The organism is Sphingorhabdus sp. Alg239-R122 (genome assembly GCF_900537065.1).
Lineage (GTDB): Bacteria > Pseudomonadota > Alphaproteobacteria > Sphingomonadales > Sphingomonadaceae > Alg239-R122.
In genome coordinates this window covers 122,992-168,834 of record NZ_UNRC01000006.1, presented here as the reverse complement: position 1 = coordinate 168,834, position 45,843 = coordinate 122,992, and the positions used below count along the sequence as shown (strand labels likewise).

At 55.1% G+C, this 45,843-nt stretch carries 37 protein-coding genes (1 of these 37 only partly in view); 16 read left to right on the top strand and 21 right to left on the bottom strand.

The features are described 5' to 3' along the window. Positions 1-490, bottom strand: a 490-nt coding sequence (locus G6Q15_RS08250; protein ID WP_164117621.1) for a hypothetical protein, incomplete at its 3' end; no start/stop codon positions are given. Positions 491-1,038: 548 nt separating this feature from the next. On the opposite strand from G6Q15_RS08250, the gene G6Q15_RS08245 reads away from it, so the two are divergent. Beyond that, entirely contained in the window at positions 1,039-1,668 is a 630-nt protein-coding gene (locus tag G6Q15_RS08245; RefSeq protein ID WP_164117618.1) for a response regulator transcription factor, read from the top strand. 12 nt (positions 1,669-1,680) lie between these two features. Here the strand turns inward: G6Q15_RS08245 and G6Q15_RS08240 are convergent, their stop codons facing one another. From G6Q15_RS08240 to G6Q15_RS08225, 4 genes are read right to left on the bottom strand one after another with little or no spacing between them, the layout of a single operon-like run. After that, positions 1,681-3,120 (bottom strand): efflux transporter outer membrane subunit, encoded by a 1,440-nt coding sequence (locus G6Q15_RS08240; protein ID WP_164117616.1) that lies wholly within the window; start codon positions 3,118-3,120, stop codon positions 1,681-1,683. Further along, on the bottom strand, positions 3,117-4,181 hold the full coding sequence (locus G6Q15_RS08235) for an efflux RND transporter periplasmic adaptor subunit (protein ID WP_240330814.1): 1,065 nt from the start codon (positions 4,179-4,181) through the stop codon (positions 3,117-3,119). The genes G6Q15_RS08240 and G6Q15_RS08235 overlap by 4 nt, the downstream gene beginning before the upstream one ends. Continuing rightward, the gene (locus G6Q15_RS08230; protein ID WP_205518126.1) at positions 4,182-4,904 is read right to left on the bottom strand and encodes an ABC transporter ATP-binding protein; all 723 of its coding nucleotides are present in this window, start codon (positions 4,902-4,904) and stop codon (positions 4,182-4,184) included. After that, a complete protein-coding gene (locus G6Q15_RS08225) occupies positions 4,901-6,037 on the bottom strand; it encodes an ABC transporter permease (protein ID WP_164117614.1) in 1,137 nt (378 codons plus the stop codon). The genes G6Q15_RS08230 and G6Q15_RS08225 overlap by 4 nt, the downstream gene beginning before the upstream one ends. Before the next feature lie 94 nt (positions 6,038-6,131). Between G6Q15_RS08225 and G6Q15_RS08220 the strand changes: the two genes are divergently transcribed. Further along, positions 6,132-6,773, top strand: coding sequence for a TetR/AcrR family transcriptional regulator (locus G6Q15_RS08220; protein WP_164117613.1), 642 nt, complete (start codon positions 6,132-6,134; stop codon positions 6,771-6,773). Positions 6,774-6,778: 5 nt separating this feature from the next. Here G6Q15_RS08220 and G6Q15_RS08215 read toward each other — a convergent pair whose 3' ends face one another. Further along, the gene (locus G6Q15_RS08215) at positions 6,779-9,871 is read right to left on the bottom strand and encodes a glycoside hydrolase family 2 TIM barrel-domain containing protein (RefSeq protein WP_164117611.1); all 3,093 of its coding nucleotides are present in this window, start codon (positions 9,869-9,871) and stop codon (positions 6,779-6,781) included. Positions 9,872-10,007: 136 nt separating this feature from the next. Between G6Q15_RS08215 and G6Q15_RS08210 the strand changes: the two genes are divergently transcribed. The 3 genes from G6Q15_RS08210 to G6Q15_RS08200 are packed head-to-tail and all read left to right on the top strand — an operon-like array spanning position 10,008 to position 13,445. After that, a complete protein-coding gene (locus tag G6Q15_RS08210) occupies positions 10,008-11,399 on the top strand; it encodes an L-serine ammonia-lyase (protein ID WP_164117609.1) in 1,392 nt (463 codons plus the stop codon). Between the two features lie 4 nt (positions 11,400-11,403). Beyond that, on the top strand, positions 11,404-12,483 hold the full coding sequence (locus tag G6Q15_RS08205) for a Gfo/Idh/MocA family oxidoreductase (RefSeq protein ID WP_164117607.1): 1,080 nt from the start codon (positions 11,404-11,406) through the stop codon (positions 12,481-12,483). Next, a complete protein-coding gene (locus G6Q15_RS08200; RefSeq protein WP_164117605.1) occupies positions 12,480-13,445 on the top strand; it encodes a TauD/TfdA family dioxygenase in 966 nt (321 codons plus the stop codon). Before G6Q15_RS08205 ends, G6Q15_RS08200 begins: the two co-directional genes overlap by 4 nt. On the opposite strand, the gene G6Q15_RS08195 is transcribed toward G6Q15_RS08200, so the two are convergent. From G6Q15_RS08195 to G6Q15_RS08170, 6 genes are all read right to left on the bottom strand, one after another. Beyond that, a complete protein-coding gene (locus tag G6Q15_RS08195; protein WP_240330813.1) occupies positions 13,438-15,162 on the bottom strand; it encodes a solute:sodium symporter family transporter in 1,725 nt (574 codons plus the stop codon). The two genes, G6Q15_RS08200 and G6Q15_RS08195, sit on opposite strands and share 8 nt — an antisense overlap. 2 nt (positions 15,163-15,164) lie before the next feature. Next, on the bottom strand, positions 15,165-16,157 hold the full coding sequence (locus G6Q15_RS08190) for a hypothetical protein (protein ID WP_164117603.1): 993 nt from the start codon (positions 16,155-16,157) through the stop codon (positions 15,165-15,167). Between the two features lie 31 nt (positions 16,158-16,188). After that, a complete protein-coding gene (locus G6Q15_RS08185) occupies positions 16,189-19,761 on the bottom strand; it encodes a hypothetical protein (protein WP_164117587.1) in 3,573 nt (1,190 codons plus the stop codon). Positions 19,762-19,780: 19 nt separating this feature from the next. After that, positions 19,781-21,352: a tubulin-like doman-containing protein gene (locus G6Q15_RS08180; protein WP_164117585.1), complete on the bottom strand. Its 1,572-nt coding sequence runs from the start codon at positions 21,350-21,352 to the stop codon at positions 19,781-19,783. Between the two features lie 70 nt (positions 21,353-21,422). After that, the gene (locus G6Q15_RS08175) at positions 21,423-22,022 is read right to left on the bottom strand and encodes a hypothetical protein (RefSeq protein ID WP_164117583.1); all 600 of its coding nucleotides are present in this window, start codon (positions 22,020-22,022) and stop codon (positions 21,423-21,425) included. A gap of 24 nt (positions 22,023-22,046) precedes the next feature. Further along, the gene (locus G6Q15_RS08170) at positions 22,047-23,555 is read right to left on the bottom strand and encodes a hypothetical protein (protein ID WP_164117580.1); all 1,509 of its coding nucleotides are present in this window, start codon (positions 23,553-23,555) and stop codon (positions 22,047-22,049) included. A gap of 115 nt (positions 23,556-23,670) precedes the next feature. Here G6Q15_RS08170 and G6Q15_RS08165 point away from each other — a divergent pair, with 115 nt between their 5' ends. Genes G6Q15_RS08165 through G6Q15_RS08155 form a run of 3 tightly spaced genes read left to right on the top strand, consistent with a single transcriptional unit; the run spans position 23,671 to position 26,847 of the window. Continuing rightward, positions 23,671-25,440: an SH3 domain-containing protein gene (locus G6Q15_RS08165; RefSeq protein WP_164117578.1), complete on the top strand. Its 1,770-nt coding sequence runs from the start codon at positions 23,671-23,673 to the stop codon at positions 25,438-25,440. A 60-nt stretch (positions 25,441-25,500) separates the two neighbouring features. Further along, a complete protein-coding gene (locus tag G6Q15_RS08160) occupies positions 25,501-25,959 on the top strand; it encodes a MaoC family dehydratase (RefSeq protein WP_164117576.1) in 459 nt (152 codons plus the stop codon). 9 nt (positions 25,960-25,968) lie between these two features. Next, the gene (locus G6Q15_RS08155; RefSeq protein ID WP_164117574.1) at positions 25,969-26,847 is read left to right on the top strand and encodes a CoA ester lyase; all 879 of its coding nucleotides are present in this window, start codon (positions 25,969-25,971) and stop codon (positions 26,845-26,847) included. 3 nt (positions 26,848-26,850) lie between these two features. On the opposite strand, the gene G6Q15_RS08150 is transcribed toward G6Q15_RS08155, so the two are convergent. The 3 genes from G6Q15_RS08150 to G6Q15_RS08140 are packed head-to-tail and all read right to left on the bottom strand — an operon-like array spanning position 26,851 to position 30,586. Then, positions 26,851-27,807, bottom strand: a complete 957-nt coding sequence (locus G6Q15_RS08150; protein ID WP_164117572.1) for a HupE/UreJ family protein — start codon at positions 27,805-27,807, stop codon at positions 26,851-26,853. A gap of 38 nt (positions 27,808-27,845) precedes the next feature. Then, positions 27,846-28,679, bottom strand: coding sequence for a peptidylprolyl isomerase (locus tag G6Q15_RS08145; RefSeq protein ID WP_164117570.1), 834 nt, complete (start codon positions 28,677-28,679; stop codon positions 27,846-27,848). Between the two features lie 11 nt (positions 28,680-28,690). Next, a complete protein-coding gene (locus G6Q15_RS08140; RefSeq protein ID WP_164117568.1) occupies positions 28,691-30,586 on the bottom strand; it encodes a DUF3604 domain-containing protein in 1,896 nt (631 codons plus the stop codon). A 183-nt stretch (positions 30,587-30,769) separates the two neighbouring features. Here G6Q15_RS08140 and G6Q15_RS08135 point away from each other — a divergent pair, with 183 nt between their 5' ends. Genes G6Q15_RS08135 through G6Q15_RS08125 form a run of 3 tightly spaced genes read left to right on the top strand, consistent with a single transcriptional unit; the run spans position 30,770 to position 34,318 of the window. Beyond that, complete coding sequence (locus G6Q15_RS08135; protein ID WP_164117565.1) at positions 30,770-32,329, top strand: peptide ABC transporter substrate-binding protein; 1,560 nt, start codon at positions 30,770-30,772, stop codon at positions 32,327-32,329. Beyond that, positions 32,326-33,828: an ABC transporter substrate-binding protein gene (locus G6Q15_RS08130; protein ID WP_164117563.1), complete on the top strand. Its 1,503-nt coding sequence runs from the start codon at positions 32,326-32,328 to the stop codon at positions 33,826-33,828. The genes G6Q15_RS08135 and G6Q15_RS08130 overlap by 4 nt, the downstream gene beginning before the upstream one ends. 31 nt (positions 33,829-33,859) lie before the next feature. Continuing rightward, positions 33,860-34,318, top strand: a complete 459-nt coding sequence (locus G6Q15_RS08125; protein ID WP_240330812.1) for a DUF4112 domain-containing protein — start codon at positions 33,860-33,862, stop codon at positions 34,316-34,318. 29 nt (positions 34,319-34,347) lie between these two features. Here the strand turns inward: G6Q15_RS08125 and G6Q15_RS08120 are convergent, their stop codons facing one another. Further along, positions 34,348-36,657: a CDC48 family AAA ATPase gene (locus G6Q15_RS08120; RefSeq protein ID WP_164117561.1), complete on the bottom strand. Its 2,310-nt coding sequence runs from the start codon at positions 36,655-36,657 to the stop codon at positions 34,348-34,350. Positions 36,658-37,107: 450 nt separating this feature from the next. On the opposite strand from G6Q15_RS08120, the gene G6Q15_RS08115 reads away from it, so the two are divergent. Next, entirely contained in the window at positions 37,108-37,992 is an 885-nt protein-coding gene (locus G6Q15_RS08115; protein ID WP_164117559.1) for a LysR substrate-binding domain-containing protein, read from the top strand. A gap of 56 nt (positions 37,993-38,048) precedes the next feature. Here G6Q15_RS08115 and G6Q15_RS08110 read toward each other — a convergent pair whose 3' ends face one another. Then, a complete protein-coding gene (locus G6Q15_RS08110; protein ID WP_164117558.1) occupies positions 38,049-38,495 on the bottom strand; it encodes a peptidylprolyl isomerase in 447 nt (148 codons plus the stop codon). A 154-nt stretch (positions 38,496-38,649) separates the two neighbouring features. On the opposite strand from G6Q15_RS08110, the gene mgtE reads away from it, so the two are divergent. From mgtE to G6Q15_RS08095, 3 genes are all read left to right on the top strand, one after another. Next, complete coding sequence (mgtE, locus tag G6Q15_RS08105) at positions 38,650-40,083, top strand: magnesium transporter (protein ID WP_164117555.1); 1,434 nt, start codon at positions 38,650-38,652, stop codon at positions 40,081-40,083. Positions 40,084-40,138: 55 nt separating this feature from the next. Next, complete coding sequence (locus tag G6Q15_RS08100) at positions 40,139-40,543, top strand: DUF1489 domain-containing protein (RefSeq protein WP_164117553.1); 405 nt, start codon at positions 40,139-40,141, stop codon at positions 40,541-40,543. Positions 40,544-40,610: 67 nt separating this feature from the next. Further along, on the top strand, positions 40,611-41,402 hold the full coding sequence (locus G6Q15_RS08095; RefSeq protein WP_164117551.1) for a CPBP family intramembrane glutamic endopeptidase: 792 nt from the start codon (positions 40,611-40,613) through the stop codon (positions 41,400-41,402). Here G6Q15_RS08095 and G6Q15_RS08090 read toward each other — a convergent pair. From G6Q15_RS08090 to mutY, 4 genes are read right to left on the bottom strand one after another with little or no spacing between them, the layout of a single operon-like run. Next, positions 41,383-42,042: a DsbA family oxidoreductase gene (locus G6Q15_RS08090; protein ID WP_164117548.1), complete on the bottom strand. Its 660-nt coding sequence runs from the start codon at positions 42,040-42,042 to the stop codon at positions 41,383-41,385. The two genes, G6Q15_RS08095 and G6Q15_RS08090, sit on opposite strands and share 20 nt — an antisense overlap. A 24-nt stretch (positions 42,043-42,066) precedes the next feature. Further along, complete coding sequence (gene nudC / locus G6Q15_RS08085; RefSeq protein ID WP_164117546.1) at positions 42,067-42,960, bottom strand: NAD(+) diphosphatase; 894 nt, start codon at positions 42,958-42,960, stop codon at positions 42,067-42,069. 6 nt (positions 42,961-42,966) lie between these two features. After that, positions 42,967-44,346 (bottom strand): serine hydrolase domain-containing protein, encoded by a 1,380-nt coding sequence (locus tag G6Q15_RS08080; RefSeq protein WP_240330811.1) that lies wholly within the window; start codon positions 44,344-44,346, stop codon positions 42,967-42,969. Then, positions 44,297-45,430: an A/G-specific adenine glycosylase gene (mutY, locus tag G6Q15_RS08075; protein WP_164117544.1), complete on the bottom strand. Its 1,134-nt coding sequence runs from the start codon at positions 45,428-45,430 to the stop codon at positions 44,297-44,299. The genes G6Q15_RS08080 and mutY overlap by 50 nt, the downstream gene beginning before the upstream one ends. A gap of 14 nt (positions 45,431-45,444) precedes the next feature. Between mutY and G6Q15_RS08070 the strand changes: the two genes are divergently transcribed. Further along, positions 45,445-45,843 carry the 5' portion of a DUF721 domain-containing protein gene (locus G6Q15_RS08070; RefSeq protein WP_240330810.1) on the top strand. 213 nt of this gene lie beyond the right edge of the window, so only the first 399 of its 612 coding nucleotides appear in the window; it begins with the start codon at positions 45,445-45,447; its stop codon lies beyond the right edge, outside the window.

Below are 45,843 nucleotides of genomic sequence, written 5' to 3'. Positions count from 1 at the left end.
CTTCACGTTCAGGGAAAGCAAGAGCTGTTGGTGGCAACAGGTCACCAATCGCAAAAGGATCCTGGATTGCACCTTCATCAGTGGCAAAATTACCGCCTGAACTTTGCGGATCACCTGCTTCAGGTTCCGGCTCTTCCCCAATCAGAAGTGCAATCAGGTTGGCTGGCGGAATGGCAACGCCATCCAGAACCAGTTCAGGAACAATTACCGCACCATCCGGGATGATCATTGTCTGACCATCGGGCAGGGTAATCACAAGGTCGCGACCCTCGACTCGTATATCACTCAGCGACACGCCAGCGGGAAGGACAATGACCCCCTGCGCATCCGGTTGGAGGACAATCGGGCCAGACTGCATCCCGGCCGCACTTATCGCACTGGAGGCGATGCCTTCGGTACCTTGCGTGCCAGATTCCGCATCCGCGAAATTGTTTTCATCCGAATTACCATTAAATGCATTATCGTCTGCATTATGATCTTTGTAATCCATGTGCCCTTATCCTCTATATTTGGTCGCCAGACACCTGCCTGGAAACCGGAAAAGTATAATCTATATTGGGGAAGATTGTTTGCTTCGCTGAGCGCGATGCCCAAACAAAGATGCCTAACCGCACATTGCCCGCTAACTCTGATCAGTGGGTCTGCCCAATTTTAAACGCATCTACTTTTGAACAGCAAACTGTTCTGCCCCCGAATTCCCAATCCCGGTATTGAGCGACCCGGAAAGGATGGGATTTCGATTCGTCCGTATGATTAGAAACCATATGTATGATGGATATGGCAAGAAACTTCTAAAATGTTAACCATCTAATGGCAGATAGAAGTGGTTTTATATAACTAAAGTTATAGATTTTTACAAAAAATTACCCTAGAACATGTATCATGGTGTTTCATACCAGTTAATGGGGACGGTTAACATAATTCAGCGAATCGACATCACGGTGTCCAGACAAACCGAAATCAGCAGTTCTACGCCCATGCAAAGACGCCCTGTACCGGCTCGGATGAAATCCAGATACAAACACGGAGAAAGACAAAGTGTACAAGATCCTGCTCGTGGATGATCACGACTTTTTCCTGCATGGTTTCAAGCAATATCTGAATTGCACAGGCCGGTTCAGCGTGTCCACTGCCCCGAATGTACAGGGCGCAATCGAATTGCTGAAATATGACATGCCCAAGATCGCCATTTTTGATATTTTCAGGGAGCATGGCAGAGGAATGCAGTTGCTTGAGCATTTGTACAGGCGGGGCGGTGTATACGTGGTTCATCTTGCCACCGATATTGAAGTTGAGGAGACCGGCAATGCCATGCAGCTGGGGATCAGGGCGATCGCCAGGAAAGACAGCACACCAAAGGATATGATAAAGCTGATGGATACGGTTCTAGCTGGCGCCACAGATTATCAAGCTGATATTGCAGCCCGAGCCAAAAGCGGGCAATCTGAGATGGCAAATCAGGAAAACGATAAAAATAGCATACTGACAAAGCGCGAAAAAATGATCGTAGAGCTGGCCTGTCAGGGACTTCGCAATCGTGACATAGCCGAAAGGTGCGGTCTAGCCGAAGGCACTGTAAAAGTGCATATGCACAATATTTTTGGTAAACTGAACATTTCTTCGCGCGCAGAGCTCATCGTGCGGCAAACCACATTGCGCACTGCCTAAACTGATTTGCATCTAAATACCATTAAACCCGCTTCCGCCCAGAGCTAACCATAGCGCAATCTGCGCGCGTGCATAGCGACCCGCTGCCAATGCTCTGCCCGCCCGGACGCTATTCAGCTTGCGCCTTGCATTAAGCACAGTGGAAAAGTCCGCCAGACCGTTTCTATAGCGGATGGATGCCAAATATTCGGCATCTTTTTCCAATGCGATCTGCCGGTCCAGTGCGAGCAATTCAGCGCGCGCGCCGCGTGTCTGTCCATAGGCAGCCTCGGCATCGCCCAGCGCGCCAAACACCGTACCGCGATAGTCCGCAAATGCCTGTCGCGCTGCGGCCCGCCGCTCATCAATTTCCGCATCTATCCTGCCAAAATCCAATAACGGCACAGCCACAGCAGCCCCTAGATTGCCTACAATGCTATCCGCGTTGAAAATATCGCCCAAGGCAAATGTCAGCAGTCCGAGAGCACCTGAAAGCGTCAGCTTGGGAAAGCGTTTGCGTGCGGCCACTGCAATATCGGTGTCCGCAGCCGCCAACCTTGCTTCTGCCGCCGCCACATCGGGACGTGCACGCAGCATGTCGGCTGGCGTACTTGCTGGCAGTGCTGTACCCATATCCTTGGCGCTACCGTGCGTAAAACTGGCCATCACAGTCGCGGCATCGCTTGCGGTTAACGCAACAAGCGAGCCCGCAATGCGTGCCCGCTCCGCAGCAAGGGCATCAATACGTCCCTGCGCCTCTGCGACCAGGCTTTCAGCCTGTACAGCATCAAATCCCGGTGCCAGTCCAGCCCTGACACGCTGCTCTGCAAGTCTGACAAGATCACGCGCCTCGCCGATATCGGCACGCAGCACGCTTTCACGTGCATCCAGTGTGCGCCAGTCAGTCACATTGGCGGCAATGGCGGAAACAAGTTCTAATCTGGTTGCTGCGGCATCTGCCGTCGCGGCATTGATACGGATACGCGCCGCCCGCTCGGCAGCCTGCAGGCCGCCAAAAATATCCAGATCCCAATTGGCAGTGATGTTCGCACCAAAGCTGGTACGGTAACGGTCAATGTTTATCCCAGCGGGCAGGTCGACCCCGAAACTGTCCGGATTGGTGCGTGAGCCGGTTACACCGGCATCAGTACCAATATTCGGCTTACGATTGGCTCCGGCCCCGGCGGCACGCGCCCTTGCGCTGTCGATACGCGCCTGGGCGGCGGCCAGCGTGGGACCGTTGGCTAGCGCCAGCCTGCGCAATTCCTGAAAAGCGGGATCACCTACTGGCAGCAGATTTTCAAGAGCGCTCCGGTCCGCCTGTGTCACGTCCGTGGCAAGCGTAAATGTGGCAGGCAATTTTACTGTGGCAGGGTCGAGCGCCGGATCAGCATCCAGCATCTGCATTGATGCACACCCAGCCAGCAATAACGGCAGTGCGATCAGGATATAGCCATGGCCGCACCGATTCATTGGTCGTTATCCGTTTTTTCAGCACCATTTTTCTGGGCAGCACTTTTGGCATTTTTCGCCCGGACAAACGCATCCACCTGCTGCCCTACGAAAAAACCCTGATCGGGCGGAATCTGGTAAATCAGCTGCAGCACCCGCACATCAACGCGCTCACTGCTACTGTTGGTAAGCGACGTTTTGGGCGTCACTAAAGGCTCGGCGCGTACAAACGCCGCCTTCACGCGCCTGTCCGACATACCGCGCGGACTGATAACTGCATCTGAACCGATATCGGTGCGGCCAATCTCGTTTTCATCAATGTCGATCCGCACATGCAGCGGGCGGGTATTGCCGATTTCCATATAGGCCGCGCTGCTGCCCTGCGGTCCGCCCGAATTCGCATATTCGCCGGGACGTATGTCCACGCTCAACACTTCCGCCGCCATCGGTGCGCGCACTGTCAGACGCTCAAGCTCGGTCGCGGCACTGGCTCGGGCGGCCTGCGCGCGCCTTATGTCCGCCTCGGCCTGGGCAAGCTGTGCGCGGGCAGAACGGACGCTGCCGCTGCTGGAGATGACTTCCTGCCGCGATATCGCACGTGGGTCTTCTATACCGCGATACAGATCACGCTGCTGCTGTGCCGTGGCCAGTGCCGCACGTGCAGTTTCCCGCGCAGCCCGCGCATTGGCAATCACTGCATTCGCTTCTGTAATACGCGCACGTGTCGCGCGATCATCTATGGCGAAGAGTGGTTCGCCCATGGACACCTGCTGTCCGGGCTCGACAAATACTCGGGTAACGACACCGGGCAGGCTGGTGCCAACTTCAATAATCTCACTCGATGGCTCCACGACCCCTGCACCCGCTACACTGGGTACATCGCCAAAGGCCGAACTGGCCTTGGGCGGGGTTTCCACGGCATTTTCCTGTGTCCTATCAGGCTGGCTGCGTATCACCAGGATAATCGCAACAATGATAGCTATTATCGCCAGCACAGGCAGGATAGTACGGGAAAAACTGAGGCTGCGAAGCCGTTGTGAGAAAGACTGTGATGTCATTTTTACCTCTATATCTTCTGCCATCTAGTAATCCGGCATTTCCGTGCCATCATGGGTGATCCGGCCATCTTCCATCACCAATATCCGGTCGGCCAGATCAAATACGCGGTTGTCATGAGTGACGATGATGACGGTGCGTTCTTCTGCAAGCGCGACTTCACGCAGCAGGTCCATCACCCGCCGCCCCGATTTCGCATCAAGCGCCGCTGTGGGTTCATCGCATACGACCAGCCTGGGTTCATGCACCAGCGCACGCGATATTGCGACGCGCTGCTGCTGTCCGCCCGAAAGCTGGCGCGGTAGCTTGTCCGCCTGATCCGCGATATTGAGCTTGTCCAGCATGTCACGGCCACGCGCGACAGCCTCAGCCCGTTTCATACCCGCCGCCACCAGCGGCACTGCGGCATTTTCCGCTGCGGTAAGCGTCGGGATCAGATTGTACTGCTGGAAAATAAATCCGATCGTATCTAGGCGGAACTTAACAAGATCATTGTCGGACAGGCTGTAAATATCTTGCCCGAACACATTCACGCTGCCCTTTGTCGGGTAAAGGATTCCCGCAATAATCGAAATCATCGTGGTCTTGCCAGAGCCGGATTCGCCGACCAGATATGTGAGCTCACCCGACCGGATTTCAGCATCAATGCCATGCAGCACGCGGATTACCTGGTCGCCTGCGCCAAATTCCTTGACGATATTGTGCAGCGATATCGCTGCATCTTTTGGCATTGGTGTTTCTGCGCTCATCTGAACACCTCGGCCGGTTCAGTTTTGAGAACAGAACGCAGCGCCAGCCAGCCAGTGAGCAGGATCATCACCAGCACTACTACGGCGGTAAGCAATGGTATCTGCCATGGGACATAAAACCCCTTGAATTCAGGCGAATTTTCAAATCCATAGATAAACAGCACCGCTGCCAATACCCCAAAACCATAACCAACAATACCCACCAACAGCGCCTGCGCTGCCACCATCAGGCGGATCTTGTTATTGGTCACACCAATGGCTTTCAGCGCGCCAAACTGCTTGATATTATCGCGGATAAACAGGCTGAACGTTAGACCGACAATGGCGACACCAACAATGAAGCCGAGCGCCACGGTAATTCCGAAGTTAATGGGGATGCCGGTGTTTTCGATAATAAAGTCGATACCGTCTTTCGCAAATTCGTCACGCGTGCGCGCTTTCAGTCCGGTCGCCGCGGTAATACGCGTAGCTACCTGTTTAGGTGTCATGCCCTCTGCAGAGCGCGCCAGGACAAAGCTCATCCGGTTGCGCGTCCCCGGCACAAAATTGAGCGCATTGGAATAGCGTGTGTAGAAAACCACCGTGCTGGTAAAACTGGGATTTATATCGACAATGCCGCGGATCACCGCCCGGCGATCATTGAGTTCAAGCCGCTCGCCAATCGGGCTGGTACCGGGCGGGAACAGGCGGCCCGCACCTACCTCGTCGATGAAAACCGAATCCGGTTCATAAAGCGCCTCACGAGATCCTTCGATAATCTTGCTGGGCAGGCCAATCAGCGTGGCATCGTCAATGCCGACCACGCCTACGCCTTCCAGGTCGCCTTCCGGGGTACGGACATTGGCATTGGCGCGCATCATGGGCACCGCCCAGTCCACACCTTGCACTGAGCGCACTTTGTCCAGCGCAGTTGAGGGAAGCGGAAGCACAACATCGGTCGTGCGCGTAACAGGATCCATCACCCAGACATTGGCGGCAGGTGTGTTGTAAACCGCCGTCGCACCGCGTTCTATCAGGTTCAGGAAAATCGTAAGCTGCTGTGTGATCAGCAGTGCGGAAAAGGCGACACCGAACAGCAGGCCGAAAAATTTCTGCCTGTCTCCGGTCAGCATTCGTATTGCAATCCACGTCATGGAGAACGCCTCTTTTCGTATGAAACCGCTTGCCGACTCACATACAAAGCGACATAATGAACGTCAACGTTTAATTAAACGGAACCGTTCATTAATGCAAAACACCGCATCCAAAAAAACCAAAACCACGCTGGGCAGACCTGTCGATACAGGCAAAAGCGAAGCGATATTGAAAGCCGCTCGCGAGGAATTTTTCAATCAGGGCTTTGTACAATCTAGCATTGAGTCGATTGCAGCGCGCGCTGGCGTGTCCAAAGTTACCGTTTATAATCGTTTCGGCACCAAGGAAGCGCTTTTCGTCGCCGCAGTGGAGACCGAATGCGATTCAATGCGGCAAAACCTACAGTTTGCTGATATTTCAAGCCTTGACCTACGCGAAGCTCTGATCGGCTTTGGCATAAAAATGACGGCCTTTCTGGAGCGGGACGAGATAATACGCTTTGAACGCTATCTGGCGGTTGAATCCGAGAATAATCCTAAAATCGGGCGGTTATTTCTAGACGCCGGTCCCAGACGAATGCACCGCACATTGTCCGACCTTCTTACCAAGGCGGCGGATTCCGGTAAACTGGATATTGATGACACAATGATGGCGGCCGAACAGCTGGCTGGCATGATCAAAGGATTGTCCGATCTCGAAAGGCGCATGGGGCAGGCAAGCGACGGCCAGAATGCCACACGCAAGCGTGTTACCAGCGCTGTCGACGTCTTCCTGAACAGCTATGCGCGGCAATAATGCATTCAACGCAGCGGTTTCAGTATCCAACTGAAATTATAGACTCCCGGCTTTATCCGGTAAGGCGGCAACGCGTCCGGGCCACATGCCGCAGTCCCCAGCCCACGCATCGCCGCGTCTATATGCACCTCCGCCGTATCACGCCGCACAAGATCAGCAAGCGTTGTGCCTCTATCCAAATCACCGTCATGATGGTAGCGGGCGGCAAAACCGAGCCGTTCAGGAAACTCTATTGCCATCCCCTGTCCCGCTGCATTAAGTAACACGAAACTGTCTGTCTGATGGTGCCAGCCATGCTCCTGCGGGACGGCATAGGGGTGATATTGTGCGTCCATGTCGCTATTCCAGTGTCCATGCATCTGCGCCTTATGGCGGTCGGGATAGCTTTCATCTGGACCAAGCCCGGTCCATGATAGCTGGTTAAACCCGGCAGGCACTTCGAACCGGACACCTACACGCGGTATGTCATCCCATTCCCTGGGAACCTCGACTTGCTCATCCACCTGTGCGCCGTTCCGGGTTAGCTGCCAGATCGTTCGGTGCAGGGCATATATGCCCCCCGCGCCAATAATTTTGCGTTCAAACTGCGCAGTCACACCATCCTTTTTATTAAAAACTCTCACAGGCTGCGCCTCAATGCTGAGCTTGTGCAAGCCAAGCGCCATCCAATCGAGCCGCTTACTAGGTGCATCGGCACGCCAGCCGAGCTTGCCGCCATCATTGTCGGTGGGCGGACGCCACAAACAGGCGGTGATATCACCCAGAACCACCTGCATGCCATGCAAATGCACCGATCCGATTTGCCCGTTATTGCCCAGGTGCAATGCTATCGGGCCAGATACTATGGCATTTCCGGCGACGATGCCATCATCGCACCATATGGCAGGCGCATGATTCCTAATGCGTCGATGTAATTCCAGCTGATCCCAGCCCATGACATGCCCTGCGGGTATTGCGGCGGTGACGTAACGCTGCCGCCATTCGAGCACCAGGCACCAGTCATGCTCTGTATCCAATGCACCAGTATAAGGCATGGGAAACTCCCGCATCCCGCCTGCCTCAACCATGATATCCGCCTCGCCCCGCTCCACTGCTTCGCCATTTTTCTGAAGCGTCCAGTGCAGCCGCAAGTCATCGCTCGCGGCAAAGCTGCGCCGGTTGGCCACACGCACCGTCTTTTTATCCACCAGCTCCGCCACTATCGGCCGCGCCGCCCACGCATATTCACGTAGCATCGGGTGCGGCGTACCGTCGGGGGCGCACAGCCCGTCACAGCAGAAATTCACATCATTCGGTTCATCGCCATAATGTCCGCCATAAGCCCAAAAAGCGCGACCCGTCTCATCGGCTTCTGCAAGCCCATGGTCTTTCCATTCCCACACAAATCCACCGCCCAAGGCAGGTTCAGCGAAGAAAGCCTCCACATATTCGGCCAGCGACCCATTGCTGTTGCCCATGGCATGCGAATATTCGCACATGATGAGCGGGCGGTCATCGCCGCCCGTTTCCTCGGCCCAGCGTGCCCACTCAGTTATCTGCTCAATCGAAGGATACATGGGGCACACTATATCGGTAGTCAGCCGCTCAGATAAGCTGGGAGGCTGTTTCGCATCTGCAAAAGGCGGCTGCGCAAAAAACGTGTTGAACCGCATCGCCACCGCGCCTTCATAGTGCACGAAACGGGTCGGGTCGATCCGCTTGATCAGAGCCGCTGCGGCATCATGCGCAGGTCCATGCCCGGATTCATTGCCGAGCGACCAGCCGATAACCGAAGGATGGTTGCGGTCCCGCGCCACCATACGCATCACTCGTTCAACTATTGCCCCATGATAGCGGCTGTCCTGCGCCAGTGACTGCCAGCGGGCATGACTTTCCACATTGGCCTCATCAATAACATAGAGGCCAAGTTCATCGCATATATCCAGCAGGCGGCTATCATTGGGGTAATGTGCAGTGCGCACGGCATTGATATTATGCCGCTTCATAGTGATCAGCTCATCACGCACCTCCTCCACCGTCAGCGTCTTGCCGGTGACAGGGTGATGGTCGTGCCGGTTGACGCCCAGGATAGTAATCGGCCTGCCATTGACCAGCAGCCGGCGGTCTTTCACTTCAACGCGGCGGAAACCGATCTGACGGATATGCACCTGCGCCACATTACCATCGCTGTCGATCAGCTCAATATGGAGCTGGTACAGTACGGGTTGCTCAGCGGACCATGGCTGCACCCTGTCAATCTGCGCAGACAGCTCAACCTGATTGCCGGGAAAGAAATAGGCAGCGGCCATCTGCTCGGGAATGCTGCCTTGCGGTGCCTGCAGGATCTCACGTCCATCCATAGCGGCACACAGCGCGCCATCCATATCCCGAATATCACCGCGCACTTTCCAGCCGCGCGAGCCGCCTTCCACCTTTACCGTGACCTGCGCACTACCAGTGCTATTTTCAGGATCATAATCCGCCGCGATATGTATATCGCCAATATGTGTCGCGGCGCGGGATTCCAGATGGACGCAGCGGTGTAGCCCCCCATGATACCAGTGATCCTGGTCCTCAATCCATGTTGCATCGGACCATTTGATAACCATCACAGCAATCTGATTGTCACCACTCACCAAATGCGGCGTCAGGTCAAATTCGGACGACAGGCGGCTATCCTTGCCCATACCCACAAAAACGCCATTGCACCACACAAGCGCAACGCTTTCAAACCCGCCCAGATGAAGGATGGTTGACCGCTCTTCCCACTCTCGCAGCAACGCAAAAGACGTACGGTACAGCCCAGTCGGGTTATCCTGCGGCACTTGAGGCGGCGTATCGCATCCGAAAGGCATGACGACATTGGTATAATGCGGCTTGTCCCATGTATCCTGCCGCGTCCAGGCCCCCGGCACCTGAATGGTTCGCCAATCCGTATCACTCTCACCCTGTGTCCAGTCCACTGGCGCATCGGCAGGCGATTGCAGCAATTGGAACCGCCATTCGCCATCCAGTGACATCCGCCAACGTGCGTCCGCATCCATTGTCGCCCGCATCGGCAGGCGATTGATCGCAGTCAGTTCCGGTTGCAGGATATGATTGAGTGGCAGAGGCAGCATTCGGGTCAGCGCTTTCGTTCAAACAGACTGCACGAATGATTATAGATGCACCTCATTCATGGCCAGCGGATAATTTGTGCGCTGGCATGCTTTTGGCTTTGCCGCCTCACCGGCTTTTCGCTAAGGCATAGACCATATGTTATCCGTCCTTGACCTTTTCCGCATCGGCATTGGCCCATCCAGCTCGCATACTGTGGGACCGGTACGTATTGCCGCCAGATTCCTAAACGGCCTTAAAAAGCGCAAACTGCTGAATGAGGTGTCTCGCGTACAGGTGGAGTTGCAGGGTTCACTGGCGTTAACCGGCAAGGGACACGCAACACCAAAAGCATGCATATTGGGACTCATGGGCCTGAAACCTGAAACCATGGACCCTGACACGGCAGACAGCGATGTGGCGAAAGTGGATGTGGATAACCGGCTGATGCTGGGCGGCAGCCGGGAGATCGCTTTTGATCCTGCGCAGGACATTGTTTTTGACTTTGATACGCCGTGCGATCTCCATCCCAATGGTATGCGCCTCATCGCCTATGATGCAGGTGGCAAGATCATCCGTGACCGCCAATATTATTCAACCGGGGGGGGCTTTATCGCCTCGCAAAAACAGCTTGAAGCTCCCGTCAAAAATGACATGGTCGATGCAGGCAATACCGTCCCCTACCCTTTTAGTTCGGCGGATGAAATGCTGGCATTGTGCAATGAGCAAGGGCTTGCCATCCATGAACTGATCTATGCCAATGAAGACGCCATGCGCCCGCGCGCCGAAACCAACGCAGCGTTGGACCGGATTGCCAAAGTCATGATGGGTTGTATCGACCGGGGACTTGACCGCGAAGGCGTTTTGCCCGGCAGTTTGAAAGTCAAGCGGCGCGCGCCCGCCATCTGGGCCAAATTGTGCAGTAATCCCATGTCCAACGAACAGGAGCAGCTGTTCGATTGGCTCAATGTTTATGCCATGGCGGTGAACGAAGAGAATGCCAGCGGCGGGCAGGTCGTAACTGCCCCGACAAACGGCGCGGCGGGTATCATCCCGGCGGTCATCCGCCATTATTGCCGGCTCGACCGCGGTACGGACCCATCTGGCTGCACCAAAGCGATACGCAAGTTCCTGCTCACCGCAGGCGGCATTGGCTTGCTGTATAAGCAGCGGGCATCGATATCAGGTGCGGAAATGGGGTGTCAGGGCGAGGTCGGGGTGGCCTGTTCGATGGCCGCAGGTGGCCTCGCGGCTATCTGGGGCGCAAGCCCGCTCAAGGTAACCAGCGCGGCGGAAATCGGCATGGAGCACAATCTGGGCCTGACCTGCGATCCTGTCGCTGGTCTGGTGCAGATTCCGTGTATTGAACGCAACGCTATCGGCGCGGTCAAGGCCGTAAATGCCGCGCGGCTCGCGCTGCATGCGCCTGACCAGCTGCGCGTTAGCCTGGATCAGGTGATCGAAACCATGCGGCAAACCGGACAGGATATGTCCAAAAAGTACAAGGAAACCAGTCAGGGCGGTCTTGCCGTCAATGTGGTCGAATGCTGAACACATGAGCAGCGCACGCAGTTATGCCATTATCGGCGCCGGGATGATGGGGTGCGAGCATATACGAAACCTTGCATTGCTTGACGATGCGCATCTGGTCGCGCTTGCGGACCCGCATCCTCACTCCCTCACCGCTGCTGCTGCACTTGCGAATCAATATGGCGATACCCCGGATTGCTATAGCGATATCCAGGAAATGCTGCAGGCCAAGAAGCCAGATGCCGTCATCATCGCTTCGCCCAACCATACGCATTTTGATGTCATGCAGCAGGTCATGCCGCATAGTCCCGCCATATTGCTTGAAAAACCGATGTGCACGGCAGGCGAAGACGCTCGCGCTTTGCATGACCTTGTGCAGGGTTATACACCGCCTGTCTGGATTGGTCTCGAATATCGCTATATGCCGCCTGTATCCGCCTTTATCCGGCGGGTGCATGCAGGCGAGACGGGGCCCGTGAAAATGCTCTCCATCCGCGAGCACCGCTTTCCCTTTCTACCAAAGGTTGGTGACTGGAACCGCTTTAACCGCAATAGCGGTGGCACATTGGTGGAAAAATGCTGTCATTTTTTCGATCTGATGCGGCTTATCCTGCAGGATGAACCGGTGCGTATCTTCGCCAGCGGCGCGCAGGATGTAAACCATCTGGACGAGCAATATGGTGGCGAAGTGCCTGACATAATCGACAATGCCTATGTTCTGGTGGATTTTGCAGGTGGGGGGCGGGCTGTACTTGATCTGTGCATGTTTGCCGAAGGATCCGAGCAGCAGGAAGAGATTTACGCACTGGGACCCACGGGCAAGATGGAAGTCAAAATACCCGCTGGCGATATTGTCTGGTCTCCGCGCGACGTGTCAGGTGCAGTGCGCACCCATATTGACGTTCCCAAAAGCGCCATGCAGGCGGGCGACCATCATGGCGCCACCTGGTTCCAGTTGCAGGATTTCCATGCAGCGCTGACGAATGGCACGCCTCCACTGGTCACGTCGCTTGATGGACTGCGTTCGGTGCAAATGGGGCTTGCGGCGCAGCAATCCATCGCCACCGGCCTGCCTGTGCCACTTGGTTTTGGAGGTGGCATATGAACGCTTCTCTGCATTTCAGCACTGGCGCGCATCAACAGCAATGGAGCGGCGCAGCCTTCCCTGCAATAGTGATGGCAGATGGAAGCGATGCATTGGCCGATATCATGGCGACACACCAGACTGCCATTGACGCCGCTCTCGCCGAAACGGGTGCGATACTGTTTCGCGGATTCGGCATTTCGGATGCGGATGATTTTGACCATGTCGTCACTGCCTATGGCGCGGAAAATTTCCCTTATGCCAAATCACTGTCCAACGCAGTGCGGATCAACCTGACTCCGCGCGTTTTCACAGCCAACGAGGCCCCGCCCGAAACCAGTATCTACCTGCATCATGAAATGGCGCAAACGCCGATATATCCTTCACGGTTATTCTTTTTCTGCGAGATCGCAGCGGACAAAGGCGGCGCGACCCCGTTATGCCGGTCCGACATGCTGCTTTCGAAACTGGACGCCAAAAATCCTTCGCTTGTAAAGCGCTTCAGGGAACGGGGCGTGCGCTATACCAATATCATGCCGCCCGAAAATGACACTGGGTCCGGGCAGGGACGCAGCTGGCGCAGCACATTGGGCGTGGACACACACGCAGAGGCGGAGGCGCGGCTCGCCGCGCTCTGTTATACAGGTAAATGGCTGGGCGGTGATACCCTGAAAGCCACCACGCCAGTGCTGGATGCCGTGCGTATCATGCCGGATGGCCGTCATGTGTTTTTCAACCAGCTGATTGCTGCGTTCCGTGGCTGGGCGGATAGCCGCAATGATCCGTCCAAATCGATCACCTACGGCGATGGTAGTGCAATTGATCCAGCGGACATGGCTTTGGCCATCAATATTGCCAATGACATAAGCTATGACCTGAACTGGCAATCCGGTGACGTTGCGTTAGTTGACAATTTCCTGGTCATGCATGGACGGCGGCCCTTTCAGGGCAAGCGCCGGGTGCTGGCATCACTTATCAAATAAGCTGTTTGCGCAGGGCGGCCCATATCCATATCGCAATATTCGCCGCAATCAGCGCAGAACACAGCGTGAGGAATAATGGCTGCACGCCCTGCCCTACCGCGAGACCAATATTCGAAAACAGCAAATAAAGCCCCACCACACAGCTGAGCAGCGTAAACGCAGTCGGATAGGCAAAATGCCAGCGCTGCATGTCTACCTTGGCACGATCAGGCCGGACATAGGTTTCGCTGCGCGGTTGCAATTTTCCGGCTACAAACATGATGCCGGCCTCTATCACGAATAAAATACCATATTGGTGCAGGAAATGCAGATCGATCGCTTCGTCAAACACAAAACGCAGCAGGCCATAGGCGATAACATGAAAGACAATCACGATTTTCGCGCCGATTGCAGGAATATGATTTGTAAACAACCCCATAATAACAATGACAACTATCGGGATATTATAAAAGCCGGTGAATATCCGGATCACCTGCCACAAACCGTCTTTCGCAAAATAAAGCATCGGCGCCACGGCAAAAGAGAACAACGCGATAATGATACTGGTTATTTTGGCTATACGGATCAACTCCGCATCGCTGGGCATGGTTTTTCGCATCGGTGCGTATATGTCGAGCGTGAACAAGGTCGCCGCGCTATTGAGCAGCGAATTGAAAGAGCTGAACACCGCGCCGAGCAGTACGGCGAGGAACAGCCCCGTAAGATAGGTCGGCAGCACATCGTCAATCAGCCGCGGATAAGCAAGATCAATCGATGCCAGCCCTGGCCCGTACAAGTGATAGGCAATCACCCCCGGTATCATCATCAGGAACGGCACCAATACTTTGAAAAACCCGCTAAAGAGCACACCTTTCTGCCCCTCGGCCAGCGATTGCGCGCCCAATGTGCGCTGGATAACATACTGGTTGGTGCACCAGTAAAACAGGTTGGCGAACAGCATACCGGTAAACAGCGTGCCAAAAGGCGTGGGATCACTCGCACTGCCAATGGCATTGAGCTTTTCGGGGTGATCGCTCATGATGGCCGCCACGCCAGTGGCAAAGTTGCCACTGCCCAAGGCGATCAACCCCAGCACCGGCACCAATATGCCAATGAACAGCAAGCCGATACCGTTGATCGTGTCCGACACCGCCACCGCGCGCAAACCACCGAAAATGGCATAAAGCGCGCCGGTTACGCCGATGGTCACAACAGTAAAGACCAAGGCCGGGAAATATTCAAGCCCCGTGCGCGCTGGTACGTCGAACAGCTGCATCACTGCCACAGAACCTGAATAGAGTACCGAGGGGATGGTGACGAGGCCATAACCCGCCATAAACAACAGAACCGATAGCCGCCGCACATCGGCATCAAACCGGTTATCCAGAAATTCGGGCAACGTGGTAAATGCACCGGCCAGATAACGCGGCAGAAATATCAGCGCCATGGTAATGGTCGCCACCGCTGCCGTCACTTCCCAGGCCATAGAGCTCAGGTTCGCGCCATAGGCCGAACCGTTCAAACCGATCAGCTGTTCCGCCGACAGATTGGTAAGCAGCAAGGAGCCTGCAATAAATGTCGCACCCAGACCGCGCCCGGCCAGGAAATAACCATCTTTTGAATTCACCTCGCCGCGTGTCTTGATATAGGAAATCCAGGCGACAAGACCCATAAAAAACACCGCAGAGGCAGCGGTGAAAGCCAGTGATACGCCCGTGTCTATCACAGCGAGAAACAAGACTATTGTACGCCTTCAATCTGTCCTAGTGTACGTAATTCCCAGCCCTCACCCCCTTCGGCAACTATGGCAGGTTTTACAAGCCTCAAACTGCCACCTGCGCTGAAGGCAAAATGGTGTTCGAAAGGATGGTCGGGAACCTTGTCTTTGAATTTAAGCCAGTTGCGCTTCGCATCTGAGCCAGGAATTAGATAAGCCTTACCCTGCTGTGTCGGGCTTTTGACAAGCCAAAAGCGTGCCCGCCGGTCCTCAAAAATATTGGCAACCCCGCTATTACGGTCATTGGTGAAAGCCTGCGGCGCAAATTCAGTCTCAAAGGCAGCAATGTCTTCCGGGCTTTCAATCGCATTGAACGCGGTGGCCATTTTTTGCAGAAATGCACTGTCATCCGGGGGTGGAGGCGGCTGTGCAGGAGCTGCCACAGTCTTTGCCTGATGGGGCGCCTTACTGGTATCCACCGCCACATATTTTTCGCCGATAACATCTTTTGAGGCTGGAAGCTGCGGCGGCACAGCAGCACCTCCACCCGCAGCCAGTTTACCGGATACACTATCCTTAAACTCACGGTAATCAGCGGACATATTGCTGACTTGGCCTTTCAGCATATTCAGCTCATTTTCAACACTCGAAGATCCGCTTCGTTTTTGCAGCCGCGCCTTCAGACCATCTATTTCCGCCCGTATGGCGCGCAGCCGGAGCATCGCGAATATCCCAGCGGCCAGACCGGTCATCGCAATTAGCCATAATAGCAAATCACCAATGGGCATGGATGCATCGCGTACAGTCTTTGCCTGCTCTTCAAGCGTTCCTACACGGACCTCAAGTTCCCGGTTCTGGTGAGCGAGCAAATCCACATTCGAGTCTTCATTACTGAGGCCTATTGTTTGTTCCTCAGTTGGATCGCCCCGTTGCGCATTGGCGCTATCGCTGCATGCTGCAACAGCAAGGGATGCACCAAACAATGCGGCCAAGAGAATTTTGCGCGCCTTATCCATTCGTCCTGCTCCCTCCCTCCAAATCAACCAATTACCAGCGCGGGTCGCCGTGTTTGACCACCAGCATTTCCTTGCGCTCTTCCACCGGCTTGCTGAGTATCTCCACCAGCGCGCGCAGTTTGGAAATAAACGGCGGTTCGATTTCCTGTGTATCTTCAGTATCTTCGTCATCCAGGTCGCGGGCCAAATCGCTCAGATTGCGGTTCAGTTCACGCCGCGCCTTATTATCAATTTCGCGTTTCGCAACACCGTTCTTGCTGTCAACGGCAATATTCAGGCCCAGCCGAAGCTTTAGCAATTCGATGAAATTCAGGAATTCTGCATCACCCAGCATATCAAGTCGGGCATCCTTGTCGATTTTCTCAATCGCCGCCGTGGATTGCATTTCGGTGCTTGTGCCATCTTGTACCATGGTGACATATTCGCCCAGCGGCGTTGCGTTGGTGACGCGTGTGCGCGAAATATCGAGCGGATCACATAGCATGCCATTGGCGACTTCATGCTTTGGCTGTGAAGAGAAAAGCCCAGTAAGCCGCGCGCTCGATGGCGACCATCCGTTATCGCTCTCTGCATCACCGCTGCTGACCAGCGCGACATCAGATATAATGGCTGACAATTGGCCCAGATAGCTGTCAGCATCCTGCACATCACCCAATTGCCGGTAAAAGCTCGCGCCACGGCCAGCAAAGGCGACGGTAATATCATGCACATCCTGCTTACTAATTACTCCGTCGCTCAGACATTTGCGCAGCACAAGTCCCGTATAATAGAACATACCTGCGAGCGCGGTAGCTGCGCTATAACGCAGACCCTTGCCGATATCGGTGTCGCTGAACATCGTATAGCTCTGGTCAAATTTGGCGTTAAAGTCAGTCTGGCTGACCTGCAGTTCGACCATATCCTGCATGCTCTTGCCTGCGCCATATTTGTCCATGGCCTGACCAAATTCACTGTCGCCCATCTCGTCGAAAATTTCATGGTTATTGGCTAGGAACCGCGTGAAGAAATGGCCGCCCGCAATACGGAACGAACTGCGCCAGATGGTCTGTTCATCTTTGAACAACGCGATTTCTGTCGTACCGCCGCCAATGTCGAACATCGCGACCATGCTGCCTGCTTGCCCCGCATGTTCCGCGCCATTGATGAAATAACGCAACGCCGCTGCACCCTCGGTTTCGAAATGCAGATAATCTTTCGCTTGCGCCTTGGGCCCGCAAATCGGTCCCATAATTTCCTTCCACGCCTGCGTAGCGGAACTTTTGAAATCATGCGCCTGTGTGTTGCGCCACGCCTGCGGATAGGAAAAATGCCATTTGATATTTTCCGGCAAATAGCCCTTGTCCATCGCTTCGACGCTCGACATCAGGATAAGCTGGCGCAGGAAGCGCTTTACCATCCGACGCACCTTGGGATCGGTGTCCCATTTCAGCTGGAAGACAAGATTATCGCCCTCCATCATTTTCAGTGTTTCCTTCAGTTTCTGCTCGGTTTCCGGCATAAAGAAAATCATATCGGCCATGCCGTGATAGGGGAAACTTGCAAGTCGCTGCACACTGCTGGCGCCCTGTATGTCAAATTTGCGGCGTTTCATCACTGTCGGGAAAGGCGATTCCTGTTCGTGCGCCGGGAAAAATTCGACGCAATCGAGCGCGAACACATCATTTTCCGCGCCCATATGGCTGAACGGCTTGACCACGCGGTTGGCAAAATTCACCGGCTCTGCGTCACGGCCCGCGCTCGCATAAACCACAGTATTGGTGGTGCCAAAATCAACCGCAACATGCAGTTCGCCCTGCTGTGTCGGTCGCGTGTTTTTAGGCAGCAATATACAGCCAGCTGGCACCTGTTCACCTTGCTCATCACTAGTTGCTGCGAAGAATAGCGCCTCAGCGCCTTTGCCCAGTATATGCTGTTCTCCAACTGCGGTTTGCAGGTCGGCAAAGGCAGTGCGGTGCATGATAAGGTTGCCATCACCGTCCTTGATCTCACCCATATCACCGGCAAAAAAAGCATCGCCGCGCTCCGCCACCAGGTCATTGGGCGAGGCAAGGTCGCGCAGCAGCGATATCCCGCCCGAATGGCTATCCTTTGCGCGTACTTCAATCATTGCGGCAAGGCTCTTGCCCGACACTGCAAAGCGCGGACGCATATCATAATTTGGGTTGAAGCTGTACCGCATGAAAGTCCATGGCCAGTCAGCATTGCTGATGTTTGGCCAGAAGATCAGATCTTCGTTAATGCCTTTCGACATCATGCCGTCTTTTTTGGAATAGCGGCGGATCACCGTGTGCGTCATCGCCGGTTCCCGGGGACTGCCCGGGATCACATCCAGGTCGAGCTGCACCTCATAGGCATCGCCCTTGTCAATCAGGCGCAGCTGATTGTTCAGGTTTTCACGCCCCAGAAGCAGCAATGCCGCCGGACTGATCGGCAACAGGAAATTCGCCCATTCCTTCATATGTGCATCGACACGCCCGTCATTGTTGATGCTGGTTAGCTTGTGCGTCAGCAGCGCATCGGATGTAATTACCGCATAACCTTCACGCGCGGCATCTTCAGCGATTTTGGCAAGAATGTTCGGAGTTTCGGCATCGCGTAGCGTGTAATTGCCCCATATGCGGATATCCTGTGCAGGGCGGCCCAATGTGCGGTCTGCAAAATCGGGATCAATCAGGATGATACCGCTGGCAATATCCTTGGCCAGATCCTGTCCATCTTCGCGGGTGCGCAGCTTAAGCAGCGCCTGTGACTTGGGTCCGCGGCTGATATCAGGCTGTTTCGGAATATTGTTGAGCGGAGCGTAAAATGAATTTGGCAGCACATCAGTCACTGCCTCATATTCAAGGTCATAGGGTGCCGCGCTTGCCTCTGCCATCCGCGCCTTACAATCTTCCGCAAATGCTTTGATCTGATCACGAATAAACTTGGCCTCTTCGGGCAGGCCTGGCTGATTTAGATGCAGGAACAATTTCCCCAGATAATTGTGCAGTGCCACCCAGTGATCACCCGACATGCCTTCACAGCGGATCGGATCATCAAGACCCTCGCGCATCCACGGAATATCGGCATGGATGATCTTGCGTGCGCCTCGTGCGGGCGCGACCAGGCAATTGGGCACCATCATGCCAATGGCCTTTGGCTCGCCGGTTGCAAACACATCTTCGGAAGTAGCCTGAAACGTGATGACGCCCATCTTGCTCCAGTCCGCTTCGCGGCTGATTGTCTCATGCGGCATTAACTGGCGGAGCATCCGGCGAAAGCCAGGGTTACCCAGCGACATGTCATCCAGATCATAATTGACAAGCTGCAGGATATAGCTGTCGCGGAAGAAATTCCGTAGCGCGAGCAATGCAATCAGGCCGCGCCACTGTGCCCGCGCGTCATTAGCCGCGACATGCCCCTTGGTCGTTAGTGCTTGAGAAAAAAGCAGCGGCCGCGCCCATGGATCAGGCAGCGATTTCAAGCCATCAATATTGACTTCTTCGGCCGCAATAACCAGCGAATCTGCCATATCGTCCAGCCGCCCGGACGGTTCCCACACACCCGTTACATCGGGGTCGGCAAATTTCTCATTGGTCAGCGGCGGGAGGTTATAAATTGCCATATGCCTGTGCGTCCTTCAATCAAACTTCTTTTACGGATGAATAGGTGTAAAGCGCAGCAATCATGCTGCCCATACCGTCATGTTCATCCTCAAATGAATCTTCAGTCAGCCCGTCGGCCAGTTCAGCGGAATCCGGCATTGGGTCATCCGATGTACCATGCTTGCTAACCACGCTTTCGAAAAACTGGGCATAGTCGTCATCGGAAAGGCTGATAGCCACTTCCGCATCCTGATTGGGGCGTTTGAAATCCACGCCCTTGACCATGCCCATGACGTTCCAGAGGTTAAACGTGAAATTAGCATCCTTGCGCGCATAAGCCTCCATGGCTGCACACCAGCGGATAAAATCATCGACCACCAGATCAAGCCGGGTGATATTTTCGGACGGGCTGTTATTCTGCCAATCAAGCTGGTCAAGCCCCTGCGCCTTATACCAGGCCTGTTTGTGGACCGCCTTGCGGCTGCTGTCATCATCCAGATGCGCTTTCCAATATTTGAACGCCGCTGCAAAGCGCAGGAACTGCCCGAATTTCTCATGGAATTCACGCGAACCATTTGTGCCCATCGCTGGGATATCGGGCCAGCTCAGCGCGCGTTCATTGGCACGGGCGGACACATTTATCTGCTGCACACCTTCGGCATCGGGTGCGGCGGGTGCAGTGAAGAATTTATGCACAGCTGTCGCTGCCAGCATTTCGGGAAGCAATGCCGGATTGCGCTGATCGCCTGCGCCGGGCTGATGATAGTCCATCACGAAAAACGGGCTCCAACCAATCAGGTAGAGCTGGTCAAAAATATGCTGCGAGCTCAGCATATTCTCATAATGACGCAGCGCACCGCGAGACTGCATCAGCTGTTCATTGGCACGCGCAACATTCTGGTTCTCGTCTTCATCGGGGTCCGGAAAGCCAAAATAAGGCAGCATCAGCACACCGCCAATATGGACATTGGAGCTAATTTTCTCTTCGCGCAGCCGGTCGCGGATAATACGCGCCAGTGTCGGAAAGCCTGCCGCACCTGTTCCGCCAAAAACCGATCCCGCAATCATAATATTGACGCGCGAGCCCGAACCCACTGACTTGATCGCCTCGGTAATCGCATCCCAGAAACCACTACCGCTATTCGCACGCGCTGAAATCGCCGCTGCCCCCAGATGCGGACGGCCGCGATAGCCTTCATCAAGCGGCATATCCTGCTCTTCATCCTTTTCCACCTTGCCGGTTTCGAACAATGCATCGAACAGATAATTGTCCTCCTGCATCGCGCCGAAAATCGAACTGAGCGTGGAACCGCTACGCTCGTCAGGAACCCAAAGGCCGCTACCGCCATCAATCGTTTCGATATTGGTGCGCAGGATCGGACAATCCTCGCTGCCGTGTAGTTTATGACTACCCTCTGGCCCGCGCCATGCGCTACGCGCCTCGATATAGTTGGACAAGGCATATTGCGCGCGGTTCAGGTTGCCATTGCTCTTGTCCTGGTCGACAAAACCAACTCGCAGCTCGGTCGGGCCGATACCTATCGTGGCAAGCTGTACTGCCGCCTCGACCACTTTTGCGCCTGTTCCGCCCACGCCGATAATAATGTCCATATTCTATCCTCTTATGCCCGAAACAATGTCCGGATAATTCCCCGGGCGCGCAAAAGCGCCTTGCGTACGTTTATAACGGCAGCGAAGGTTGCATTTTCTCTGGCGTCGCCCATTTCGTACCACCCCAATAAGCAACCCACGACAGGATGACGAAAGCAATCGGAATGCCCCAACCGCGCGCCACCGTCATTTTTGCGGCCCATGCGTCAAAGCTGCCGGTAAAATGCGCCAGCACGGCAAATATAATGCCGCCCACCGTAATCAGACCCCAATAGAGCCACCATTTCGGTTTCAGGCCGGAAAAAGCCGATGGCGTGGCCGCGCTGGCCTCTGCCAATGTGACCTGCACTGCGAAAATAACGCCAAGCGCCAACGGCACTAGGCTGCCCAGGAAATACCAGTACATGGTGTTACCTCGCGCCTGCTCCGCCTCGACCGTCAACGCACGTTCGGCCGCATCATAGCAATCGGCGCTGCTGCCTCCATTGTCATCAAAAAAACCACCACCAGAGGCTGAACCGCTTCCGGTGCCTACGCAGTTTTCTTCATATTGCGCTTTTACCGCAGGGCTCATTGTCGATGACGAACCGGTCGAAAAATAGATCAGGCCCGCGCCGATCACCATAACCAGAAACCAGATGCCAAGATATTTAGCTGCTGCTGTCGCCATACGAAGCCTCTCCCTTAAATGCTGTTACTCAACCCTGAGTATAAAATGTGTTGCCGAACGCGGAATGGAATCGCGTCCCTTTGTATCCAGTTCAGTTTCCAGAATCCGCCGCAGCCGCGACAGACCGGGTGCGCCAATGCCCGGCTTACCGCTTGTCAGGTTGCTGGTGATCTGCTCTGGCGCCATCGCCCAGTCATCCATCCATGCCGCGGCCTCATGCGGCACGGCAAGTCCCGACTGCCCCGCCACAAGCTGCACCAGATAGGTGCCCTTGCTGCGCATGGATGATGTATCAAGCCGGTCCATAGTAAGCAGATAGCCAACGTCCTGCCCCTCTACAATCCAGCCGTCCGATGGAAGCGCGGCAGTTTTCGACCAAAGCGCATTTGGCGCGCAGGCGGCGTTATCCGCCATATTTGCATTTAGCCGCCAAACGGATGATGTATAGCGCGGCTTATTACCGGTAATTTCATAATCCGCGACATTGGCATTGGCCGCAAGCCTCATGGCCAACCCCGCACCTTCACCGCCAGCAGCATCCGATTTGCGCGCACCAAATTGCGGAAGGTTGCCAAATAGAGCAAGCAGCCGCTCATCTTTCGTCACGCGGGTCTTGGCAAAACCGCTGCCCGTTTTACGCACTTGCGGCTCTGTCAGCTGCATCGCTCCTGCTTCCTGCCCGAACAGCGCGAAGGCCATGTCACCCTGATCTGCGCTTGTTTTGGAAAAACCTGGAATCTCGGAAGTCTGTAGATAGTCACGATAGGCGCGTACATGTTTGGGTTGCCCGATCATCAACAGCACCAGCGGGCGGCGCACCTTGGCATTAAACCGGCGACCTTCATGATAGATATTGCCGTTAAAACCGGTGCGCACGCCCATGATGCCGACGGCGAGGTTTTCCTCAATCACCGCAGTGCGCAGCTGCCCGCCCACGGATGCCTCGAAACTGTCCACCGCGTCCTTGTTATCAAGCATCAGGTCAGTGACGATGATGTTGAGCTCCGTGCGCGCAGCATTGCCCTGCCGCCGCTCCGCATTGATATGCCGCAGCAATGTATCAATGCGTGTCTCCTGATTGTCACAGCCGCCCTGCGGACAGCGATAGGCTGCAGGGCGGGCAAAACTTTCCGGCTGCGCGATGGGATCGCTGACTTTCGTACCGAAGCTGCGGAACACTATCTCGCCCTGCCCGTTCTGGTACAGACCGCTCTGCGTAAAATTGCGCGTCGCGCTGATCAGGTTGCCAATCGCATTGGCACTGCCCAGACTGGGGCTGACATAGCCCGCCATACCGCCCGAACCATCGAAATAAATATTGATTTTCGCGGGCGCTGCCTTCACCGCGCCATTAATGCCTAAAATGGACGAAACCTGCGCAGGAACGCATTGCTGCGCCGTTTCAGCTATCTCTTCATCACTGGAATTAAAGAAATAAAATGCACCCGCGCCAACAGCCAGAACAAGCACAGCCAAAGCTATCAAAATTAGGGGCAGCGGGGAGTTGGTCTTCTTGGTTTTCTGTCTTGCCAATATATTCTTTCCTAACGCTTGCCTTGCCCGGGCATCTCTTCAAAGAGGTGTATAGCATAGACAATACGGATAAGATTCGCAAAATTAATTTGCGGCGATATAACGAGAGACAAATATGTCTGACGAAACCAGCCTTTATCCCGCCATAAATGTAAAGATTGGTCGCCATAACAGGCGGCTATACCATCCCGCTGACCTGAAGACAGCAGTGCGGCTGGGCGATATCCGCAGTGACACACGGATCATTTACGAAGCCGCGCTGGGCGAGCGAGAGGAAATGGCGGCGCGCGATTGTCCGCAACTCACCGACCTGCTGAAAGAATTTGGCAGACCGGAACAAGAGGATGAACAGCCAAAATCCAGATCACCATTTGCAAACGATCAGCCCGATGCAGGAGGAAAGCCTCTTGCAGATAGGGTGGATAATAGCGTGCAGCCTGGGGCTGTGGCACATGCGTCCTCGCCGCCAGAAGGACTGACAGGTTATGCCTTTGATATCATCACCGATTATAACGACATCGACACCCCCGCAGACCTGCTCGATTTTGATGAAACCTACCTGCCCTATGCGCTGAATAACCGCACTAGCGAGGACCCGGCTATCCTTGCAAAGGACAAACGGCCGCGTTTCTGGCTTATTCCTGATGAAGAGGAAGAGCATAAGGCCCATCTGGTTCCGGGCAGCGACAGTTATATCAATTGGGAAAGATATCGCGAGAAATCAGCTGAAAATCCATTTGCGCATCATTTTCTGATGGTGCCGGGCGAACGGTTGAAACTCATCCGCCCGGCGGTCATGGTAAAAGGAGTTGATGGCTGGGAATTGCTTGAACAGGGCGTGATTGAAGGTTTTGCTGAACCTGAAGCAAAAGCCGAAGAAGCGCTTCCACCAGCGGCTGACCCATATCCGGAAACTCCCCAGCCTAACGACATTATCGTGCCGGAAATGCAGCTGCCACCTGAAAAGAGCAAGACACGGCGCAATGTCATCATCGTCCTGGGCTTGCTCGGATCGGTGTTCTTACTTGAAAAATGCATGCAGGACGGCAGCTTTAGCCAGCTGGATGATCAGGCAGGCGACACCCGTCCACCCAATATGTGCGAAGGCACGGGGCAAGGCTATGTCAGCCGCAATATGGCAAGCGAAGCAGATACGCTTTACATGGACCGTGACACCAATGTGCGGGCCGGAGCCGGTGTTTCCAACCGCAAGATCGGCACAGTCAAACGCGGCGACCAACTGGAACTGCGCCGCGCCCGCGACAAATCGCAAGAGAACTGGTACCAGATTACATCGGGTGCGCATTGCGGCCATTATGTCTATTCCTATGCCGACACGCCCCCTGACACCGCACCACCAGCATTTATCAGCCAGACCAATGTGCGCCGTGAGGTGCAGGAAGATACACCGTTGCTGGACCGCCCCGATGGCAGTATTATCGGCACTGTTCCGGCAAGTCGCACCGTATCCTATGTCGGCGAGGTTGCGGGCGGCTTTGGCGAGATCATAGATGCCAACCAGGATAATCTACTGGGCTATATCACGCTGTCCGCCTTTGATAGAAAGGCACGCGCCACCGACAATACCGGGCTGGCAGTGGAAAATACCTGTTCCTATCCAGTCCGGCTCTATATCCGCATGGAAGCGCGCGGGCCCAGTGCACAGGGTGCAATCACACTCCGCCCCGGCGAGAGGCGCCCCGCGCTTACCTATACCGATGGTACAAAAGTGCATCCGGTATCTGCCGAAGCGCAGATATATGCCGAACGAGATGATTTCACGATGGGCAGCGCGCAGCTTCAGGACTGGCGACCAGACACGCAGGCCTATACGGCAGAGATTGACGAAAATGACAATTACCTGATTTCACCGGAATGTGAGTGAGTTGTTGATTGTTCATTGCGCCGCCCATATCAGGGGACGATATATTCAAGGGAGCAAAACATGGCAGGTAAATGGTTTGACGAACTGGAGGTGGGGCAGGTTTTCCACCATGATATCCGCCGCACGCTGACTGAAACCGACAACCTTCTGTTCACCGCCATGACGCACAACCCGGCGCAACTGCATCTGGATGATGAATATTGCAGACAGGAAACCGAATTCGGGCAGCGGTTGGTCAACAGCTATTTCACACTCGGTCTGATGGTCGGGATTTCAGTGGGTGACACCACATTGGGCACTGCGGTCGCCAATCTGGGCAATGATGAGGTGCGTTTTCCCAAACCACTGTTCCACGGTGACACGATCCGTGTGGAGACCGAAGTCATCGAGCTTCGGGAAAGCAAATCACGCCCTGAACAGGGCATCGTCAAATTCCAGCACCGCGCCTATAACCAGCATGAAGAGCTAGTCGCGAGCTGTATCCGCTCCGGCCTGCAGCGCAAGAAACCGAAAGGCTAAGGATTTCACATGAAACCAATCCGTTCTTTCCTTTTTATTCCCGGCGACAGCGAAAAAAAAATTGCCAAGGCTGATGCTACTGGTGCCGATGCCATTATATTCGACCTGGAAGATGCCGTGGCGATGGATAACAAGGCGGCCGCACGAAAGCTGACCGCTGCTGCGCTTGCGGACAGGCCGCCGGGCAAGCGTGTGTGCCAGCTCTGGGTACGGATTAATCCGATGGACAGCGGCATGGCAAAAGACGATCTCGCCGCGATAATTGCCGGTCAGCCGGACGGTATCATGTTGCCCAAAGCGAACAGCCCGGCAGATGTCGCCACGCTTTCACAGTGGCTGGACGCGATGGAAATGGAGTCAGAGCTGGACACAGGCTCAGTCAAAATCCTACCACTCACGACCGAAACGGCAATCGCGCCTTTTTACCTGGGCGAATATGCAAGCGCAGGCCTTACCCGGCTCTACGGCCTTACCTGGGGCGCGGAAGACCTGGCGGCAGCGCTGGGTGCCAGCACCAACCTAGGCGCGGACGGAACATGGGCCTTCACATATAAAATGGTGCGCTCAATGTGCCTTATGGCGGCGCATGCGAGTGGCGTCGAAGCAGTCGAGACCGTCTATGTCGACTTCCGCGACAGCGAAGGCCTGCGCACCGCCTGTCTGGCCGCGCGTAGCGAGGGATTTAGCGGACGCATGGCGATCCATCCCGCGCAGGTCCCGGTCATCAACGAAGCATTCACCCCGTCGGAAAAGGAAGTGGCCCATGCAGCTCGCGTAGTGGCTGCCTTTGCTGACAACCCCGGCAGCGGCGTGGTCGGACTGGACGGCAAGATGCTCGATGTCCCGCATCTGAAAGCTGCACAAAGAGTGCTGGCGCAGGCGGAATAGATTCTACGAAATCAATCGCTCAATAAACCAAAAACATGCTGTAATGCCAATGGCATAGGCGGCAGTTATGCGGATTGCTTTATAGCTAGACTTGTCCCTGCGGAAGATCAGCCATAATAACGCCGAAGCGGCGGCGACAATCAGTAACTGGCCAGCCTCGACGCCTAGATTGAATGTGAGCAGCGCCATCGGCACGTCTCCCTCTGGCAAGCCAATTTCGGCCAGCGCGCCTGCAAAGCCAAAACCATGGAGCAGTCCGAACAGGAAAGCGACAATCCATGGCAAGCGCTGTGACAAACGTGGAGCTTCATTTCGCGATTTTACCACTTCCACGGCAAGGAAAATAATCGACAGTGCAATGACCACCTCAACCGGCCAGATGGGTAAGGAGACAAAGCCAAGTGTCGTACCTGCCAGGGTCAGCGAATGCGCCACGGTAAAGGCTGTCACCGCTTTTGCAATGGGCCATAACGCGCCGTTCCGCCCGGCATGCAACAACAGGGCAAGCGCGATTACAAACAGCAAATGATCGAACCCCGCCAATATATGCTCCATACCAAGCACGAAATAGGTCCAGGCCACATTCTCGGCGTGCGCAGCTTCAAGCAGCGTGACAACCGGCTGAGCCGCTGTGAGCTGCAATGTCTGCAGCGCGCCATCAAGCGGCTGCACCCGCAGCAATATGTTCGCATCATCGGCATCAAGCCCAGCCATGCCAAGCACCATGCCTTGTAAGTCACCGCATTGCAGGGTGTAAGTGGTAAGCCGCGCCGCCGCAGTAAATTCCTGCCGCGGTTCGTTTTCCTGCCTGCATCTTTCAGGAATGACCGGCGCGCCCGCGCTGACGATGCGACTATTCAGTGGCGCTTTCCACAGGACTTGCCATTCACCCGATGTTGTTTCGGTCCATTCGAGATAGCCGGGACGTATCTCATCCGCCTGTGCAGGCAGGATCGTCATACACAACGTGAGAAAGACAAACAGATAGCGGAAAAACCTCATTGGAAAGACGCAACACGCACGTCATATTGCCTGCGCAGATCGCGATAAACCGCTGTCTTTTGCGCCGCGATCTTTTGTGCGCGCCAATCGTTCAGAACACGTTGCCGGATATCGGTAAGCCTGACAGTATCATCTGCAGTACGGCTATCGATCCGTACAAGATGCCAGCCAAAACCGGATTCTACCGGGCCTGTCCATGCGCCTGTTTCAATATCATTCAACCGAGTAGCAAAAGCGCTACCAAACTGCCGTGCAATCGCATCTTTATCTGCATTTTCAACCCGTGCGGGAAGTGAAATTTTCTGCCTGAGGCTACCGGGATCAATCGTCCCGGCATTAAGGCTGCGCAGTGTTTCTGGTGCATCTTCCACCGCGTCACGGCCCATATATATCTGCTGGAAACTGGTTACAGAATTCCCGCCATATACCTCCGGGTTGACCTCCAGATATGTCTGCAACACGGCATCACCTGGATCATCCGTATTCGCCTGTTGTTCGGCCAGATACTCCATCTTACGCGCCATCCGGCGGCGGACAATCACATCATCACGGTCAAATCCCAGCCTGAGCGCTTCGCGGTAAAAAATTTCCTCACGGATACGGCTCTCAATCAGGCCCTTCATTTCCGCCTTGGTCGGCGGACGCTGCCGAGTGCCCATCCAGTTTGCGGCCAGAGTGCGGATTTCTTCCTCACTTACCGTAATTCGGTAAGTTTCGGCATCACGCCCGGCTCCGCTCCATCCATAAAGCGCAAAGACAAGCCCGCCCGCAAGCAGGAAGTGCACCAGCGGTTCGCGAACCAGAAACTTGACAAAACCGGCGAATGTCATGGCAGCGTGGGTCAGCCTTTCGGACTATACCAGATGGGCGAGCTATAGGCGCGTTCCTGATGCACCTTGATAACCTCATCCGGCAAGGTGAAGCCATATTTCACGGCATCATAGACTGGCCAGCGCGGGGTAGGTATTTCCAGCACACGGACATAGTAAAATGCCTGATTGTCCGCATCGAAATCAGGGTCCTGCCAGAATGTCGCAAGCTCCGCCGCGCCGATGGAATTGTCGTAGCCGGGCTTGCTCAAATCCACCGTGCTGCCCACAGCCGGAATTTTTCCATCCGCACCGGGCCGCCGGTTTTCCATATCGCTCCAGGCGATATCGTAGATTTTTTCCCGCACTTCACCGCCCGCATCAACCCAGCCTTTGACAATCTGCACCCGGTCCAGATTCGCCCCTTCCGGATCCATCAGCGCGCTGACCAGAAATGCGGGCGCCTTGCCCTCCCCTCCGCTCAAACCACCGCCCATGGGAACGCCGCGCGCATAGCCCGCCTTCACCCAGTCGGCATCCATGTCCTCGGCGGTAAAATCCCAGCCGCCGAACAACCGTACGGTCATGCGCGGTCCGGTGGTGGCATAGGTTTCGCGCCGCTGCATCGCATCGAAAATCGCTTCACGCGTGTTGCTGGTCGCCCAGACGGCGGCATAACCACTCGACAGATAGTGCCAGCCAAAACGCCCCATTCGCGTGCCCAGATTCTGCGGCGTGATCGCCCGGTTCTTTTCCGAAGGCTCATTGCCGGTATGCTTGCCGAAGAAGTTATCTTCATCCGCCGTCGCTAGCGATGTGTGCGAATCGGTCGAACCAATCATGCCGAACTTGAACGGATTCACGCCAACATCCAGCATGATTTTCATGCCGTTCTTGAGCGCGGACCGGACATAATTCGCCTCCTGCATGTCATCGATGGTTTCCAGTGTCGCACTCAGATTGGCCTTGTCCCATCCTGCGACGCCAAAGCTCGCAAACTCGTCATTCGGTGACAGGAAGGGATGGCTCTCGCTATCCCCCTTGATCTGCGTCACTTCGACAATCGGTTCATGTTTTGCGCGGCTTTCCGCATAGGCCCGGTCAATCGGACTGCCATCCGCCTTGGTCGCGGCAAACATGGTGCCGCCCGACACATTACTGTTATGCGGAATGGCCAGTACCTTGCCGCCTGTATTCACTTCATAGTTGTCCATATAAGCCCAGAGGTCTTCTGGATCCTGGGACAGGGTCGATGCGAAAGGAATGACTTTCGTCACTTTGTCGCTGTCATCGCGGAACATGACGACGCGGTGCTGGTTGTTGCCCTGCGGCATCGGTGTGTACTCAAAACCCATAAACGCGGTGAATTTGCCAGGCTCATTATAATCGTCGATGAGCTTGCCGTGCTCGCTCCACAGGTCACCAACACGCTCTGACTGTGCATCCGCATCGGTCAGGCTTTCCGGCAGGGTGCCATTGGCGGCCCCGTCGATCAGCTCTGCCGTAACCCGCAGTGAACCTTCTTCGCTTTCGTGCATCATGTCATACCAGCGCAGCAGGAAATCATCACGGATAAACATGCGCGGCGCTTCATACAGCGCCTTGGTGGCACCCATGGCGGCGGCATGATCCGCAATGACTAGGAAATCGAGTGGGCGATCGAGTTTCGCCTCTGTCCCCTTGGTCGACGTCACCTGCTCACCGCGGGCAAAACGCAGCGCGGATTCCGCATCCAGCCGGTTGCCAAAACCAAAGGCGTCAATGCTGTTCGACGTGTGCAGATGCGTGTCACCCCAAAAAACCTGCTCGGGATAAGCGCTATTGGCGACTTCGGTCTTTCCCCTTGTGCCAGTATTTTCTCCACATGAAGCAAACGCCATCGCACTGGCGCATAGTAACGCTATGGCTGTTTTCTGATATTTCGGCATCACCACACCCTCCTCGTATATCGCCCCGCCCTTTTAGGGTCTGTCACAGGCTGACCCAGCCAAAGTGCCGCAAAGCCGTGATGGCGTCAATGCGAGGCTTCAGATGAAGGCGTGCAAAAGTCTTTATTTGCGGCATCGTTTATGGATGGCCAGAAAACCGGAAAGCCGATAGTGTTGGCGCTCATGAAGCATATTATATCTCTTCTGTGGCTAACCTTGGGCCTTACGCTGATGTCATGCAGCCCTGCCGATATCGGTAGCAATAACAAACCAGCAGATACATTGCTGCGCCTCGCAGACTCCGAGATACGCGGGCTCGACCCACAAAAATATGGTGACCTTTCCAGCATGCGTGTGGCCATGGACCAGTTTGAGGGCCTCACTCGCTTTAACGCTATGGGAGAGACCATTCCTGGGTTGGCCGAAAGCTGGCGCGTCTCCGATGGTGGATTAACCTGGACATTCACATTGCGTGATGCGTTGCATTTTTCCGATGGAACCTCGATAAAAGCCGAACTGTTCCCGGCTGTATGGGATAGGCTCCACTCGGCGCAGACTGCATCGCCGCACATACCGCTTTTCGCCGTTATAGACGGCATATCCGCACCAGATGATCAGGTAGTGAAAGTAAAGCTTAAACAGCCAATGCCGCAATTGCCTGCATTGTTCGCACATCCTGCTCTCGCCGCCCTGCCATTGCACATTATTGCTGCGAAGGGTGATGACTGGACAGCTGATCGCCCGCTCGTCACCAGCGGGGCATATCGGCTTACAGGCTGGCGATTGAATGACCAGTTGCAACTGGCCGCCAATCCGGCATGGCATGATGCGCCTGTGGCCATAGCGAACATAAGATGGAAACCCGTAGAAGACAGCCTGACCGCCATGCGCCTATTCATGGGTGGTGGCGCTGACATCGCCACTGACTATCCGGAAAGTCGGCATGAATGGCTAGGGGAAAAACTGGGTAATGCCGTGCGCAGCGGCCCTTATCTTGGTAGCTATTATTTCACGCTCAGCACCCGCAAACCGCCCTTTGATGACAGCCGCGTGCGGCAGGCTTTGTCTATGTCAGTCGATAGGGAATGGCTGTCACGCAAACTTTCCATATTGCATACACCCCCTGCATGGGGCGTTGTACCACCCGCGCTTTATGGCGGGGATGAAATCAAGCCAGACTGGGCAAATAAGCCTTTGCAAAAAAGACGCAAGATGGCCCGTGACCTGCTTCTGGATGCGGGTTATTCACCCAACAACCCGCTCACATTCGACATCCGCATAAACAGTTCGACCGAACACCGCCGCATGGCAGTTGCCCTGGCCGCAATGTGGGGAGAACTGGGCATAGAGGCGCGTATATTGAATAGCGAAGCGGCACTGCATTTTGCCAGCATGCGGCGTGGTGATTTTACCATGGCGCGTTCGGGCTGGATCGCGGATATCCCCGCACCTGAAAATTTCCTGTTGGTCCATATGTCAGGCAGTGGGCCGGGAAACTATTCGGGCTATAGCAACCCTGAATTCGACAAGGCATTGGCAACAGCCATGGCGGAGGCTGATCCGGAAAAACGGACACAAAAGATGCAGAGAGCCGAAACGATCCTGATTGCCGACGCGCCTGTCATACCGCTTTACTATTACCTTACCCGCTCACTTGTGGCTCCGCGTGTGTTGGGATGGCAAGATAACGCTTCCAATATTCATCCAAGCGCTACATTATCGCTGCAGGACTCACATGAATGAGGAAGGCTGCCGATACCATGCCCGGACATATCGCCCTGTCTGTCAAAATGCGCTGCTACACAGGTATGACGGCGCTCTTGCTGGCATCCTGCGGTAGCAACGCGGACCAGACACTCGATATTTCGGTAATTGACAACGACTCATCCATTTTCAACACAGAGCGTAGCAACCTGTCACCAGGTCCACGCCTTGTGCGCGGCGCCGTGGCGCAGGGGTTGGTTGCACATGATTCTACCGGGCAACTGGTGCCCGCGCTGGCGGCGCGGTGGATCGTCACGGATGATGGACAAAGCTTCATATTCCGACTGAAAGATACAAAGTGGGCCGACGGCAGTGAAGTGACAGCGCGCCAAGTCGCGGGCGCATTGCGTGAGCGCATTAAAATGGAAAGGCAGGGCCGCCTAGGGCGCGATTTAAGCGAAATACGCGACATACGGTCCATGACTGGACGGGTCGTCGAAATACGTCTTTCTTCCGCTGATCCAGACCTTTTGCAAATACTGGCACAGCCTGAAATGGGTATCAGCCGCAATGGCCTGGGTACCGGACCTCTTACAAAGGTCGTCACGGGACAACGTATTGATTTTATGGTTCCCGTTGACGAACGAGATGAAGATACGGATGATGTTCCAAACCCTGAAATTCCTGCCCTTACATTGCGCGCAGATACAGCGGCGCAGGCCATTTCACGCTATCAGATGGATTTTGCGGAAATTGTCACAGGCGGACGGTTTCAGAATTTACCGCTGATCAGCATTGCTCAGGTAAACCGTAGCGAAATCCGGATTGACCCGGTATCCGGCCTTTTTGGCCTGCTATTTGTTGAAGACAGTAAATTCCTGTCTGATAGTGTGGTACGCGAAGCTATTTCCATGGCTGTTGATCGTTCCCGTTTCCGCACCGCCCTGAATATCGAGACAGAAGACATCACCAACAGGATCATTCCTGACTTTGTGGACGATTATGACAGCATTGCCGAAGAACCATGGAACGATCTGGGCATGGCAGCGCGGCGTTCAGTCGCCAAGCGCCGCATTGATGGCTGGGTTGCCAATAATGGCGAAACGCCGGTTCTGCGCATCGCACTGCCACAGGGGCCCGGTGCGGACATGCTATTTGCAACTGTGAACGGAGATTTGCAGGCCATCGGACTGATCAGTGAGCGTGTTGCGCATACAGCCAATGCCGATTTGCGCCTGATTGATGAAGTCGCAAGCTATAATGGCGTGGCCTGGTATCTCAATCAGCTTTCGTGCGGGCGCAGGAACATATGCGACAAAAAAGGCGATACGCTGCTTAAACAGGCCAAAAGCGCCATAGACCTTTCCGAACGCGCACGGATAATGGCGCAGGTGGAACAGAGTATGGCGAGTTACCACAGCTTTATTGTACTGGGACAGCCCATACGCTGGAGCCTGATAAAAGAGGAATATGAAGGCTTTGCGCTCAACCCGCTTGGCTATCACCCCTTGCCCAATCTGGCAGTAATCCCCAAATAGAGTGCAAGGTAAGGTTTTTGGGAGGATGGGGATGGCAATACGCCCCGAAAAAATGAACAATCCGGCTGACTATGTCAGTCAGGAACAACTGGATCAGATCAAAGCGAATTTTCCGCAGCTTGGCACAGACCCAGCAGCCATCCGTAAACGTGTGGAAGCACTTGAACTTGTGCTGGAACGCAGCTTCGTAATTCCCGGGATTAACCGGCATGTCGGGCTGGACTCGATTGTCGGACTAGTGCCCGTTGTCGGCGATATTATCACCGCGGCAATGGGCGCCTACATGGTATGGGAAGCCCGCAACCTTGGCATGTCCAAGTTCCAGATGACACGCATGGCCGCCAATGTCGGCATAGATGCCCTGCTCGGGGCCGTACCGCTTGCAGGCGACCTGTTCGACTTCCTGTACCGTTCCAACACGAAAAACCTGCGTATTATCCGCAAACATCTCGACAAGCACCACCCTGAAACCAAGGTCATAGAAGGCTAACACCGGCCGCAGCAAATCCGGTATATGGATCAGTCTTCATGCTTTTTTTCGCGTGTGGATTTAAGCATGCCTGGTGCCACAAAGCCCATTGAATCAACCCGCATCGCCTTTTCGCGCAGCTTGCTCTCAATGGTGGCATATTCTTCGATCATTTCAGGCGTGACAGATGCCCGTGATGCCTCCAGCGCCTTTTCAAAATTGGCCATGGAGACTTCATCTACATCCGACCCCTTTTCGCGCAGCGCAAAAAGCCCCGCACGCCGGACCAAGTCCTCCAGGTCAGCACCCGTATAGCGATCGGTGCGTTCGGCTATGCTGTCCAGGTCAACATCTTTCGCAAGCGGCATTTCATCGGTGTGGATGCCAAGTATCCGGCGACGGCCCTTTTCGTCAGGCACAGTGACATAGACCAGTTCATCGAACCGGCCCGGCCGTAGTAATGCAGGATCAACAAGATTTGGCCGATTGGTCGCGCCAATAAGTACTACAGACTGCAATTCCTCCAGCCCATCCATTTCGGACAGGAGCGTATTTACGACACGGTCCGTTACGCCTGAACTGGCCGCACCTCTCTTTCCGCGTGAAGGCACAAGCGAATCAATCTCATCGATAAACAGCACGCAGGGCGCCACCTGCCTTGCCCGCGCAAAGAGACGGGCGATCTGCTGCTCGCTCTCGCCATACCATTTTGACAGCAGGTCAGACGACTTGGTGGCAATAAAATTGGCATCTGATTCCTTGGCGACCGCCTTGGCCAGCAGCGTTTTGCCTGTTCCCGGCGGACCATAAAGCAAAAAGCCCTTGGCGGGGCGAATGCCGAGCCGGTGAAAAGCATCCGGGTTTTTGAGCGGCAATTCAACCCCTTCCTTGAGCTGCGCCTGCGCATCATCAAGGCCCCCAATATCATTCCAGCCAACATCAGGCGCCTGAACCATGACCTCACGCATCGCTGATGGCTGAACGCGCTTGACCGCTTCCATAAAATCATCGCGCGTCACGCTCAGCGTATCTAGCACATCTGCGGGGATAGTCCCTTCTTCCAGATTGAGTTTTGGCATCAGCCGCCGCACAGCCTCAATCGCTGCTTCACGCGACAGCGCGGCAATATCTGCACCAACAAATCCGTATGTGGTGCGGGCCAGCTCTTTCAGATCGACATTATCCGCCAGCGGCATGCCGCGGGTATGGATTGCAAATATTTCGCGGCGTCCGGCCTCATCCGGCACACCGACAATAATTTCGCGGTCAAAACGTCCCGGACGACGCAGCGCTTCATCGATGGCATCGGGCCGGTTGGTCGCCGCAATCACTACTAGGTTTACGCGCGCTTCCAGGCCATCCATCAGGGTCAAAAGCTGGGCAACGAGGCGTTTTTCCGCCTCGCCCTGCACATTTTCCCGTTTCGGTGCGATCGAGTCGATCTCGTCGATAAACAGGATGGATGGCGCCGATTTTGAAGCTTCCTCAAATATCTCGCGCAATTTCTTTTCGGATTCACCATAGGCCGACCCCATAATCTCAGGGCCGTTGATCAGGAAGAAATTGGCATCGCTTTCATTGGCGACCGCACGCGCCAGCCGCGTTTTGCCGGTACCCGGAGGGCCATGCAGCAATACACCGCGCGGCGGGTCAACACCCAGCCGGGTGAACAGCTCGGGATAGCGCAGCGGCAACTCCACCATCTCGCGGAGCTGGTCGATTGTCTCGACCATCCCTCCAATATCATCATAGGTGACATCGGCGCGGCGCATTTCAGTCGCCGCTTCATATTCTGGACGCAGCTCAACTTCGGTATCGGCATCAATATGCACGAATCCCTGCGGCGCGGTCGATACGACCACCAGCCTGATTTCGGCCAATGCATAGGCTGGTGCCGCCAGCATCTGCTGTAGCTGTGGCGGCATATCGCCGCGATCAACCCTTTGCTGGCCATGTGTCGCGACAAAATCGCCGGCCGTAATAGGCCGCCCCGCAAATGTACGCTTGAGAGCGCCCGTATTCCCCTGCAACCGTAAATCCTTTTGTGCAGGTGCCAGTACAACACGCTTGGCAGGCTTGGCTTCTGATTTCTTGATGCGGACAAAATCCCCTGAACCAATGCCCGCATTGGCGCGCTGTAATCCGTCCAAGCGAACCAGCTCCAGGCCTTCATCTTCGGCATAGGGTAAAACTGCGCGCGCAGGTGTGGAGCGCTTGCCGACAATTTCCACGACGTCACCTTCCATTACACCGATTTCCGTCATGATATCCCGGCTGATCCGGGCAAGTCCGCGCCCGCTATCTTCCGGTCTGGCGCTGGCAACCTGCAACTTGCGGCCTTCGGCTGTGTCTGCTGGCATATAATCGTCCCGTCATTTTGATTTTCGGAAAAAATATCTTGTGAAAAATCAAACTAGGAATTGCAACGGTGCATTGCAAACCCCTTGCCGGGCTTTCCCCATTATACCAGGTAAATTCCTGCAGACCTGAAAGAGGGATATCTCAAAACCCCGCGGCTTTATTTCTATGATTGCATAGAGTTAATCACACGGTTAATATGGATTCAGGACAAAAAAAGGGAGCCAGTGCGAACACTGGCTCCATAAAAGTTTTTAGGAGAGGATGCCTGAAAGGCGCATTCTATATGCAGTCGCACTGATTTTTGTGCAAGTGCGAAAAGAACGAACTTAGTTGCAAAATATGCAACATTAGCCTAGGAAGATTGGGCTTTTAGATTAGAATAGTAACAATTGTGTTTTTGTGCAGCGCAATATTTCCACTAGTTTGTCAATCGTTGTCACTTTAAGGAGTTGGACTTGCGACGTTTACCCCCATTGAGATCGCTTGAGGCATTTGTTCGTGTGGCACGGCTGGGTTCTGCAAAAGCGGCGGCAAGCGAACTGGCGCTGTCCCCTTCCGCGCTCAGCCGCCGCATAGGGGCACTCGAAGAATTTATGGGCAAAAAGCTCTTTCGCCGCCAGAATCAGATTCTGACCCTGAATGACGATGGCGAATCGCTGTTCAAGACCGTGGCTCCGGCGCTGGAAGGGCTGGCAGAGGCTGTACACGACCATATGGATGACAGCCGTAACATACGCCTGCGCCTGGGTGTATTGCCATTATTCGCCAGCCAGCGGCTGTTTCCACACCTGCCAGAGCTTCGCCGCATGTATCCCTTGCTGCACATTGACACGGTTACAACAGGCCATAGCGAAAATTTCCTGGGTGATACGCTGGATGCTGCCATTATCCTGGCCAAACAGGTTGATCCGGCTCTGCATTCGGTCCGGCTCGACCATAATTTTGTCTATGCCATCACATCGACAGAGCTGGCGTCAACATTGGGAGACACGCCCGAAGCGGATTTATTATCCAAGCAGACATTCCTGATCCATGCCGACATGCCCGAATCGTTTGAAAGCTGGAAAGAGGCGCTGGGGCTTGCCGGTCTCACGCCAGCAGCCATTGATCATTTTGACAGCGGACCGTTGATGCTGGAAGCTGCCGCACAAGGGCTGGGCATAGCCATTTTGCATGACGACCATCTCAGCCGCAGCCATGATGCCCGGCTGGCGCAACTTTATGATGTGAAGGTGGAAAGCCCCTATAGCTACTGGTTTGTGTGCAAGCCCCGAGCACTGGAAACACGGGCCGTGCGGTTATTTCACAATTGGCTCGTCAAAACCGAAATCTAGATACAAAAGTGCCGTCCCCGCATTAGGCAGGAACGGCACTTTTGATCAGTCACCAGTTAGCCGATCTTGGCGGATTTGATTGCGCCGGGTTCTGCCGGTGGTTCGCCTTTGGGCAGCGCGTCAATATGTTCCATACCGCTTTCGACCTGGCCCCATACTGTGTATTGGCCATCCAGAAATTCGGCATCATCAAAACAGATGAAAAACTGGCTGTTCGCGCTGTTCGGGTCCATGGTGCGCGCCATTGAGCACGTACCGCGTGTATGTGGTTCGCTATTGAACTCCTGGTCCAGGTCAGGCTTGTCGCTGCCGCCAATACCGGTTCCATTCGGGCAGCCACCTTGTGCCATAAAGCCGGGGATCACGCGGTGAAATTTGATGCCATCGTAAAAACCTTCGCTGGCAAGTTCCGTGATGCGTTCAACATGCTTGGGCGCAAGGTCAGGGCGCAATTTTATGACAACATCACCGCTGTCGAGATTCAAGGTCAGGGTATCGGACATTTTCGGGAATTCCTTTCATGGAAGTGAAACAGTTGCAGCCGATATAGACATGCACCTGCAAATGTCACGGGTGGAAGTGAGTCTTTCTTGCACTTTGCCCCTCATTCCGCCAAACACGGCGCAAGGGTTCACGTGATAGGGAAAGGGGCGCGTTATGACAGATCAGCACGACAACGATTTGCCCGATACACTGCACGCTGACATAGCGCAGGCCGCACCCAGTCCTGATAATTTCGATGAAGACAACCGGCTGCGCCCGGAATTTGTAAGGCGGATTACAAAATCCCTGGAACAAGGCAATGGCGAACAGGCTTATGAGCTTGTCGAGCCATTACACCCCGCCGATATTGCCGACCTTTTCGAGCTGGTTGACAAGGAATATCGTCCGCTGCTTGCCTCTGCCCTGTCCGACCTTATGGGTGCGGACGTACTGGCGGAGATTAATGATTATGTGCGCGAAGACATAATCGATTTCCTGCCTGCAGAGCAGGTGGCCGATTTTGCCGGGCAGCTGGAAACCGATGACGCCGTTGCGATTATCGAGGATCTCGATGATCAGGACCAGCAGGCGGTTCTGGCCGAGCTTGATGCCGAAGACCGCGCAGCGATTGAAAGCGCGCTGTCCTATCCGGAAGAATCGGCAGGCCGGCTTATGCAACGCGACCTGGTTGCCGTGCCGGAGCATATGGCTGTCGGGCAGCTGATAGACTATCTGCGCGAGCATAAGGAGCTGACCACCGAATTCTGGGAAATATTCGTCGTTGACCCTTCGCATAAACCCATCGGGGCGTGCCAGTTGAGCTGGATCATGCGCACCCCACGCGAAGTAACACTGGGCGATGTCATGAAGCGCGACCAGACCTTGATCCCCGTTGATATGGATCAGGAAGAAGTTGCGCTGCGTTTCCAGAAATACGGGCTTATTTCCGCAGCAGTTGTCGATGAAAATGGCCGCCTTGTCGGACAAGTCACTGTCGATGATATTATCCATATCGTTCAGGAAGAAGCGGGTGAGGATATCCTGCGTCTGTCCGGTGCGGGCGAAGGCGATATTAACGAGCCTATCCGTGACAGTTACAGCTCGCGTGTCCGCTGGCTGATTGCCAATCTTGGCACCGCATTGGTCGCCAGTTTTATCATTGCCATGTTTGGTGGGGCGATTGAAAAGCTCGTGGCGCTTGCCGTGCTGATGCCGATTGTCGCCTCCATTGGCGGCAATGCAGGTACGCAGACCATGGCGGTCGCCGTACGCGCACTGGCCATGAACCAGCTCACAAGATCGAATACCCGGCGCATCGTGCTTCGTGAATTGCGCGTCGCCTTGCTGAACGGGGTTACGGTCGCACTGCTCACCGGCATGGGAACAGCAGCGGTGTTTGGTGATGTGATGCTGGGCGTCGTGATCGCACTGGCAATCCTTATCAACATTATCGTCGCCGGCATGGCAGGCGTACTTGTGCCGGTGACGCTGGAGCGGATGGATCAGGATCCGGCAGTTGCTTCATCAGTATTTGTCACCATGATTACTGACTCGATGGGATTTTTCGCGTTCCTTGGACTTGCCGTGGCCAGTGGCCTGGTGGGGTAGGCATTTCGTAACACCAAGGTTGTCATAAAGGTTTCCATTGCCCACATAGAATATCATGCCGCTTCATATGACGAAAATCGCGTTTCGTAGCGAAAGTTCAGCAACGCTGAGGCGCTGGCTGGAATCGCACATAAAGCAAGGCGAAGCACGGCTCACCACGCGCTATATGCCCAAGCGTCACGAGGATATGGTGGGCGGCTCACTTTATTGGATCCACACCAGCACAATTGTCGGGCGTAGTCCGATATTGGGCTTTATGGAAAACGGGGAAGGCAGACACTGGATACGTCTCGAACCCACACTTATCGCCGTGCGTCCCGTGCCGCGCCGTGCACATCAGGGCTGGCGCTATCTGGAGCAGGCTGATGCACCGCCGGACCTCGACAGTGTCGAAGCCGATGGCCGCGATAATATGCCCCCGCGTATGCTGGGCGAACTCACCAAGCTGGGGCTGGTATAAGACGGTTAACAGTCTTGCAGGTCATGTCCGCCTGCTTTAGCGATGGTGCATAGCAAAGGGGCCAGACATGACAAACAAAGTAATTTTGAAACAGCGAGATTCCGTTTCGGTAACCGCTGAAAGGAAATTCCCCACCATTTGGACCAGCGCCATCTGGCTCGCGCTGTTTTTCGGACTGCAGATCGTATTCAGCGTTATCGCTGTTTTCATTGCCCTGGTCGGATCAGCTGCAGAAGGCGGCATAACCCCTGGCCAGATGGCAAGCATGACCGCCGACCTGAAAGTCATCGCGCTGCCAACTATCTGGGCACTCACCGCTTCCAATCTGGTCATCACGCTTGCGGCATTCTGGTTCATTAACCGTAAACCAGAGCGTGTGCAGGCCGTCGGGCTCGACCATTGGGGCCGATATGGCATGGGCATGACCATATTGCTGACCATCGGTGTGCTGGGCGCGGCGATGGCGTTCACCCATCTTTATGCCACCTATGCAATTCCCGATATTGAAGCGCAGGCTGCCATGAAACGTTTGTTTGAGGCCATTCCCGACACCATAGGCAACACCATATTGCTGTTTGTCGCGGTAGCGATATTGGCTCCTATAGCCGAGGAACTGGTATTTCGCGGTTTCCTGCAAAACAGCCTGATGCACCATATGCCGCCTTTTGCCGCAATTGCACTGGCATCGGTTATATTCGCCGCGATCCATTTCAATTTCTACGCCTTCCCCGCACTGGCGGCGCTGGGTGCGGCTTTCGGCTATCTCTATTACAAAACTGGCTCACTGCGGGTGAATATTGCGATGCACATCATCAATAATGCACTCGCGCTCGCACTGCCTATGCTGGCGCCGCAATAACTTTCCGGATCACCTGCGCAAATGTTTCAGCATCCTGCGCGCCAGGCACCATGAACTTCTCTGCAAAGATAATCGCGGGCACACCGTTAATATCACGTTCGCGCCAGAAATGCTGTTCAGCCCGCACCCGTGCGGCGTGATCGACATCAATCAGCTTGGCTGCAGCCTGTTCACGGTCAAGACCAATGCTTTCCGCCACATCGAGCAGCACGTCGCTATCGCTCACATCCCGGCCCTGCTGAAAATAAGCCGCAAACAGCGCCAGTTTCAACTCGGTCTGCTTTGCACCGCCCATGTCTTTGCCGACCCAGCTGAGCAGCAGGTGCGCCTTGAACGTATTATAAATCCGCGATTCAGGCGTGTAACTGAAATCAAAGCCCAACGCTGCCCCCGCATCGGCGATACGCTGCCGCGCCTGCGCGCTTTGTTCCACTGTTGAGCCATATTTGCGCTGAATATGTTCGCCGCTGTTCTCGCCTTCGGGCGGCATATCGGGATTAAGCTCAAAAGGGTGCCAGAAGAAATCGGGCTCAACTTGATCGCCCACTATTTCCAGCGCCTTCATAAGCTGCCTATAGCCAATAATGCACCATGGGCAGACCACGTCAGATACAATATCGATACGCAACTTATGAGTCATGGAAATTCTCCGGAATTAAATTGTTTAACTGCGCATGCTCAGCCAGTGTTCAAGCAGGTTATAGGCGATGGCAAAAGGTGGCGGTGCAATAAATGGCGCATCCGGATCACCCACCATCGCGGCGCGGACATCTGTCTCGCCGAACCAACCCGCTTCCTCGATTTCGGTAGTATCCAGCGTCAATGCAGGATCATCGCAAATGCTAGTGCAGGCAATCATCAGCGAAGATGGAAACGGCCATGGCTGACTGGCAACATAGCGCACATCGCGCACCTTTATGCCGGCTTCTTCCCACAATTCGCGGGCCACGCCTTCCTCAATGCTTTCACCGGGTTCAATAAAGCCTGCCAGCGCAGAGAAACGTTTAACAGGAAAGCGCGGCTGGCGACCCAACAGCACTTTGCCATCATGTTCGGCAAGCATGATGGCTACCGGGTCAACACGCGGAAAATGTTCCGCACCGCACCCGCCATTATCTGTTAGGCAATGCCGCGCCCAGCCGCCTTTGGCGAGCACAGTTTTACTGCCGCAATTGGCGCAAAAATTATGACGCATGTGCCAATCAACCACCGAACGCGCACCGCCATAGAGCGCAAGCTGCTCAGCCGGCAATGCCATCAGGCCCTGCCACAGCCGCGGGTTTGCCGGTCCCGCATCACCTGTCCCTCCTGCGCGCACTTCAGCAAAACAGGGCACGTCTTTGTCCAGCCCCAGAAAAATGAGATCGCTGTCTTCTGCTGCATCGGCCAGGCTGCCCCATGCAAGGCCACCATTGTGGTCAAACTGTGGCTCGAGCCCATCCATTTTGAGCAGGCGGGCACGGAACGTCATCAGCTCCACCAGCCTGTCCGGGTCCACGCGTATCTGGTCCGCGCGCTCTATCGTGGCGCCGGTCAAACCGGGAGTCGAAAAGGTCATGCGGGCTTATCCGCCCATCAGGTCGCGATAAACAAGCTGACCGAATTCCTGCTGGAACGGATAAGTGTCAGCGGGCATATATTGCGCATAACCGCCCGCGCGAAAGCCGCGTACATTGTCGACAAATGCCGCTGTGCCAGCGGCCCCGCCCCAGCCAAATGTGCCTTTCGGACTGGTCGGTGTGCCAAGACCGACACGGCCGCCCGCACCAAAGCCCTGTCCTTCGACCCATGTTCCCTTGGTTTGCACGCCTTCGGGCAGGATATTGGACATGCCCAAAGTGGCCACGCGTTCCGACATGATCCGCGTACCGTCCAACGCGCCCTTACCAAGCAGCATGGCAAGAAAGCGGTCATAATCGCGCGCGCTACTCACCAGTCCCGCGCCGCCAAAGGGGAAGGCCGGTTTTTCAAGGTAAATACTGTCGCTGGCCGGATCAATCGGGAACAGCACTGGCCCCACAGGGGCGTAATTGGTAGTGAAACGGCCAGCTTCGCTTTCCGGCACCTGAAAAAACGTGCTGGTCATGTCCAGCGGATCGAATATTCTGGTTTTCAGGAATTTACCGAATTCCACACCCGACGCCTGCTGGATCACATAGCCGAGCAGGTCCAGGCTGATCGAATAGCTCCATTTCGCGCCCGGTTCGGCGATCAGCGGCAATGACGCGACACGGCGCGAAAATTCATCAATGGATGGGGTCGGTGCAGGTACCGGGAAACCCGGCAGCGTCTGTTTACTGACCACGCCGGGTGCAATACCGAGCCGGTTATATTCGTTCAGCAGCGGACCTTTGGTGATGATATTATAGCCCAATCCCGCTGTATGCGTCAGCAGGTGGCGCACTGTCATCTGCATTTTTGCGGGCATCGCGTCCAAACTATTCGCCGGATCGGTCAGCACCTTCATATTGGCAAATTCGGGCAATATGTCCGCAACCGGCGTGTCGAGTGACAGCTTGCCTTCATCGACCAGTATCATCGCCGCCATGCCAGTCACTGGCTTGGTCATCGAATAGATGCGCCAGAGCGAATCCTGGTCCACCGCCACGGCGCTGTCAGTCGCCAATGTGCCGCGGCTGATATATTGCGGCGCATCCGCGCCAAAGCCGATCGCGGCCATCATCGATGCCACTTTTTTCTGTGCGACATAGCTTTCAATCTCTGCCGTGAGCAGCGGAAATGTCGCTACCCCTGTCTTGGTAGCCGTTTTTGCGGTGGCCAGTGAACGCGTTGCATAGGCGGGCGACGCGGCGAGCAGCCCCATCAGACCAGCGGAACGCAGCAGGTGGCGGCGGCTTAGATTGGCGGTAATATCTTGCATCGGGTTCGGCATTTCACTCTCCGGTTTGCGCATTATCATGGGTGCGCTTTTGAATCTTTTCATAAGCCGTCACGGCCTTTGTGAACAAGGTCGGCAATCCCGCGTCTGCGATTTCGCCGAGCGGCCACCATTCCCCCGCATTCAGTGGCATATCGAAATCTTTACCGCGATAGACGACCAAATCAAGGGTAAGGGCAAAATGCGTAAAGACATGCGCGACTGCATCAGGCCGTTTTTCCCAAGGGCCATCCGGCAGGAATCCATTCGACATATCGCCATTTCCGCTACGGCGTGCTGACCAATTATCGGATGGCAATGCGCGCATCCCCGCCAGCATGCCGGTATCCGAACGCCTGATCAGCCAGATTTTATTTTTGTGCTCAATCCAGAAAACCGCGCCACGCCGCACTGGCTTTGTCTTTTTGGGCGGTTTGACGGGGAACACCGTGGGTGTACCTTTTGCAAATGCTGCGCAGTTCTCCCTGATGGGGCACAGCGTGCAGGCGGGTTCGCGGACCGAACAAACGCCCGCCCCCAGATCCATCATCGCCTGCGCAAAATCCCCGGTACGGACGTCGGGTGTGATGCTATTGGTGCACTGGCGGATTTCGGTACGTGCACCGGGTAAGGGCTGTGAAATAGCAAATAGCCGTGCCACTACACGTTCGACATTGGCATCGACCACCACCGCGCGCTGGCCAAAGGCAATCGCGGCAATCGCTGCCGCCGTATAGGGGCCAATGCCCGGCAGTTTCAGCAGTTCCGCTTCGGTATCGGGAAACTTTCCACCATGTTCCTTTGCCACCACGCGCGCGCATTTCAGCAGGTTGCGGGCCCGCGCATAATAGCCAAGCCCGGCCCATGCCGCCATTACATCGGCATCATCGGCGGCGGCGAGAGCCTCCACATCTTTCCACCGCCGGGTGAATTTCGCAAAATAGGGCTTAACCGCCGCCACAGTCGTCTGTTGCAGCATAATTTCGGACAGCCAGACATGATAGGGCCTGAAGTCATTGAAGTTGGCACGTGTCTCACCCGGCATTCTGCGCCATGGCAAGGTGCGGGCATGCATGTCATACCAGCCAAGCAGGCGCGCTGCGACGTCATCTGACTTTTCCACAATTCCTGCTTTGCCCTTGGCTATCATGGGGTGGCTATGCCATGGTCACACGCGAAATGGAAAGCGATAAAGCAGATAAGGCGAAATCCGCCAAAAAGACGCGCAAAAAGAAGGCGAGACCAAAGGCAAAGCCTTACCAGCGTCCACGCGGCGGGGCGGCCAAATCAATTTCCGACCTGATGCCCGAAATCGGCCGCGCGGCGTTCCGTAAATTCGGTTTCGTACAAAGTTCCATCGTCACGCGCTGGCCCGAAATAGCAGGCGAACGATATGCCGCGATATCGCTGCCGGAATCGATCCGTTTCCCGCACGGGCAAAAATCAGGCGGCACGCTCAATCTGATCGTATCGGGCGCGCATGCCGTGCTGATGCAGCATGTGACACCCGAAATCATCGAACGGGTGAACCGTTTCTTTGGCTATAACGCGGTCGACAAGGTC

Coding starts and splice junctions, on each gene's coding strand:
- G6Q15_RS08240 (WP_164117616.1), bottom strand. CDS start 3,120: ATGAATCGGTGCGGCCATGGCTATATCCTGATCGCACTGCCGTTATTG.
- G6Q15_RS08235 (WP_240330814.1), bottom strand. CDS start 4,181: ATGGCAGAAGATATAGAGGTAAAAATGACATCACAGTCTTTCTCACAA.
- G6Q15_RS08230 (WP_205518126.1), bottom strand. CDS start 4,904: ATGAGCGCAGAAACACCAATGCCAAAAGATGCAGCGATATCGCTGCAC.
- G6Q15_RS08225 (WP_164117614.1), bottom strand. CDS start 6,037: ATGACGTGGATTGCAATACGAATGCTGACCGGAGACAGGCAGAAATTT.
- G6Q15_RS08220 (WP_164117613.1), top strand. CDS start 6,132: ATGCAAAACACCGCATCCAAAAAAACCAAAACCACGCTGGGCAGACCT.
- G6Q15_RS08215 (WP_164117611.1), bottom strand. CDS start 9,871: ATGCTGCCTCTGCCACTCAATCATATCCTGCAACCGGAACTGACTGCG.
- G6Q15_RS08210 (WP_164117609.1), top strand. CDS start 10,008: ATGTTATCCGTCCTTGACCTTTTCCGCATCGGCATTGGCCCATCCAGC.
- G6Q15_RS08205 (WP_164117607.1), top strand. CDS start 11,404: ATGAGCAGCGCACGCAGTTATGCCATTATCGGCGCCGGGATGATGGGG.
- G6Q15_RS08200 (WP_164117605.1), top strand. CDS start 12,480: ATGAACGCTTCTCTGCATTTCAGCACTGGCGCGCATCAACAGCAATGG.
- G6Q15_RS08190 (WP_164117603.1), bottom strand. CDS start 16,157: ATGGATAAGGCGCGCAAAATTCTCTTGGCCGCATTGTTTGGTGCATCC.
- G6Q15_RS08185 (WP_164117587.1), bottom strand. CDS start 19,761: ATGGCAATTTATAACCTCCCGCCGCTGACCAATGAGAAATTTGCCGAC.
- G6Q15_RS08180 (WP_164117585.1), bottom strand. CDS start 21,352: ATGGACATTATTATCGGCGTGGGCGGAACAGGCGCAAAAGTGGTCGAG.
- G6Q15_RS08175 (WP_164117583.1), bottom strand. CDS start 22,022: ATGGCGACAGCAGCAGCTAAATATCTTGGCATCTGGTTTCTGGTTATG.
- G6Q15_RS08165 (WP_164117578.1), top strand. CDS start 23,671: ATGTCTGACGAAACCAGCCTTTATCCCGCCATAAATGTAAAGATTGGT.
- G6Q15_RS08160 (WP_164117576.1), top strand. CDS start 25,501: ATGGCAGGTAAATGGTTTGACGAACTGGAGGTGGGGCAGGTTTTCCAC.
- G6Q15_RS08155 (WP_164117574.1), top strand. CDS start 25,969: ATGAAACCAATCCGTTCTTTCCTTTTTATTCCCGGCGACAGCGAAAAA.
- G6Q15_RS08150 (WP_164117572.1), bottom strand. CDS start 27,807: ATGACGATCCTGCCTGCACAGGCGGATGAGATACGTCCCGGCTATCTC.
- G6Q15_RS08145 (WP_164117570.1), bottom strand. CDS start 28,679: ATGACATTCGCCGGTTTTGTCAAGTTTCTGGTTCGCGAACCGCTGGTG.
- G6Q15_RS08140 (WP_164117568.1), bottom strand. CDS start 30,586: ATGCCGAAATATCAGAAAACAGCCATAGCGTTACTATGCGCCAGTGCG.
- G6Q15_RS08135 (WP_164117565.1), top strand. CDS start 30,770: ATGAAGCATATTATATCTCTTCTGTGGCTAACCTTGGGCCTTACGCTG.
- G6Q15_RS08130 (WP_164117563.1), top strand. CDS start 32,326: ATGAGGAAGGCTGCCGATACCATGCCCGGACATATCGCCCTGTCTGTC.
- G6Q15_RS08125 (WP_240330812.1), top strand. CDS start 33,860: ATGGCAATACGCCCCGAAAAAATGAACAATCCGGCTGACTATGTCAGT.
- G6Q15_RS08120 (WP_164117561.1), bottom strand. CDS start 36,657: ATGCCAGCAGACACAGCCGAAGGCCGCAAGTTGCAGGTTGCCAGCGCC.
- G6Q15_RS08110 (WP_164117558.1), bottom strand. CDS start 38,495: ATGTCCGATACCCTGACCTTGAATCTCGACAGCGGTGATGTTGTCATA.
- mgtE (WP_164117555.1), top strand. CDS start 38,650: ATGACAGATCAGCACGACAACGATTTGCCCGATACACTGCACGCTGAC.
- G6Q15_RS08100 (WP_164117553.1), top strand. CDS start 40,139: ATGCCGCTTCATATGACGAAAATCGCGTTTCGTAGCGAAAGTTCAGCA.
- G6Q15_RS08095 (WP_164117551.1), top strand. CDS start 40,611: ATGACAAACAAAGTAATTTTGAAACAGCGAGATTCCGTTTCGGTAACC.
- G6Q15_RS08090 (WP_164117548.1), bottom strand. CDS start 42,042: ATGACTCATAAGTTGCGTATCGATATTGTATCTGACGTGGTCTGCCCA.
- nudC (WP_164117546.1), bottom strand. CDS start 42,960: ATGACCTTTTCGACTCCCGGTTTGACCGGCGCCACGATAGAGCGCGCG.
- G6Q15_RS08080 (WP_240330811.1), bottom strand. CDS start 44,346: ATGAAAAGATTCAAAAGCGCACCCATGATAATGCGCAAACCGGAGAGT.
- mutY (WP_164117544.1), bottom strand. CDS start 45,430: ATGATAGCCAAGGGCAAAGCAGGAATTGTGGAAAAGTCAGATGACGTC.